This window comes from Lactobacillus sp. WILCCON 0059 (genome assembly GCF_057197985.1).
In genome coordinates this window covers 171326-228267 of sequence record NZ_JBUBHN010000001.1, presented here as the reverse complement: position 1 = coordinate 228267, position 56942 = coordinate 171326, and the positions used below count along the sequence as shown (strand labels likewise).

Below are 56942 nucleotides of genomic sequence, written 5' to 3'. Positions count from 1 at the left end.
TAATGCAGCTGCCCGATCTGACCGTTATCAGCGCTAATCTGGCTTGGATCTGCTACTATGCCCTGGCTGAATTGCTGCTCTTGCCGGAAATGAAGAGCAGCCTGCTGATACTTAATCCTTTTGTTTATGTCAGGCAGGCTGACCGACGGCGTCTTTTTCGAGCCAGTCTAATTAAAATGCTGCTGTTTACAGTTAGCTACAATATCCTGTTTTCACTAGCCCTGCTGTTCTGTTTCGGTTTTACCGCTTGGATGCTGCTTTTGCGGATTTTGGCGCCAGCTAGTTTGAGCCTTTTGGCTTTCAACCTGCTCTTAACCAGTCTATTGCTGCTTGGCAGGGACTATGCCCTGCCGGTCGTCATTGGCTGCGGACTGGCTATCCTGGATCTTGTAAGTAAGAAAAACTTAATTTTGCTCGCCAATATCGCTGCTTTTTCCTACTTCTTAGAATTAATCGTGATATTAACCTTGGCTGCTGTTCTTTATTACATTAACCTGCAAACAGAACTTCTGTAAATCAAACGAAAGGGAAAAATATGTCATACCTTACTCTCAATCATGTTTCCAAGACAATTAAGGGCCAGCCGGTCTTAAACGATATCAATTTATCTGTCGAAAAAGGCGAAGTTGTTGCTTTCACTGGCGACAACGGTTCTGGCAAAACCATGCTTTTACGCGCCATCTTAGGCTTTGTCAAAACTAGCGGTGAAATCAAGCTAGCCGGGCAATCGGTTCGTTTTAATCAACAGTTGCCAGTAAACTGCGGCACAATCATCGAAACCCCAAATTTTATTCCTTACTTGACAGCACTCGAGAACCTAAAGAACCTCGCGGCCATCAACAATACCATCAATGAAGCTGAAATTATTGAAAGCATGAAGATTTTCGCCTTGGATCAAAAAAAGGACTCTAAAGTAAAGTCCTTTTCCTTAGGCATGCGGCAAAAACTGGCCATTATTCAAGCTGTTATGGAGAAGCCTGATCTGCTGCTTCTGGACGAACCAACGAATGGTTTGGATGCTAAAGCTATCCAACTTTTTATCTCTTTGATCAAAGAAATGCAAAAGCAAGGAACGACTACCCTTTTGGTTAGTCATGATCCTCTGCTATTGCAGAATTTACCGCAAAAAATTTACCATTTGACGGATGGGCAATTAGACCAAAGTCAGAATTAAAATCCCGCATCCCACAGGGCAGAGTACAAGCCGGCAGGATCAGTCTGGGCAAAAATCCGGCTGAGGGCTTCTGGTTCAGCCTGGCTGAGGAAGGTCATGGTTCTGGCCAAAAGTTCAGCTTGGCCGTCCGCCTTTTGGTCCAGCAGCATGAAGCAAAAGCCAACTGGCAATTCACGGCTGGGATCGACCATGCTCTTGAAGCTGACCGGGTCCAGCAGCTTAATGGGAACGACCCGCTGCTGCTTGACGAAGCAGCCTTCCGTATGCGGAAAAGCCAGGTTGGGGAGACCCGGGGCCAGATTGCAGCTGGCCAGGCCAGTCGGAAAATCCTCTTCCCTGTCCACCACCTGGTCTAAAAAGCCGGCCGCTACCAGCCCCTGCTCCAGCAGCTTTTTGTAGACTTGGGCAAACATGTCGGCCCGGTCTTCGGCCCGCAAAACAAAACAGCTTTCCGCTTTTAAGAGTTCTTCAGTCACTTTTTCCACCCCTTTTTAAAAATACAACTACCCTTATTATAAGCTATATAGCGCTGGCCAACTTGACTGGCGCTTAATTTTTGACTAGTCAGCCGGGGCGGAAAATGGTAAAGTTATTCTAGAAAAAGAAACACAATATCTCGCAACAGACATGAAAGGAATACAAGATATGCCAAAAAAGACGATCTACTTCGGTGCCGGCTGGTTCACTGACCGCCAAAACAAAGCCTACAAGGAAGCCATGGAAGCCCTCAAGGAAAACCCAACGATTGACCTGGAAAACAGCTACGTTCCCCTGGACAACCAGTACAAGGGTATCCGGGTCGACGAACACCCGGAATACCTACACGACAAGGTTTGGGCTACAGCCACCTACAACAACGACTTGAACGGGATCAAGACCAACGATGTCATGCTGGGCGTCTACATCCCTGACGAAGAAGACGTCGGCCTGGGCATGGAACTGGGTTACGCCTTGAGCCAAGGCAAGTACGTCCTTTTGGTTATCCCAGATGAAGACTACGGCAAGCCGATCAACCTCATGAGTTGGGGCGTCAGCGACAACGTGATCAAGATGAGCCAGCTGAAGGACTTCAACTTCAACAAGCTGCGCTTCGACTTCTACGAAGGTGCCGTATATTAAAAAAGCTACATCTAACAAAAAGCCTGCCTTCCGCAATCTTGGAAGACAGGCTTTTTCTCTTTTCTAAAACTCCCGGGGGGCTTTTAAAGCATTTGGCACAAAGACTTCGGCTCTAAATTCTCCCCCGCCGCTGGCGAGCGCGATTTTCGGGCTAAAAGTTAACCGCAGGCGGCCGTGGTAAGGCTCCAAAAAGGATTTGACCTTGCCTAAGCCAATCCCCGTCCGTCCGTTTGCCGCAACACTATCCCCTTCTGGCCCGACCTTGACCCCCTTATCCGTTTGATTGGCTACGGTCAAAAGCATGGTTTTCCCGGAAAATTTCAGCACTGCCTTAACCTGGTGGTCTGCCGCCAGTGAGGCTGCCTGGCAGGCATTTTTCAAAAGATTGCCGGCAATAATGCACAGATCCAGCTGCCGCAAGGCTAAGTTGCCGGGAATCACCCCAGTCCAGCTGATTTCAACCTGCGGATACCGGGCGGCCAGGTCACCAATCACGGCATTGATTCCGCTGTTACCAGTATCGATCAATTGCCGGGTCATCTGGCTGCTACCAACCAAGTCGTCAATATAGGCAGTCAGTTCCTGATACTGGCCGGCATGAGCCAGGCCCTGCAGGCTGACCAAGTGCTGGCGGGCATCGTGGCGGAACTTCTTGGTTTCTTTCTCCCGGGCCAAAAGCGATTCATAATAGTTTTCCTCAGCTTGGAGCAGCTGCTCTTGTTCACTCATCTCGCCTTTTAATTTCCAAACCCTAAACTGTCCTTGTAAAAGAGCCATGTCCAGCCAGACGGCAGCTCCAGCCAAGCAGGCCTCTAGCACTGGCAGCTGCTTTTGCAGGCGAAGATAGGCTTGAAAACGACCTGCTGTCAGACTCGCCGCGCCCAAAGCCAGAATTTCCAGGAAAACAAACAGCCACTTGGCCTTGTCCGGCCAGCTGGCAAAAACATTTTTGACCTTAGGCGCCAAAAACAGGTAAACGAAAGTCAAAGCTATGGCAGCTTCAAAAATAAGATCAGCCGCGCCAACTTCTTGACGGCGGAGCAGCTGCTTTAGACTCAGATCCAGCAGGCTTAAAACCGCATAGCTGCCCAGCTGGCTGAGGTCTTTTTCCTTTAATGGCCCCAGCAAAGTCCGTCCCAAAGCAAGCAGGGCATAGATCAAAGCTTCATTCAAAAGTCCCAGCTGGGGACCGGCCAGGCAGTAGGCCACCAAACCAAAAAAGTAAATCCCCAGCAACCAGGCCGGCCTGATTTTCTCGGCAAAGAGATAGGCAAAAGCCAGATAAAGCTTGCTGAACTGCAGCAGGATAAAAGCCGTGTTCAAAAGCGTCACGGCATCGATAGACAAATTCATATTATGCTCCAAAATCACAGCGGCTGGGCATAAAAGCGCAGGTAGTCAAGCCAGGCAGCTTCAACAGCTTTGACCTGGCGGCGGGGAAGCAGGATTGGCTGCTTAAGGCCGGCAAGGTAGAGCTGATTATGCTTCAGATCACTGATATGCTGGTAAGCCACGATGTATTGCCTGCTCACCCGGCCAAACAAGGCGCTGTCCAGTTGTTTTTCCCAATACTTCAAGGGTTCTGGGCTGATTACTTTTTTGTCAGCCATATAGATGCAGCTCTGGTCTCCCAAACTTTCCAGCAGGCGGATTTCATTTAAGGGCAGAGCAGTCATTGCCTTGTCCGGCAAAGGAACTGCCAAGAGCTGCCTGGCCAGGATTTCCTGGTAAGCAGCCCGCAAAACCAAGGCAATATCCTCCTTCTTCCAGGGCTTGAGCAAGTAGCGGAAGGCCTTCACTTCGAAGGCGGAAGGCATATAGCGGTCATAAGCAGTTAAAAAGACCAGCAAATCGCCGCGCTTATCACGGCGCAGGCGGCGGGCCGTCTCCATTCCGCTTGTGCCAGGCATTTCGATGTCCAGGAAAATCAAGTTGTACTTTTTCCCTGCTTCAAGCAGGTCATCCCCGCTCGCGTAGCAGTCGACATGTGCGGCGTTTAGCTCCATGACCAGCAACTGCCGCAAACTCGCGCGTTCTTTTTCCTCATCGTCGCAAACCGCTATCCGCAGGCCCAGTTCCTCTTTCATCCTCTTCTACCCTTTCCGGCCAATCATCCGTTTAACTTCTGTTTTGCTCTTTTTGCTCAAGAGCTTTCCATATACCAAAGTATACAGCAGGATAAAGGAAAACTGGCAGATCAAAAGCCCAGCAGGACTTGCAGCGTAAAGGACAAGCAAGATAGCCGTGACCAGAAAACAAACAAGCAGCGCTAAGGCAGCCGCCACCGCGGCAGGCGGGAAGATTATTCTCCACTTGTGCCCACTGGTAAACAAGGCGAAAACCTTGGTCCGGTTGAGCTGAACCCAGGCAGCAGCTTGATAGTTCAAGATGCTGGCCAGCAAAAACAAGAGCAAGGCGCTGTTCAGCAACTCCCACAAGCAGCTCTTTAAGTAGAGCTTGGCCAACTCCAACTTGCTTTGGGCGAGCTGCTTCAAGCGGAAAGGCTCTGGCGAGTAAATTTTTGTCAAGCCGCGCCGCTTTAAGGCAGGAATAAGCTTATCTGACCGGATAAAGAAGAGATTGCCCGTCGACAAAGCTGGATATAAAAAGCCATGCATGTCATAAATCTGGCTGGGCCATTTGCTGTAGATGATCAAGGGATTGCGGCAAAGTTGAAAATCTTGCGTTTCATTTAAAGCGGCCAGCTTTTTCCGGCTGGTCAACAAGTGCATCCCTTTCGGCACGGTTTGCCGCTTTGCGGTATTAAGTGGCAAGATTCTGCGCAAGAAATTCCGGCTTTCTGCTGGCAAGTCGGCCAGGGCAACTTCCTTTAGGTCTTGGCGGCTGATACCGGCCAGCTTTAAAGCCTGGTCATTGACAAAAACGATGTGGTCATATCCCCCTAATTCAGCTTTTGACGTTTGCATTTGGTCATCCATGATTAGGGACAAAACCGCGTTGCCTTGCCGCTCTTCATCTTTGATGAGCGCGAGTTCAGCCGGGTAATGATCTCTTTGGTCCAAGCGGCCATCATCATCAAAACTGACGGCTGCTGGAACTTGCTGCCATTTTTCCTTTGACTGGTAATTTTCATAGGCACTCTTGGCCAGTAAGGCCGCTTGCGGCAGGGACCAGGCTAACAGCAGCAAGGCTGATACTTGCAGGCAACGCAGGGCGATTTTTCCTTGATTTTTTCCAGAACCGCGGCTGACGCGAAATTTGTCCGGCAGCTTCATCAGCAGCAGTGAACAGAAAATCAAGACCAGTTCAATCAACAGTAAAAGAGCAGAATTGCCTAAAAAACTTTTTTCACGAAAAATCAGACCAAACAACAAAATACCAAGCAGGCTGCCATCAAGGCTCCAAACAAAGAGACAGGTAAAATTATCCAGACAGATTTCCAACCTGCTGATTCCGGCCAGCAGGCGAATAGTATCTTTGCGATAGCCAAGCTGCAAAGGCAAAAGCAGGCTTGTGACGTATAAAAGCAGGCTGCAGATCAAAGGCAGCCGGTCTACTGCATCGCGGCCGGGTCCAAGAGAATACAGAAAGACAAGGGCGAAGAGCAAACTGGAAGCGGCAATGTTGATTCTATTACGCATGGTCATTCTCCCAGACAAATTCGCGCGTCACACTTTTGCGCCAGGTCTTCATCGTGGGTGGCGATAAAGACGAGCGCGCCTGCCTGTGCCTGTTTTAAAAGCAAATCAGTGACCAGCCGGCGGTTGGCCGCGTCCAAAGAAGCGGTCGGTTCATCCGCGTAAATCACCTGACCCTGTTTGTATAAAAGGCGGGCCAGACCCAGACGCCGCTTTTCCCCGCCAGAAAGCACGGCTGCTTTTTCATGAGCTTGCGTTAAACCAAGCATTTTCAAGCAATGCAAGGCTTGTTCCTGGCTCTTTTTCGCCTTAGTCAAAGAAACGTTGTACAGCAGGCTTTCTTCATCGATGATTCCAGCATCTTGATAGAGAAAGGCCGCCTTTTCCCGCCAAAATTTCTCCCTTTTCCCTTCCGGCCAGCTGCTGGCATTCTCGCCATTGATCAGAATTTTTCCCTTGCTTGGCAGGCTTAACAAGCCGAGCAGGTTGAGCAAAGTGGTTTTGCCAGCGCCGGACCGGCCAACCAGGGCAACTGCTTGCCCGCCATTTGCTTGAAAAGATAAATCTTGAAAAAGCAGCTTGTCTCCTGTTTGCGCCGTAATCTGATCGGCAGAAACACTTATTCCTTTCATCGCGCTACATCCTCCTTTGTTTCAACACCGTAATTCTATCCCTAAAAAAAGTTCCAAAACCGCAAATGCCGTTGAATGGTCATCTGCGCCGGTGAATGGCAGCAAAAAAGCCCGCTGACCAGCAGCGAGCTTCGCTATTATTCTTCCCAGCGAATTTCCCCATTCAAGTAGGTCTTCGCCAGGGACATGTCATCCTTCAAAATCAAAAAGTCAGCAGGCAGGCCCGGACGAATTGCCCCGCACTTGTCCAGCAGGCCTTGGCTGCGGGCCGGGTTATAGCTGGCCATCAAAACAGCCTCTTCCTTGCCGGCCAGCCCCCAGTCAACCAGGTTCTTTACCCCGTCCTTCAGCTGCAAGACGCTGCCGGCCAAGTTGTCGCCATCCTTCAAGCGCGCCATCCCGTCCTTGACGTATACCGGCAGTTCCCCCAGCATGTAGTCGCCATCCGGCATCATCCCGGCTTCCATGCAGTCAGTGATCAAAACGATATGATCCTTGCCTTTTGCCGCCAGTAGGGCCTTGATGGCGCTAGGCGTGACGTGGTGACCATCCGCAATCAGTTCGTTATCCATGTTCTCTAAGGCCATGGCCGCGTTGGCGATATTTGGCCGGTTGTGGGAAAAGTCCGGCATCCCGTTAAAGGTGTGGGTAAAAATCGTTGCCCCAGCCTGAGCAGCTGCCTTAGTCTGGTCGTAGCTGGCACTAGAGTGACCCAAGGCCACCTTGACTCCCCGGCTGACAGCATAGCTTACGAATGCTGGCGTTCCCGGACGTTCTGGCGCAAGAGAGATCTTCTTCAGCATCCCCTTTGACGCTTCCAGCCACTTGTCCAGTTCTGCCGGGCTTGGGTCCATCATGTATTTTTGATTTTCCGCCCCCGCGTGTTCTTCCGTGAAAAATGGGCCTTCAAAGTGAATCCCTTGAATCTTAGCTCCGCTTTCTTCTCCCTGGTGAGCAGCCAGCATCCGGCAGACTTCAGCCAATTGCTCACTGGACGCGGTCACTGTCGTTGGCAGCCAGCTGGTTACCCCGGCACTCAGCAAGGCTTCAGACAGACGGTTGATCCCCTCCCAGTCGCTCTTCATCACGTCTTCTTTAACAGAGCCGTGGATGTGAGTATCGACATAGCCCGGTGCCACGCTGAAGCCAGTGTAGTCCACCGCGTCCGGCACTTGGCTGCCTTCTGGCAGGTAGGCCCCGAATTTACCATCAACAATCTCTAAATAGCCACCTTTTTCCCGGCCATTTGGCAGGTAAAACTGATCAGCATGAATGTAATAGCGCATTTTTTCTCCTTAGTAAAACAATCTTTTTCTTCTATTATTCTTAACTCTGTAAGCCTTTTAGTCAATGCTTTGCTAAAAAATGAGCAAAAATAAAACTGCCTGTCTTAGGCAGTTAAAGATCAGCTATTGGATTTTTTGAAGAAAAAGCCCTGCGACCGGACCAGGTCTCCAGCAACTTTCTTCTGCTCATCCGTCAAATTGTAAAAACTTAGCCGCAAGCCGCCTTCAAAGAGCATCAATGCCAATTTGTCATGATCCTGCAAGGCAATTTTTAAACCAAGTGTTTCGTTCACGCAAAAACGCTTGATGAGCTTGCTCAAGTCCGGGTATTCTAATCGGCTTAGAAGATCTTGATGGCGCAAGGAGTTCAGCCAGTCATCACCGTAATCTACAATCATACAAATAGATTTCCGCGTCATAATAGCTGACCAGGCCCAAAATAATGAAAGAAAGCTTTTTAGAAAAAGATTTATAGTACTTTTCTTGAATAAATGACTCAAACTCATCAAATTTATCATTTCCAGCTTGAAAGGTTACAGGAAAGAAATCAAGGTAATACCATTTGCCTTCATTCTCTTCGTCATCTTTCGCCAGAATATCATCTAGTTTATTTTCCAACAATTCTACCCCTAAATCTGCCTTCATCTAACCCAAAGATAAACACAGGCAAAAGCCCAGCCGAATCAAAGTTAAAAGCAGGATGATCAGCCAGCTCTTCTGCAGCTTCATCCCTGCCCAAGCGGCTAAGCCTGTTAACACAACATACACCAGCAATCCGAGCAAAAGCTGCCAGCTGAAGGCCAAGAATAAAATAAGGAGGTTGGGCCAATAAGCTGTTGCCAAACCTGGACTGAGCAATTGCCAGATGGCGCGGTTTTCTTCTTTCGCTGACAATCGCCGCACCTTCATGAAGACCCACACTTCCTGCAAGTCTTGCTGGCAGGAAACAAAGATCCACAGCTGCATGGCCAAAAGGCCAAGGCCACACAAGATAGTGACTGGGGTGAGCAGGTAGATCCCATAGCTGATCTGCCCTGCCGCTGCTGCTTTCTGCGGCCCCTGGACTTCTAAAAGCCAGACCTCCAGCAGACTGACGACCGCGCTTAATTGCAGAAATTGTTTGTTAATTTTCATTTTGAGTCAGGGCGCCTTGCTCTAAGACATAATGCTTGTTGTAGTTGATTCCTGGCACTTGATCATGGGACGCAATCACCACGCTCCGTCCTTCTTTAGCCAGGTCATTGACCAAGTCCGCGAAAGCCAGCAAAGAATCCGCGTCCAAGCCTCTTGACGGTTCATCCAGCAGAATCACGTTCTGCTTTTCCATGATGGCCTGGATGATCCCGGCCTTCTGCCGCATCCCGATTGAATACTTGCTCATGCGCTGCTTGCTGGCTAAATCCAAGCCCAGTCTTTGACAAAAAGTCTGCGTGTAGTCATAGTCAAATTCATGCTTGAGCTTGGCCAGAAAACTCAAATTGCTCTTCAAGTCAGCAAATTCCAAGAAACCAGGGTTTTCAATCAAGGCGCCAATTTCATCTTTTTTGCCCAAAGTGCACTTCCCGCCAGTTGCCTGGTAGATGCCGGTAATTGCTTTAAATAAGGTAGATTTTCCGCAACCGTTTGGCCCAGTGATGTGGGCCAGGTCGCCTGGCTCAAGGGTAAAGGTCGCGTCCTTGATTACTTCCTGCCCTTGAAAAGACATCTGCAAGTGGTCAACTTCTAACATTTCTTTCCTCCAAAAATTATCAGCTTAATCGTCCTACAAACTGCCAATAGCTCTAAGCGCACCATAAAGAGGCCCAAGCTCAATTAAGTAGTGATATAAAAGTGGCAACAAAGTAGCTGCCGCTAAAAGCGGCCAGCCATTTGGCAACGTAAAGCTATAGGCATACAAGGACATTGTCAGCAGCAGAATCAAAAACTTAGCCAGCAGAATGATGATCGTCAGCCGAAACTCAGCTGGTCCTGCAATGCGGGCTCCAAACAAAAAACAAATCGCAAGTTGGCTTACGTAAAAGAGACTAGCAGTCAGCAGATTAAACTGAAGAATTTTTACATAAACCTTAGCAAGCGACTGACGTAATTCGACTAGCTCCCGGCTCTTTCTAAGAGCCAAGTCATAGCCCAAAATGATCAAGCAAGCCGGTAGCTGGATTAAGTAGGTGTAAAAGCCCGCCAAACCAATTCCAAACAGATTTTTTATCGGTGAGATGACAGGAGCAATAAGCGCTAAAAAGAGCATCATCCCCCAGACAGTCTTGGCTTTCGGATTCCAAAAAATCAGCTTCATTAATCCAGCAGTCCTTGCCCTGCTCTATGCATATAAAGACGCGCAAACAAAACAGAAAGGCCAGCATAAAAAATCAGGCTGACAAGCGGATATACAATTGTAACTCCCATTAGTTTTCCATTAACAGTCATGACACCTGGAGCCTGTATATTGCCAAAAAGCAGCGCGTATGCAAAATCATAGAGAACCGGAATATTCGTTTGAGCAATGACTATTGGAAGAACTGAACCAGCAAAACTGACCAGCAAGGCTACAGGAATCACCAAAATCGTCCGTTTGACAAAGAGACAAGTACTATAAGTCAATAAAGCCCAAATTCCCCAGCCCAGTGCTGAAATAACAGTATAAATCAAAAATTGTAAGCTTGCATTTTGGTTAAAAAGCGTAAAAGAAGTTTCTGATTGCTTAAAAGTAAGAGAAAAATCCAGATATCCGAACTTGACTGATACAAGCAAAAGTTCCATAGCGGTCAGCAATAAGCGGTACACGGCAGCTAGCACAAAAAGCTGCAGCCCCTGCTTGGCCCAATAGTTTCTCCTATTTACACGGGTCAAAGCGCTGCTGTCCAAGTTGCTGTTCTTTTGATAGATTAGCATCCAGCTGACGATTGCTGGGAATAAGGCCAAAAATAATACAAAGTGAATTATCGACTCATATCCACCCGCGAGCTGCGAGTTATAAAACAGTTGCCAAGCCAAATTCGAACTAGGCTTAAGCATCTTATTTGCCTCAATAGCGCCAAGCTGGTTCTGTGCATCAACCAGTGTCAATAAGGCTAATCCACCGAAAACATAGCGATTCTTTACTAAGTTCATCCCTTTCACCTACTTTTTATCCGCACTAAAGTGCAGTCTTACATTGCTGTAGTTGGGTTCGAAATTAGAAGATCTCACTGCCGCACGATAATGCTTATTTTTCACGCCAGTGTTATTGCCCCCTCTAGTTGTTTTATTTTTTTGCAAATTAGTTTCCGCTGATCGTGTTTCACCAACATTATTCACTAATTTAACTTTATAGCCAAAAGAATTTGGCATAGCATCACCATTAAATGACGCGTACTGGCTATTAGTTGTCTTCAAATTTGACTTTTGAGTTACACCCCATTGCCCCCAGCCGGGTACTCCAGTTGTTCCAGCGGTCCATGTTGCAGCACCAACTAACCCAGTTACTGATAATAGTGACATTGCAATTAACCCTGCCGTCAATAATTTTGCTTTTTTCATTACATTTTCCTCCTTGTTTTATAAAAAATAACCTATTTTTTCTTTTTGATTATATCATTATTTGTTTTTTTGCGTCAATGTGAAAAAGAGTTTTTTGTTATATATTATGCTTAACAAGCGCTAAGTATTTTCAGCTTTTTGCTAAATATTGTTAGACAGGTACTTCCTTTTTTATGAATAAAATATGTCTGCAGCTTATCCGGCAACCCATCCTGGCAACCCAAACTGGTATAGGCTATTTTTTCCAATTTATCGGCTTTTTGGCTATAATTAGATTAGATATTTCATGACATAAAGGAAAAAGATTATGACTGCAGACCTGCAAAATTCAAGACATCAATTAGGAAGACTGGTTGGCGTCAATAAGCGTGAAAATTACTATGAGCTTCATTACGCGACCGGCGAGATCGCCCGCGTCTACTTGATCGCAAGCGGCATCTTCCGCTACTGGCTGGATCCAAGTCAAGAATTTGCCGAAACAGATGACATGCTGGTCAAAGGCATCGAGCCCGACCCGCAATGTTTCGCCCGGGCCACGGCCCACGCGACCAGCGACATGTTCATCATCACCGCTGGCAGCTGCAAGTTGATTTTCCAGCAGAAAACCGGCACCTTCAGCATCTTTGACGAATCCGTCCACCGGCCACGGATGGTCCAAGCTTCTGCCCTCGAACTGAGCGGCAAGCACAGCATCGAAATTCTGAAACAAGGGCAAAACGAATACTACTACGGCGGCGGAGTTCAAAACGGCCACTTCAGCCACAAGGGCGAAAAAATCACCATCAAGACCGATGGCATCACCGGGGCTGACGGCGTTCTGGCTGCCGTGCCTTTCTTCTGGACCAACGCTGGCTTTGCCGAACTGCGCAACACGACCGCGACTGGCCACTACGACTTCGGCCGGCAAAATTCCCAGCTCACCATCCTCAGCCACCGGACCCCGGTCTTTGACAGCTACTATATAATAGGAAACTCTCCGCAAGAATTGCTGTCCAGCTTCTATTATTTGACGGGCAAACCCTTCATGCTGCCCAGCTACGCCCTCTCCTTCGGCCACCTGGGCAACTTCCTTGATGGCTCCTGGCAAGAAGCTGACGGCAAGGGCCATGAAGCAGTCCGCTTTGAAGACAACCGCTACTACTCAAGAAAGGCTGAAACCGGCGCTCGCCTGCCTAGCCTGAACGGGGAAAAGGACTACCAGTTCTCCGCCCGGGCCATGCTGGACCGCTACCAGCGCTGGGGCTTCCCATTATCCTGGATCATCCCCAACTATGAAAGCCAAACCGCGGCCAAGCCTGATGACTTTGCCGCCTTTGCCAGCTATGCCCAAAATCGCAACTGCCATCCAGGCTTCTGGAGTGAAAAAGGCCAGCCTTTAGCCCGGCACAGCGAATTTGCCGCGGTCGACGACCCAAGCAGCGACTTGACTGCCGTCAATTCCGACCTGGCTAAGGAAAATCCGAAAGCCAAGCCCCTCACCCTGGTCCGCGACAGCCTCCTTCCTTACCAAGGCCAGGCTGCCCTGGCCTTCGGCGATGTCAGCGGCGACTGGTCCAGCATCAAAACGCAAATCTCTACCTTATTAGGTGCTGGTTTGTCCGGCCTGCCCTTCATTGGGGCAGCGGCTGGTGGCAAGCACGGGCAAGAAAACGCCCAAGTCGCCGTCCGCGACCTGGAATGGAAGACCTTTACCCCGCTTTTCTTCGTCATCGACGACCAAAGTCCCCTCAGCAAGACCCCTTTCGCCTTCAACAATAAGGTCTCCCGGATCATGAAGGCCTACCTTGGCTTGCGCGAGCAGCTAAAGCCTTACCTTTATGCCCTCAGCCGCCAGGCCCAAGACGGCCTGCCCCTGGTCCGGCCGCTCTTGATGGCCTTTCCGCATGAACAGGTTGGCTACGGCCGGGACTTTGCCGATGAATTCATGCTGGGCGACCAATTGCTTGTCGCGCCAATCGTCAACGGCAAGTCTGACAATCAAGGCATGAGCGTCCGCGACCGGATCTACCTGCCCGACAAGCAGACTGTCTGGATCGACCTCTTTACCGGCGACCGTTTGATGGGCGGCCGGGTCTACAACCGGCGCAAGTACCCTCTTTGGCAATTGCCCGTCTTCGTCAGAGGCGGCAGCATCTTTGACCTGGGCAACCGGCGCTTCGTTTTCTACCCGCAAGGCGACGCCTCCATCAGCACTTACAGCGACAACGACCAAAGCGACTACAAGCACAACAGCGCTCAAACCGTCATCCGCACCCATGTGGCCGACAGCAAGCTGCGCGTGATCATCGAACCAACCACCGGCTACTACCCGAACATGGCCATTAAAGAGAAAACCTTCCTTTATATATACTGTGACCAGCACCCAGATGAAATCCAGCTCCGGGCCGGCGACAATGAAGTCATCACCTTGACCGAATACGGCACGCCGGAAACCCTGCAAAGAGCCAAGGAAGGCTTCTACTACGACAACAAGTTCTGCTGGCCGGAAGGCTTCAAGGACTTGGGTTCAACCCCTCGCCCAGCTTTGATCATCAAGTTGCAGGAGCGGGACATCAAGCAGGAAAAGCTGGAAATCCTGGTCAACAACTTCCGCTTCGCCAATGAGCAACTGGTTCACCAGATCACCGACGCCGCCCTGCCCCTGCCGGGCAAGGTCGAAGTCGACCGAGATAAAATCAGCGCTCACTCTTTGACGGTCAAGTGGGCCCAGCGGACGCCTAGTGTCCAGATCGAATTGAACGGCCTGCTCTACACCGGGATCAGCGGGAACATCTTCACCTTCACCGACCTGGCCGCCAACACTGGCTACCGGCTGCGCCTCCGCTATGAAGCTGGCTACAAGGTATCCGAATGGTCCGACCTCTTGCAGGTCAAGACCAAGCGGGACCCGCGGGACTTTATCATTTCCAATGTCAAAGTCACTTCCAGCCAAGAAAGTGAACGTGGCCACCAGCTGAAAAACCTCCTGGACCGGCGACTGGCAACCGACTGGCAAAGCGTGGGCAAGCCAAGTGAGGACCAGCCACTGACTTTGACCTTCAGCTTCCCGGACCAAACGGAATTAAACAAGCTGATCTACCTGCCAAGAGCCAGCAGCCGGGATGGCCGGCCTTTGAAGATGCGGGTTGAAATCTCCACCGACGGTGAAAACTTCACCAGCTACGGATCTGACTACCAGTTCAACAGTGACTGCAAGAACAAGGTCATCGGTCTCAGAGGGGTCAGCGCCAAGGCTGTCCGCCTCAGCATCCTGGAAACGACCGGCGATTACGCTGCCGCCAGCGGCATCGACTTCTACCGGCCCCTTAAATAAGCAGTAGTTTTTAGACAATTTTAGACAAAAAAACAGTGGAAAGCTTCGCTATGAAGCTTCCACTGTTTTTCTTTAATCGAATCCGAGATATTCTCAGATTCTTTTCGCTGAGAAGGCAAGGATTGAATGAAATGTTGTTTGGATTTGTGTGTTAACCCTTGTCAGCACCTGCAGTAATCCCACTGACGTAGAACTTCTGCATGATGATGAAGAGGATCGTGATTGGGATAGCAATGATGACACAGCCAGCCACGAATTGGGCGAAGTAGGTCGTCGCGCTCCCCTTTGAAGAAGAAAGCATGTTGTACAGACCGTACGCGATCGTGTAGGTCTTTGGGTCACCTGAAGTAGAGAGGATGATCCCGGAGAAGATGAAGTCTACCCATGGTGCCATGAAAGTCGTTAAAGCTGTGTAGACGATCATTGGCTTGGAGAGCGGCAGGCCGATCTTAGTGAAGACCTGCCATTTGGTTGCACCATCCAGTTCAGCTGCTTCATCCAGTGACCGCGGGATAGTGTCGAAGAAACCCTTGGCAACGTAGAAGCCAAGGCCGGCACCACCGACGTAAACCATGATCAAGCCGCCCAGGTTCAGCATGTTCAGCCCCTTCAAGATGTAGTAAAGGGCGATCATGGACATGAAGCCAGGGAACATGCCCAAAACCAGGGCAATCTGCAGGAATGGCTTGCGGAATTTAAAGCGTAAGCGGGACAGAACGTAAGCAACTGAGATTTGGATAAAGGTTGACAGAGTAGCGGAAATAATCGCTACGATCAAAGTGTTGATAATCCAGTGCAGGTACGGGAACTGGGAGTTGGTAAAGATCCCGATGTAGTTCTGCAAAGTCCATTTTTCAGGGAAGAAGGTTGAGATAAAGCCAGTGTCATTGTATGAGAAGCTGGCCAAAACGATCCAAAGAATGGGGATCAGCCATAAGATTGCCAAAATCGTCAGCAATAAATATCTGAAGAAAAGGGATACTTTTCTCTGGTTAGAGTAAGACTTCAATTTTATCCCTCCTTAAACGCGGTGGTGTGACGGTAAGCGATCAAGGAAATCGTCGCACTCAAGATGAAGATCAAGATGCCCAGAACGGCTGAGGCGTTGTAGCGCTGCTGCTGACCGAAGGTCAAGTTGTAGAGCCAGTTGACCAGAAGGTCGGTTGAGCCGGCACCGTTGTAGTTGTTGTTCATTGGCTTACCACCAGTCAACAGGAAGATAACGTTGAAGTTGTTGATGTTGCCGATGAACTGCTGAATCAAGGACGGACCCATGACAAAGAGGATCTGCGGGAAGGTAATGTTGTGGAAAATCTGGAAGGAGTTAGCCCCGTCGATTCTCGCTGCTTCAATCTGGTCTTGTGGCAGGTTTTGGATAATTGCCATGGAAACCAGCATTGAAACCGGAATACCAATCCACATGTTGACGATGATGACCGTCAGCCGGGCTACCCAAGGGGCAGCTTCATTGTCGATGAAGTGAATCGGTCCTGAAATCCAGCCCCAGTTCTGCAGCAGGGTGTTCAAAGGCCCCTGCGCGTCCAGGAATTGCGCGATCAACAGCAAGGAAACGAATTGCGGTACAGCGTAAGCAATGATGAAGATCGTCCGCCATACTTTCCGGTGCTTGATCCCCTTGGATTCAATCAAGAGGGCCAGGAGCACCCCACCTAAGAAAGTGGTTGCCGTGGCAGCTACGGCCCAGATCAAGGTCCAGCCCAGGACAGGGAAGAAGGTCCCGGCCAGGTCCCCGCTCAAAACATTGCCGAAGGCTTGGAAACCAGTCCAGGAGAAGCCGATCGGGTGTTGGCGGTCGTAGTTGGTAAAGGCCATGGAAATCATGAAGACAGTTGGCAAAACAGTGAAGAGGATAATCCCCAGCAAAGGTACGAACATTAAGGTCGCGTGCAGGCGGGAGTCCAGCAGGCTGGCCAGTTCTTCCTTGTTGGTGGCAATGTGCTTGCCATCACGCTTCTTGATGTAGTTGGCCCGGGTTGAGCGCAAGTTGGTAATGTAGAGGCAGATGAAACCGATGACCAAGAAGAGAGCCATAATCCCGAAGAGGAGGATCAGGACTGAATTATCTGGCTGTTTAGTCACGTAAACGCCTTGAGCTTGGTCAAAGACGACTCTCTTGGTCTTGTTTTCCCCAAGGTTGCTCAGCATGCTGAGGGCACTGGCCCCGCTAAAGATGAACCAGACCAGGAAAACAATTTCACTGATCAGCAGGCTGAGGCCCTTGGCCCACTGCTTATTCTTCAGGGCGCTGGCGCCCATGAAGAAGAAGGACAGCTTGTCAGCCGCGTCCCCCTTGGACCAGACTTCTTTGTAGCTGGCTGCCGGAGGAACATGTCCTTTTCTTTTAAACATTTTTCATTACTCTCCTTCTCAAGCTTAATTAAAGTTGTTGCTGCTTAATTAAATTACTTTTGAGAAATCTTCTTTGAGAACTTGGCAAGTTGAGCCTTGTATTGGCTGGCCTTGATCTTGCCGTCGTAAGTACCGCTGATCAGAGGAGCTGCACCGTCCCAGAAGGTTGCCATTTGTGGCAGCTTTGGCTGCAGAACTGAGTTGCCTGGTTGCGCCATTTCGATAACTGACTTGGCAACTGGGTCGTTTTGTACGGCACTTGAGTTAACAGCGCTCTTCAAAACTGGGATTTGACCAGCCTTTTCGTGGGCGATCAATTGTGACTTCTTGTTGGTGATGTAAGCAGCCAGTTGTGAAGCGGCCTTGGCATTTGAAGTGTGGGAGTTAACCGCGAACCCTTCGATACCCAAGAAGGCTTCCAATTGCTTCTTCTTGCCGCCAACAGTTACAGTTGGGTACTTGGCAACAGCAAAGTTCTTGCCCAAGATCTTCTTGATGTTGGCAGCGTTCCATGGACCGTCCATGATGGCGTCAGCATTGCCCTTCTTCAGCTGGTTCAAAGCGTTTGAAGTCTGCATTACACCCTTGTTGCTCTTTTGCTTGGCAATCCAGGTCAAAGCGTTGACACCGTTTTGGCTGTTGAAGGTTGACCCCTTCAAGCTTTCACCGTTTTCCCCGTACAGGGTAGTGCCAGCTGAGAAGAAGATTGGCCACATGGTGTAAGCGTTGGTGAAGTCAGTTGCCAGAACGCCCTTGGAAGTCAAAGTGTCCCAGTCCTTAACATCGCTGGCTGACAGCTTGGACTTGTTGTAGTAGATCGTGTCGGCTTGTTGAGCGTATGGGTAAGCGTAAACCTTGCCCTTCCAGGTAACGCCCTTGTATGCCTGGGTGACATAGTTCTTCTTGATGTTGGCAGTGTCACTTGGTGACAGCGGGTTGATGTAACCTGCGTTTGCCATTTGGCCTAATTGGTCGTTTGGAACTTCAAAGACGTCGGCTGCTTTGGAAGCGTCCTTGCCAACGTCAGTCTTGGCGTTAGCTGAACCGTTAGGACTTTGGGTAACCTTAACAGTAATGTTTGGATACTTCTTGTGGAAGTCCTTAACAATGTCCTTGTAGTATGATACTTGTTCAGTGTCTACCCACAAGGTAAGTGATGCCTTCTTGTCGGCAGTTGATGAACTGCTGTTGCTGCTCTTGGAGCATGCTGACAAACTCAAGGCAGCCAATACTGCCGCGCTGCTCAAAGCAGCCTTCTTAAAGAAACTCATTTTTTCCTCCTAAACAAACAATTGTTTATTTTTTCATCATCTTGCAGCTCGAGCTGCAAGTTGATTAGCTGAATTAATTATTCTTAAGCGTCCGATATTTGATGGAATTAATCGGTAATCGTTACTTGCGTTTCCTTGTCAAAGAAGTGGGCGTTGTTCAAGTTGAAGCCCGCCTTGACGCTGTCGCCTGGCTTATGGAAGTCACGGGCGTTGACAACGCCGACGAATTCGGTCTTGTCAACGTTCATGTACAGCTGGCTGGTTGCACCCAGCAATTCGGAAACGACAACCTTGGCGGAAACGACCGCTTCCGGCCAGGTTTCCAGGAAGGCTTCTTCCATGTGGATGTCTTCTGGCCGCAGGCCCATTACGACCGGCTTGCCGTTGTAGCCCTTGGCGTCCAGCGTCTTGGCCCGGCCTTCCGGCACCTTAAGCTTGATGCCTTGACCATCGTCAATGTAGCCGTCCTTGTAGGTCACGTTGAAGAAGTTCATCTGCGGTGACCCGATGAAGCCGGCAACGAACTGGTTGGCTGGCTTGTTGTAGACTTCCTTTGGCGTGCCGATCTGCTGGATCCGGCCGGCGTTCATGACAACGATCCGGTCAGCCAAGGTCATGGCTTCGGTCTGGTCGTGGGTAACGTAGATGGTGGTCGTCTTCAAGTTCTGGTGCAGCTTGGCGATTTCCGCCCGCATGGAGACACGGAGCTTGGCGTCAAGGTTGGACAGAGGCTCGTCCATCAGGAAGATCGGGGCGTCACGCACGATCGCTCTACCCAAGGCAACCCGCTGTCTTTGCCCACCGGACAGGTCGGCTGGGCGCCGTTCCAAAAGGTGGGCCAGGCCCAGGACTTCAGCGGCATTCTTGACCCGCTTGTCGATTTCATTCTTGTCATAGTGGCGCAGCTTCAAGCTGAAGGCCATGTTGTCGTAAACCGTCATGTGCGGATAAAGGGCGTAGTTCTGGAAAACCATGGCGATGTGGCGGTCGCGGGGAGCCACGTCGTTCATGACCTTGCCACCGATTTCCAAAGTCCCTTCAGTGATGTCTTCCAAGCCGGCAACCATCCGTAAGGTCGTTGACTTACCACAGCCAGACGGGCCGACAAAGACGATAAATTCGTGATCGCCAATGTGCAGGTCGAAGTCTGACACTGAGTAGTCGTCAGCGTTTGGATACTTCTTGTAGATGTGATTTAAGTTGATTTTTACCATTTTTCCTTACCTAATTCCCTGCTTCAAAAACTTTCTCAATCTCGGTCAAATCCAAGGCGCTGGTTGAACCAACGATGTAGTCGGCCCCTTTCAAAACGATCGGATCGCCAATCCCGACCGCGAACTGGCCGGCCGCCTTGATGGCCGCTACGCCTGCTGGCGCGTCTTCGAAAGAAATTACTTCATTCTTCTCCAAACCAAGCAGTTCCTGGGCCCGGATGTAGATTTCCGGATCCGGCTTGCCGTGCTTGAGGGTGGCCGGGTCAACCCGGGCGTCAAACATGTCTTCCAAATCCAGCTGCTTCAAAATCAAAGGAGCGTTCTTGGAAGCTGAGGCCAGGCCCATCTTTAAGCCTTGAGCCTTGGCCTGCTTGAGCAGGTCGTCCATCTTTGGCAAGATGTCGGCCCGGGTCATGTCCTTGACCGCGTTCACGTAAGCCTCGTTCTTCTTGGCCGCCAGGGCTTCTTTTTCTTCCTGGCTGTAGTCGTTTTCCTTGTGCCCGTATTCCAGGATGATTTCCAAAGAATCCATTCTGGACAAGCCGCGCAGCTTGTCGCCGAATTCTTCCGGCAGTTCAATCCCGATGCCGCGGGCCAGGTCTTGCCAAGCCTTGAGGTGGTAGACGGCCGTGTCAGTGATGACCCCGTCCAGGTCAAAAATTAATCCTTTAAGCATTGGCTTTGTCCTTCTTTCAAAGTTACTTCCTGGTCCCAAACCTTGACTGGCAAGTCTTCACCAGACAGAAGGGTCAGCTTGACTTCCTTGTCCTTTTCAACTGCCAAAGCCAAGATGCGGCCGCGGTAGTTGATCTTGAAGCTGTAGCTGGACCACTTCTTTGGCAGGAATGGGGCAAAGCTGATGCCGTCTTCGTTGTAGCGCATGCCGGCAAAGCCTTGCACGATGGCCAGCCAGCTCCCGCTCATGGAAGTGATGTGCAAGCCGTCAACCGTGTCGTTGTTGTAGTTGTCCAGGTCCAGGCGGGCAGTCCGTTCATAGAATTCAACCGCCTTGTCCTGCTTGCCCAGTTCAGCAGCCAGAATGGCGTGAATTGACGGACTCAGGGAACTTTCGTGAACCGTCATCGGTTCGTAGAAGTCGTAGTTTCTTTCCTTCTCTTCCTTGGTGTAGTGGTCATTCAAGAAGTAGATCCCTTGCAAAACGTCGGCTTGCTTGATGAATGGGGACCGCAGGATCTTGTCCCAGGACCAGTGCTGGTTCAGCGGCAGTTGGTCAGCCGGGATGGTGTCCTTGCTTCTGAGGTCCTTGTCCAGGTAAGTGTCATGTTGGACGAAGATGCCCAGTTCCTTGTCTTCTGGCAGGTACATCCGGTCGACAATGTCTTGCCACTTGGCCAGTTCCTCGTCAGTTACCTGCAGGCGCTTCTTGGCTGCTTCCGTTGCCAATGGCCAGCGCTCGATCGTGTAGCCCAGAAGCCACTTGGCCATGGTATTGGTGAACCAGTTGTTGTTGACGTTGTTTTCGTATTCGTTCGGGCCGGTTACCCCGTGGATCATGTATTGGCCCTTGCGCTTGGAGAAGTGGACCCGGTCAGCCCAGAAGCGGGCAGTTGAAACCAAGACGTCCATGCCTTCGTCCTTGACGTAGGAGTCATCACCCGTGTAACGGGTGTATTGGTAAATAGCGAATGGAATGTCCGCGTTCCGGTGGATTTCTTCAAAAGTGATTTCCCATTCGTTGTGGCATTCAATCCCGTTGAAGGTAACCATTGGGAAGAGGGCACCCTTGAGGCCTTGCTGGCGGGCGTTGTGGAAGGCACCTGGCAATTGTTCATGCCGGTATTCCAAGAGGGACTTGGTAACTTCCTTAGGCGCAACGGCCAGGTACATCGGCACGATGAAGGCTTCAGTGTCCCAGTAAGTGGCACCGCCGTACTTTTCACCGGTAAAGCCCTTCGGCCCGATGTTAAGGCGTGGGTCTTGGCCGTAGTAGGTCATGAAGAGCTGGAGGATGTTGAAGCGGATCCCCTGCTGAGCAGCCGGATCACCTTCAATCGTCACGTCGCAGCTTGCCCAGCGCTTTTCCCAGACAGCTTCATGGTCGGCCAGGTTCTGGTCAAAAGTCTTGCTGGTCAATTTGGCCATCAGTTCATCGGCCTTGGCTGCTTGTTCTTCATCAGCCACGTCCCGGCTGGTGATGACGATGACGTCCTTTTCCAGTTCCCAGCTTTGGCCGGCCGCCAAAGTCTTGGCGAAGTGCTCGCTGACTTCGCCGCTGGCGGTAGTCACGTCGCCGGAAAGGATTTGACCGTCTTCCCGGGTAACTTCCTTCAAGAGAACCGTGAATTGTGGGGTGCCGAAGTTGTTTGGCTTGGTCCGCAGCTGGATGCTGCGGCCGTCAGCATCTTCGCTTAAGGCATCCCAGAAGCCTTCTTCGTAGTTGCTGTCTTCGTTGACCACGTTCCCGTTCAAGCGGCTGGCAATTTGCAGGTCAGCTTCACCGCTGAGGACAGTGGCCTTGACCTTGATCAAAGCAGCTTCCTTGATGACGGAGCTAAGGAAGCGGGTGAAAGTAAATTGAACCCGGCAGTCCTTGCCTTCATAAATAAAACTTCTGGTAAGCAGGCCTTGGTGCATGTCCAGGCTAAGACTGAAATCACTGATTTCATCAGTTGCCAGGTCCAGCTTGTGACCGTTGATGGTCACCGGCAGGTCAATGAAGCTTGGGGCGTTCAAGGTCTTGCCGAAGTAGTCCGGGTAACCGTTCTTCCACCAGCCGACCCGGGTCTTGTCCGGGAACCAGACACCGGCGTAGTAGGTACCCTTCAAACTGTCGCCGCTGTAGCCTTCTTCAAAGTTGCCGCGCAGACCCATGTATTCGTTGCCGATTGAAGTCATGCTTTCCTGAAGGCGCTTGTCTTCTTTTGAAAAGGTATGACTGGTCAATTTCCAGGGATCAATTTCAAAAATTCTTTTCATCGCTGTTCTTCCTCGCTCAAATCATTCTGTAATCATTATCAGCTAATATGCAAACGCTAACAAGCTTTATTTTTATGTTACCGTTAACAGCTTCTATTTCACACTCAGAACATAGCCCTTGTCAGCCAGCTGGCCAGCTTCCAAGCCCCGGCTCAAAGCGGCTTTCGCGCTTAGGCTGACAGCTTGGCCGGTCGTGTTGAACCAGCCTTCGATAGTTTCCTTGCCGGTCCGCTTGACGTGAATTAAACCGTTTTCGGCAACTTCCAGCCAGGTCTGCCCCTTGCTCAGGCTTTCCCAGTGCTGGCGGCGGAAGGCGATGATCGCCTGAACTGCCTGCCAGACCGGACTGCCCTTTTGGCTCCAGTCCATTGGCTTGCGGCAGTCAGGGTCATTGTCCCCGCTCATGCCCATTTCCGTCCCGTAGTAGATGCATGGAGAACCGGTTTGAATGAAGGTGAAGGCCAAAGCCTGCAGGGCCTTGTCTTCATCTTCACCGGCCACCGTCTTGATCCGGGCAGTGTCGTGTGAGTCCAAAACGTTCAGCATGGCTGAGTTGCTCTGCTCTCTGTAGAGGAAGAGCTGGTCAGTCAAGAGTTCAGTCATGGTCTTGGCATCTTGCGTCCCCTTGAGGAAGTGGTCGGCAATCTGGCCAGTGAATGGGTAGTTCATGGTACCGGAGAATTCATCCCCATTCAGCCAGGATTGGCTGGAGTGCCAGGATTCGCCCAGGACGTAGAAGTCAGGCTTGATGGCCGTAACAGCTGCCTTGAACTTCTTCCAGAATTGGTGGTCAACTTCGTCAGCCACGTCAAGCCGCCAGGCATCGATGTCGAATTCCTTGACCCAGTAGGTCGCGATCGTCAAAAGGTAGTCCACGACTTCCGGGTCGGCGGTGTTCAATTTCGGCATATGCTTTTCAAAGGCAAAAGTCTCATAGCTTGGGTCGGCCGGGTCATATGGTTCAACCGGGAAACGGTTGATGTGGAACCAGCTGGCAAAGCGGGATTCCGGCCCATTTTTGACAACATCCTGCCACTGCATGGAGGAGTCGCCCATGTGGTTAAAGACCGCATCCAGCATGACCTTCATCCCCCGGGCGTGGGCTTCGTTGACCAAGCGGGCAAAAAGCTGCTTGTCCCCAAAGTCCGGGTCGATTTCCAGGTAGTCAATCGTGTCGTACTTGTGGTTGGAGCTGGCCTTGAAGATCGGGCAGAAGTACAGGCCGTTGATCCCCAATTCTTGCAAGTAGTCCAAGTGGTCCAGCACCCCTTGCAGGTCACCGCCGTAGTAGTCTTCCCGGCCTGGGTGGTCGCTTGGATTCCAAGCCTTGACGCCCTCTGGGTCATTGCTCTTGTCCCCGTTGGCAAAGCGTTCCGGGAAGATCTGGTACCAAACTGTCTCCTTGACCCAGTCCGGGCTCTTGGTCATGTCGACTGCATGGAAGTAAGGGAGCTTGAAGTAGTTGTTCGGGTCCTCGTAGCTTTCCTTTTCGTTCTTTCTAAAGCCACGGTCGCCGTAAACCCATTCCTCGCCATCTTCGCCGTGAATTTCAAAGACATACTGGGCCCGGTGCAAAGGCAAAGTCACTTCCGTTTCCCAGTAGTCGTTTACTTGGCCGCGTCCGGCCAGGTCCATGGCCTGCTTCTTCAAGTTGGTCAAGGGTTCGTGAACGTCACAATAGTGGACGTAGACTGCCTTGACGTCGCGGCCCGTGTGCAGGCGCAGCTTCATGGTCTCCGTCGTCACCAGGTAGCAATCTTCGCTTTCAGGTCTGTGTCTAACTGCTGCTGTTTGCATTTTTGTTTCCTCGCTAAAAAATCATCATCACGTTTATTATTTGCTTCTTGCTTTATTGCTTATTTTTTCTTTTGCAAAACTGCCCCGGCAAAAGGCATCAAGGTCAGTTCCTTGCCTTGCAGGTTGATGCTGCCAGCCGTCAAGACGGAAGTCATCTCTTCTGGCAGGGTCAAGTGCTCCTTCTTGGCGCTGAGGGAAACGACCACTAAAGCCCGGTCATCCCCTAAATCCCGCTGGTAGACCAGGAGGTCTGCTTTGGTATCCAGCAGGTAGTAGCTGCCCTTGGTAAACAAAGGCGTTTGCTTCAATTTCAGCAGCTGCCGGTAGAAGTTGAGCATGCTGGATGGGTCAGCATCTTCGCTGGCCACGCTGACCTTGTCCCGGCTTCTGCCAGTCAGCCAAGGCTTGGCAGTGCTAAAGCCGCCATACTGGCTGTCGTCCCAAGGCATTGGTCCCCGGGCCGGCAATTTATGGGTCTGGCTGGCCATTTCCAGAGCCGCTTTTTCATCGACTCCGGCTTCGCCAGCTTCCTTGACAAAGTCAGCCACCGTTTCATCAGCAAACTGCTCTACATTGTCAAATTCCAGGTTGTGCAGGCCTAATTCTTCTCCGTAGTAAATCACCGGGATCCCCCGCTCCAGGTACATGGCCATGGCCAAAGACCGCTGCTGAACCGGAGTCGTGGCGATCCGGGTCGCCAGGCGGGCCATGTCATGGTTGCTCCAGTACAAGGTTGGCGCGGCCGACAAAGTCTGCTGCCAGACGGTCTGGTTTTGCTTGAAGGCCAGCCAGTCAAACTCTTTTGGCTGGTATTGGCCGCTGAAGTCGGGGTTGACGGAATCTTCTTTTTCCGTAAAGTAGCGGAAGGTAATGACTGAGTCCATCAAATTCCGCTGAGGGTCGGTGTAGTCGGCCGCCAGGTTGATGCTGGCGCTGGCCGCTTCCCCCAAAAGCAGGAGATTAGGAAATTCTTCCCGCAGGCGAGCACAGAAAGGAGCCAGCCATTCCTGCACTTCCGGCCGGTTGGCGAAAAAGTCTTCCGCGATGACCGGCTTGTCGTCCTCACTTGGGTAGGACTGGCGCAGGTCAGCCTTGGCGATGTGGATGAAGGCATCCAGGCGCAGGCCGTCGACCCCCTTCTTGAGCCAGAACTCAGCCGCCTTGAACATTTCCTCGCGGACAGCCGGATTCTTCCAGTTAAGATCTGGCATTTCCTTGGCAAAAAGGTGGAAGTAGGACTGGCCCGTTCCGGCCGGGTCAGCTGCCCAGCAGCTGCCGCCAAAGAAGCTGCCCCAGTTGTTTGGCCGGATCCCGTCTTTACCGGCAAAAATGTAGTAGTCCCGGTAAGGGCTGGCCGGATCACTAACCGCGGCCTTAAACCATGGATGCTGATCAGAAGTGTGGTTTAAAACAAAGTCCATGATCAGCTTGATCCCGGCCTGGTGCAGGTCGGTGACCAGCGCTTCAAAGTCTGCCATGGTCCCCATGACCGGGTCGATCTTGTAGTAGTCGCTGACGTCATAGCCATTGTCGACGCCCGGTGACTGGTAGATCGGGTTGAGCCAGACAGCGGTGATGCCCAGCTGCTTTAAGTAGGGAATCCGCTGGCGGACGCCGTTTAAGTCGCCGATGCCGTCGCCGTTGCTGTCTTGAAATGATTTCGGGTAAATCTGGTAAATAATGGCATTCTTTTGCCATGCATCCTGCTTAGTCATGTTTCTTTTTCCTCCAGTAAAAATTTAACCAAATTTGTTGTAGCGCTTACAAGCATAGCCTGTCTGTTATCGGTAACAAAAGGCAATGAAAAAAGCATCCCTAAGGATGCTTCAGTCACTATTTGGTTGATTCGGCCTCGCTCAAGCTTGGTTCGATAAAGACCTCCCCTTGCGGAGCGCCATTTTGGGAAATTTTTCTTAAAATGAGTTCCGCCAGCTTCTCGCCAATCAGCCACAGGTTCTGCTTGACAGTCGTGATCGTCGGCGATGACACCCGGTCTAAAAGGACCCCGTCATAGCCGATTACGCCAAAGTCTTCCGGAATCTTTGCTTCTGCCTCTACCAGGGCCTGGATGACCCCCATGGCAATCCGGTCGCTGGCGCAGGCAAAGCAGGTGTTCTTGGGAAATTCGCCCAAGTGTTCCTGGATAAATTCGCGGGCCGCGGCTGAGCTGTTTTCCACCCGGAAGACACTGGGAATCTTCTTGTTTTGCTGCATGGTGTTGACATAGCCGGCTTCTCTGGAAAATTCAAAGGCCTCGCGGACGTCAATGCCGATAAAGACCACGTTCCGGTAGCCGGCCTTCAAGGCATACTTGGTCGCCATGGTCTCGCCGGCCAGGTTGTTGGTGTCAACGAAGTCATAGCCGCCCCGGTTCTCGCCAAACAAAACAAAGGGCTGCTTGAGCTCATTGAGCATGCTGTAGTCACTGGTTCTGGCCCCGGTGATCACGTAGCCGTCGGCTGCCCCCTGGTCCAGCTGGCTCCCCTTCAAGAGCAGCTGGAGGGAATAATTCTTCTTCTTCAATTCCGTCGCCATGCCAAACAAGACATTGGTAAAGTAGGGGTCAGTCTCATCAATGTCTTCCAAAATCACGAACTTCACCACGCTGGTCTGGTTCTTGGCCAGGGCCCGGGCAGCGTTGTTGGGGTGGTAGTTCAACTTGTGCATGGCGTCTTCAACGACCACCTGCAATTCCGGGGCGACCAGTTCGGGGTGGTTGATCACCCTTGAAACGGTCATTTTCGACACGTGGGCCTTGCGAGCCACATCTTCTAAAGTAGCGGTTCTCTTCAAGCAAATTTCCTCCCATCAAGGATTCATAGTCTAACTTTTTCCTTCTTCACTTCCTACGCTAGATTCTAACACAAAATAGTATATTTTTTGTAAGTTTAAAAATTCGCTTTCAAAAAATTAGATTATCTATTCAACTAATCAGATAAATGACTTATTTTTCCACCCGGCAAAGAAAGGCCGCGTAAGGAGGTAACAGAGACTTGGACAGGTCTTCCGGAACGGGAACGTTGGCCAGGAGGACTTCCTTGACCTTATCCGGCAAGGAGACTTCCTGCTCCTCGCCAGTCAAGTTGCAGACCAGCAGCCACTTGTCTTCGGCGTTTTCCCGGTGGTAGGCCATGACGCCATCTGCCGTGTCCAAAAGTTCAAAGGACCCATCGGTCAAGATCCGCTCCTGGTGGCGGAGGGCAATCAGCTTCTTATAGAAATAATAAATTGAATCAGGATCATTCACTGCATTTTGAACGTTTATTTTCTGGTAGTTGGGGTTGACCGCCAGCCAAGGCCGGCCACTGGTAAAGCCGGCCGAGCTTGAATCATCCCACTGCATTGGGGTCCGGGCATTGTCCCGGCCGCGAGCATTGATGGCCTTGATCAGGTCCTCCTTCTTCCAGCCCTCTGCCAGCCGCTCTTGATACATCCGCCGAGCTTCGATGTCTTCTACCTCGTCGATAGCAGAAACCGGGCAGTTGGTCATCCCGATTTCCTCGCCCTGGTAAATGTAAGGTGTCCCCCGCAAGCCGTGCAGGAGCAGTGCCAGCATCTTGGCGCTGCGCTCACGGTACTGCTGGTCATTGCCGAAGCGGGACACGATCCGCGGCAGGTCGTGGTTGTTCCAAAAGAGGCTGTTCCAGCTGTGGTTGAAGTCCAGCTTTTGCCACTTGGCCAAGACATTCTTCAAATCGCCGTAATTAAGGGGCTTGGTGTCCCACTTTTCCTTGCCGGCCTGCTTGTCCAGTTCCGTGAATTCAAACTGGAAGACCATGGACAGCTCTTTTCTGTCCGGGTCGCTGTAAAGGGGAGCGTTGGCCAAAGTTGCCCCCCAGGTTTCCCCGACCGTCAAAAAGTCCCGGTCGCCAAAAGTCTTCCGGTGCATCTCCTGCAGGTAGTCGTGCAGCTTAGGGCCGTTGGCGGTGATCTCTTCTTCTGGCACCTTGCCGATCAGTTCGATTACGTCCATCCGGAAGCCCCCGATCCCCTTGTCGATCCAGAAGTTCATCAAGTCGTAGACCTTCTGCCGCAGGGCCGGGTTCTTCCAGTTCAAATCCGGCTGCTCTTTGGCAAAAAGGTGGAGGTAGTACTGGCCGACCTGGCCGTCATATTCCCAGGCGCTGCCGGAAAAAGCCGACTTGAGCTCATTGGCCTTGTCCGCCCAGACATAGTAGTCGTGTTCCGGGGAGGATGGATTTTTCCGGGCTTCAATAAACCAAGGGTGCTGGTCAGAAGTGTGGTTGACCACCAGGTCCATCACGATCCGGATCCCCCGCTTCTTGGCCTCACTGATTAATTCCTCCATGTCCGCCATGCTTCCGTACTTAGGATCAATCGCTTCGTAGTCGGCGATGTCATAGCCATTGTCAACGCCTGGTGACTTGTAGACCGGGCAGAGCCAGATAGCATCGATGCCCAATCCTTGCAGATAGTCCAGCCGCTTGATGATCCCCTGCAAGTCGCCGACCCCGTCACCGTTAGTGTCCTGGAAGGACTTGGGATAAATCTGGTAAATCACGGCCTGCTTCCACCATGGTTCTTGCTTTTCTGTTGTCATTTTATTTCCTCAAACTCTCATCTAAATTCAGCTGAAGCGCTGTCATTTTTCTACAAGTTTAGTATAGGAAAAACAGGCGCGGATGCAAGCAGTTACCGCTAACCAAATGAAAAAGAGCTGCCAGGGCAGCTCTCATAAATACATTATCGTGCTATTGGTAAAGCTGGGTCAGCTTGTCCTTGTTTTCGTCATAGTTGATCCCGGAGAAAAGATGGTCCAGCCACTCCAGGCTCAATTTAAACCAGCGGGCCGTGTGGGGATTGCCCTGCCAAAAGATGTCTTCCGTGGACAGTTCCGGCGTGGCCAAGGAGTAGCCGTGATAGCCGATGTCAAACATGTGTGCCTCGCACTTGACCTTGTTTTTGAACAAGGCTTCCTCGTAGGCCATGGCATTGGTTGGCAGGCAGATCGGGTCATTCCAGGACTGAAAGATGAAAGTCGGCGGCGTCTTGGGAGTTACCCCCAAGGCCGTGTCGATCAACTTCGGGTCATCCGGCAAGGCCCCGTCAGCCCGGCCGCCAATTTCAAAGGCCACCTTGTGGACATCAGTCAAAGGATAACCCAGAATCGTGGCATTTGGCCGGACCTGGTCCCCCTTATAGCCATACTTTTCCTGGTATTCAGCTTCGTCAGCCAGGTAGTTGGCCGCGCTGACGATATGGCCGCCGGCAGAAAAGCCGATGGTCATGATCTTGTCTGGGTCAATCTGGTATTCAGCCGCGCGTTCGCGGTAGTAGCTGACCGTGCTGAGGACGTCCAGGCCGGCGTCAGGGTAGATCTTGCCTTCATCCTGCAAAAGATTGTAGCTGACCACGCAGGCGTTGAAGCCCCGGCTGACATAGGCCAGAGCCACCGGCTCACCTTCCTTGACTGACAGGTGGGTGAAGGAGCCGCCCGGCACCACGATAGCCAGGGGGCGGAGCTTGTTTAAGGGAGCATGGCTGCTTTTGACCGTATAGGTCTGCAGCTGGTAGGTCCGGCCGTTAAAGTTCTTGATCTCTAGTTTTTTCGTTTCCATTTTTTGCCTCACTTTGCCGGCTCATTCCCTTGGCCAGCAAAAAAGTCGCCAAAGGAACCGTCAGCAGCACACCGAGCAGAGAATACATGATAATCAGTGCTTCATTTACAAAAAGTTTATCATTAATCACCTCACTAAAGGAATAGTGCAGGCGGTAATACCATAAAAAGAGGGACAAAAAACTGCCAAACATCCCGTAGATGATGGTGTTCATGGCCGTGCCCAAAACGTCGTAGCCAATCGCTGCCCCGCTCTTCATCAGCTGTTCTTCCGTAATCTCCGGCTTGGCCTTCTTCAATTCCAAAATCCCCGAGCTCATCGATACGGCAGCTTCCGCCACCGCCCCAAGGGCTGAGAAAATGGCCACGGTAACGGCGATCTGCCCGTAGCTGATCCCCGGCATCTGGGAGTGGCCCAAGAGAATTTCCCCGGCTTCCGGCCCCAGACCGGCGGCTTGCGCCAGATATTGGATGCCTAAGATCAAAACGCTGACCAAGCCTAGGACGATCAAAGAGGCATAGAAGGAATTTTTGGCCACGGTATAGTCATGGGTGCCCAGGAAGATGATCGTGACCAGCTTGAGGGGCACGAAGATCGCGGTGATAACGGGGATGCTCAAGCCCCAGGAGATGAGCATGGCCACCAGGACCAGCAAGAGGCTGTTGATCAATACGCTGAAGAAGCTGCGGATCCCGGTCTCCCCGCCGATGACGGTCATCAAGATGGCCAAAACAATGATTAAAGCACCAAGGCTGCTCATTATTGCTTACCTCCTTTCTCCGGCTTTTTTAAAAAGAGAAGGCTGCAGAGGCTGGCAAAAACGATGGTCAAAACGATCCCGATCGCTGAAACCGCGCTCTGCGTTGCCCCCAAGGACATGGTGAAGTTAAAAGTCGTCCCGATAGTATTGTTGTCCCGGAAGTACAGGATGCTTTCAGGCAGGGCTTCAGAAATGAAGATCAAAACCAAGACGTTGATCAAGGGTCCCATGATCTCCTGCCCCATCGTCCGTCCGCTGGCCAAAAGCTCCTTGACGGTGATATCGGGCTTGTGCTGGATCAATTCATACAGGCTGGAAACAATGTCCGTTGCCTCGTCCATCACTGCCCCAAGTACCCCCAGCAGGGCCTGGGCCATGAAGATCCCCCGCGTGTCCTGGGTAGCGTAGTCGCCCATTTCATAGTTGAGGTAGGTCTCCCCGGTCAGTTTAATAACGGCGTAACAGAGAGCAAAAGAGACGAAGACCCCGAGCAAGGTCGCCAGCCAGGTGACCAACATCTTTTTATTAATCCCCTGCACGATCGCCAGGCTGAAGAAGGAGAAGACGATATCAGCCACAGAGAACATCCAGATGATCCCGGCCCCGTTGACTGCCACGTCCCAGAGAATCAAGCAGTAAAACAGGATCCAGCTGATGGCCATGGAGACGATCAAGTGCCAGCTCCGCCGGCCGACCACGGCCACCATCAAGGACAAAGTAATGGCCAAGGTCATGACCAGAATCCAGTCTCTTTTCGGCGAAACCAAGGCCAGGCTGCCGTCGGTTACAGTCACGAAGACCCGCTCGCCGGCCCGGTACTTCTGGGTGACCAGCTGGGAAGGATAGTAGGTATTGACCGTTTCAAAGGTCTGCCCCTTGTACTTGCCGGTTAAGACCTGGACATGGAGGTACTGCCGGCGTTCTTCATCCTTGTTGCCGTAAATATCAGTTTCTTTTTTCAGCAGCCGTTCCTTGATCTTCGTGTCCGTGATCACCGCCACTGGGTTCTTGTAGCCAGTCGTCTTAAAATAGGTCAGCGCGGCCAGGCCCAGACCCACGGCCAGCAGAACCAGGGCGGCCAAGAAGCGCTGCTTTTTCGTTTCCATCCTCTTCGCGTTTGCCTTTCTGTTTTTTGTTTTAGTTTTCAGCACTTTTTATTTTAGTGCAAAAAAAGGACCGCTTTCGCGGTCCCCCTTAATATTTAAGCTTAATTTAGCAATTTGCGCCATTATTTAAAAATTTTCTTCCACCAGGGAGTCTTCTTAGGCGCCAGCTGCATGTCGGCCAGGGTCCGGTAAGTTGGTGCCCCTTTGGCCGCGTTCTCCTGGGCCCGGCTGAGCAGTTCCCGGTGGACTTCCTGGTCGCTCTTGGCCATGTCAGCCACGACCTGGGCCCTTTTTTGTTCCGGGGTGACTGGCTCTTCTTCCAAAAAGCCGTCATCAAAATCGGGCAGGTCCAGGACATCGTCGGCTGCCTGCTCTTCAGCAGTTTTTTCTGCCTTATCCGCTTTCAGCTGGGCCAGCTGCTCTTTCAGCTCGGCAATTTCCTGGTCCTTAGCGGCCAGGGCGGCTTCCAGCTGGTCTTCCCTGGCGGTTTTTACCGGCTCTTCTTTCTTTTCGCTGGCAAAAAGTTCCCGGGCAGCTTGGTCGACCTTCTGGCCCTTCTTGACCAGGTCCTGCATTTGCTTCAGCTTTTCCAAGTCTGCTGGCCGGTAGCGGCGGGCATTCTTGACCCGGGGAAAGTAAGCGGGTGATGTGGCCTTTTCCACCGCCTGCGAATACTTGCGCAGGGTGTTTTCGCTGACCCCAAGGGCCTGGGCGGCTTCACTGGTCTTCATCTGCTCACTTATCTCACTCATGTTCTGACTTTCTTTCGCAAAAAACTAAATTTTCAAAGAACTTTTCCCTTAGTCGTGCTTGTGCAGGAGGGTCTTCTTGTGGGCGTAGCGCTCTTCAGCCAGCTTGATCAAGCGGGTGATCAAGTCTGGGTAAGAAATCCCAGCTTCTTCAAACAGCTTCGGGTACATGCTGATGTTGGTAAAGCCTGGCAGGGCGTTCAATTCGTTGAAGATGACTTCCCCGTCGCTTTCTCTAAGCATGGAGTCAACCCGGGCCATGCCGCTGCATTCAGTGATCTGGTAGATCTTCAAGGCGTTTTCCCGGACCTTTTCCGCGGTTTCTGCCGGGATCTGGGCTGGGATCTGCAGGGTCGTGGTTGATTCTTCGCTGTACTTGTTTTCGTAGCTGTACCAAGTGTTATCGGCGTTGATGATCCGGCCGACCCCGGAAACTACCGGGTGGTCATTGCCCAAAACGGCAGTTTCAACTTCAGTGCCGACGATCCCTTCTTCAACCAAAACCTTGTCATCGTACTTGAAGGCTTCAGCCAAAGCTTCAGCGTAATTGCTGTCGTCAACTACGTGGGTGATGCCGACGGAAGAACCCTGGTTGGACGGCTTGACGAAGAGGTTGCTGGTGCCCAGCTGGCCGCTGACCCAGTCGTAGCTGAGCTTTTGGTTCTTGGCGTCTTCGTATTCGTAGCGCTTGATGGATACCCACTTGGCTACCGGCACGCCGGCTCTTTGGGCCAGGATCTTGGTGAATTCCTTGTCCATGGTTACGGCTGCCGCCAAAACGTCGACCCCGACGAAAGGCTTGTCGATCAGGCGGAAGAGGCCTTGCAGAACCCCGTCTTCGCCCAGGTTGCCGTGGACGATTGGGAAAAGCACGTCCAGTTCCGGCCGGGAAGCCAGCTCGATCAAGTTGGAAAGGTTGGCCGTCTTATCGGTCTTTTCCACCATGTAGTCTGGCTCTTCCAGGACCTTGTATGAATCAGCTTCACTGGCCACATAGCCGGAGTTCGTGATCCAGATCGGGTGCACGTCAAACTTGTCCTTGTCGATTGCCTTGTAGATGTTGCCGGCTGAAGTGATTGAAACTTCGTATTCGGAGGAGTTCCCACCAAAAATCAAACCAACTTGTGTTTTTTTCGTCATTGTTTCGTCTCCTTTTATCAACTCTGTATTATACCGAAAACTCGGGCTTTTGGCGCACTTTCCCGGCAAATTTTAAGCTTTTTTAGCGAAAGCGCTTAATGGCGAAAAAAGAAAAAAATCAGCTATAATATAAACTAGAAAGGGGTTGATGAAGATGCGTCATAAACCAGTACTGTTTTTGCTGCCGACAATCTTTTTGGCAGTGGGGCCTACGACTGTCCAGGCAGCGGAATTCACGCCGCAGGAACAGGCAGAGGTGCTTCGTTTTCAAAGAGAATACCAGGCCTTGAGCAAGGCCGTCTACACCCAGCAGAATATCTATGCCAGCAAGCCTTCCTTGAAGAAGAAGTTCAAGGCGGGCAGCTTAAAGACCAGCTACATCAACGAGCAAGTCGCCTACATCAACTACTACCGTGACCTCTTCGGCTTAACCGCCGTCAAGACGACCAGCCAGGGCAACAAGAATGCCCAGACGACAGCCGCCGTCATGGCCGCCATCAATGCCAACCCGTTCGTCAACCAGCACGGGCTGCCAAACGAGAAGCGGCCAAGCTACATTTCAAAAAAGAACTGGCTTTTGGCCCAGGATATTTCCAACTCGGCCAACCTTAACTTCAATGCCAGCCCGCAGACAGCCGGGGATGTCGTGACCGACCTCTTGACCGACCGCTACAACCTGTCAGGTTCTGACACCGGCCACCGGGCTTGGCTTTTGTCCACCCGCCTCAGCAAGATCTCAGTTGGGGCAGCCTACGGGACCAATGGCTACCGCTACTCAGTCAATCAGGTTTTGAACGTAGGCGACAGCTCAAGAACTGCCAGCCGGGAAATGGTGGCCTATCCAAACGCCGGGGTCTTCCCCCTGGAGCTTTTAAATGGACAAAACATCGCCTGGTCTTTGTACTTCTCAAACAAGATCGTGACCTCAACGCCAAAGATCACCGTTACTGACGATGATACCGGTAAGACAGTCACGGCCAGCCAGGTAGCCAACTACAGCGAATACGGCTTCGGCAACTTCCAGACCGTGATCACCTACTACCCAAGCAAGCTGCAGCTGACAGCCGGCCACAAATATACGGTCAGAGCCGGTAACCTGGCTACTTACAGCTTCAAGCTCTTCAAGCAGAGCAGCAGCCAGACTTATTCCAGCAAGGTCTCCTCTTCCAGCACCCAAAGCAAGAACAAGGTCAGCCAGCAGGATCTGCAAAACAAGGGCCTGGCCAAGTACCTCTACAAGGTCGGCAAGAAGATCTCCACCGTCAAGAGCAAGAAGATCACCAATGCCAAGGCGGTCAAGAAGACCAGCAAGGCTAAGAAGACTACTAAGAAATCCAGCAAGAAGTCTAGTAAAAAGTCCACGAAAAAGTCTGGTAAGAAATCTAAGCCTAAGGCTAAATCTAAAAAATCTAGCAAGAAATCCAAGTCTAAAGCTAAAAAGACCAGTAAGAAATCTGCTAAAAAATCCAGTAAGAAGAAGTAAACAAGTAAGTGTATAAATTAAAGCAAAACAGACAACTATGCAGCAACACGACGAGTTAAATTGCATCAGCCACGTGCCGATTTTCAAGAACCTCCCCCTGGACCTGCGCCAGGACTTGGTTCACATTTCGACCCACCAGCAGTTTTTTAAAAAAGGGAGCTTGATCCATGCCCCGGGCGATGGCCGCTTATCGGTCATGTCCCTGGACTCAGGCCGGGCCAAGGTCTACAGCCTCAGCCCCGACGGCCATGAGCAGGTCCTCAGCCTAATGCAAAAGGGCGACATCAACGGGGAAGAAAACCTCTTTGACACGGAAAACGACGACCTCTTCATCGAAGCCCTGGAAGACAGCACGGCCTGCTCCATCAACTATTCCGACTTCCAGGACCTTCTGCTCAAGTCACCAGAGCTGTCCTTGCACCTCTTAAACGAGTTCGGCAAGCGCCTGGTCAGTGCCCAGAAGAACGCCATGCGCCGCAACAGCCTGGAAGCTGGCCCCCGCCTCTACGCCAGTCTTAAAGACTACGCTGATGAAGCCGGATCAAGCACCTTCACCCTGCCCCTAAAGAAGAAAGACCTGGCCAGCCTGCTGGGCATCACCCCCGAAACTCTCAGCCGGGAGTTCTCCAAATTAAAAAAGGATGGCTACATCGCCGCCAAAGGCAAGCAGATCACCATTCTCAAATAGAGTAAATAGCAAACTAAAAAGGCAAAGCCGCTGGCTTTGCCTTTTTGCTATGTTAATTTGAAGTTGCCTGCCATGGAATGGCGCTGACAACATATAAAATGACGCCGGCGATCACGAAGTCCAGGAAGACCCCGCTGGCGATTTCCAGCCAGTAGCCCAGGTCGGCCACGGTAATCACCGAGGTATCCATAAAGATCGGCACCATGGCCAAGATCCCGTAAACCAGGATGAACCAAAAGGCGGTCCACATCAGCCCGGCTGTCATGTCGTGAATCACTGCCCGCTTGGTGTGACTGGCGAAAGCCTCCCGCAAAATCGAGACTAATGCCACCAGGCAAAGCAGAATCACCAGCAGGTTGACGATCCGGATGATCGTGATCAAGTTGGCCTCCAGCATGACCGTGGCCAGGTCAAAGGCGTTGCTGACAATATAGACTGAAGAATTGCTCTGCTTCTTCAGCTTCTTGCGGATGGCGGTCACCTGGTCGGTGTCCGTCTGCTCCTTCTTCAAGATCACGGCCTTGATATCCTTGGCCAGATCAAGATTGCTGGTATGGATAAAGTGCCAGCCGTACTTGTAGTCAATGATCAAGTCGGCAACTTCTCTGGCCTGGTCGTCAGAGATCAGGTTCTTTTCATCGCTGGACCCGTTGACGATCGTGGCCAGGCGGTTAAAGTGGCTGTTGACCTGCTGACTGACCACAACCGTATTGCTGTCGGTCTTGATGGTTTCCTTCATGAAAGCAGGATTCAGAAAAGTTCCCGTGGCCAGCAATAAGCTGAGCAATAAGAAAGCTATAAAGGCCAAGGGACGCTTGTATTCTAACGCGTTGTCCGCGATTTCATAGTTGTTCCTTCGTCTGCGCGTTCCGGAACTTTCTGCCATGCGCTCGCTCCTAACTGTAAATTTCCTTGCCTTCGTCAAACATAGTGTCGATCTCGTTGTGGACCTCACCGATGTTGCTGTCGTCAATGATTCCGTGACCTTCTTCCAGCACGGCCGTAATTTCTTCCGGATCCGCGTGCAAAAAGCTGTACATCAGGGAACTGGTTGAGTAGTCGGCCAGCTGGGTCGCGTTAAGACCGTGCTTTTCCCGGTCCCGGTACAAACGGCCGACCCCCGTAACGATAAAGACAATCCCGGTCCGGATTTCCTGGTAGTTGCTGTATTCAGAAAAAGCATGGTGGGACTTCATCCACTCATCCAGCATCCGGCTCCAGTTGTCCAAAGAAGTCTGGTCAGTAAAGGCCTCCGTAATTACCCGGTCCAAGCCCTTGTCCGTCATCCCCAAAGTCGCGATCGTGTAGATCAAAGCATCCACCCGGGCAAAGGGGTTCTTCTTGGGCACGTGATAGTTTGCTTCTACCTGGTCCCACATGGTGTTGAACAGGTTTCTGACGATATCTGTCATCAATCTTGCCTTGTGTGGGTAGTAGGACTGCAGCAGGGACTTGGAAATACCCGAGTTCTCCGCGATCATCTGCAGGGAAACATGGTCAAAGCCATTGGCTCTGATCAAGCGGAAGGTGTTGTCCAAAATCTCCCGCCTTCTCTGCATGTTCTTTCTTCTTGCCATCGATCATCTCATCCTCTCTGTAAAGTTAATAAAATTATAGCAAGATTTCCTTGCCTAATCACAGCGATAACGCTTGATTTTACCCAAATCTGTTATTTTTCCCGCTTTCTTCAGTCACATTCCCAAAAATAATCTAAAAAACAAGAGCAAAATAAGAGAAAAATCAACATAAACAAAAAAGGAGACCGCTAGCGGTCTCCCGTTTGATCGCGCCTTAGTCTTTGGTGAAGCGGTTTTGTTCATCAAAAATGTCGTGAATTGAGCGATCGTTGTAAATATGGTCAATCCCCTTGGCCAGGAGGCGGTCAACTGAGATCCGGACCATCCGGTCAGGATACTTTTCATGCTTGATGGTATCCGTAACCACGATTTGTTCCAGCGGCAAGCCGTTCAAGATCTTGATCGCGTCTTGTGACAGCAAGGCGTGGGTGGCAGCCGCGTAGACCTTGGTCGCGCCGGCAGCGAAGACTGACCGGGTTGATGAAGCCAGGCGGGTGCCAGTGTCGATCAAGTCGTCAACGATGATGCACTTCTTGCCCTTGACGTCACCGATCATGTCGTGGACGCTGTCATCGTAGCGGGCCCCGCGCTGGTCAACGATGGCGATCGGCGCGTTGAAGTACTGGCCGAAGACCCGGGCCAACTTAGTGCCGCTGTGGTCTGGTGAAACAACGACCACGTCGTCGTCATCCTTGGCCGCGATCCCGTTGTCCAGGAAGTACTGGCCCAAAAGCGGCATCGCGTGCAGGTGGTCAACCGGCACGTTGTAGAAGCCCTGGATTTGAGAAGCGTGCAAGTCGATGGTCAATACCCGGTCGATCCCGGTCAGCTGGAGCAGGTTGGCAATCAGCTTGGCCGTGATTGGTTCCCGGGACCGGGTCTTGGTGTCAGAGCGAGAGTAGGCCAGGTACGGAATCACGCAGTTGACCGTGTGGGCTGAAGCCCGGTGGAGGGCATCCAGGACGATTTCCAGTTCCATGAAGTTTTCATTGACCGGATCTTGAATTGACTGGATGACGAAGACGTCGCAGCCCCGGACGCTTTCCGCGATGTTGACCTGGATTTCACCATCGCTGAAGTGGTGAACCGTCGTTTCGATCAAAGGAACGCCCAGCGTGCTGGCTACCTTTTCGTTCAATTGCGGATTGCCGCCGAGCCCGATCAGCTTCATCGGGTTGAGCAGCTTATGAATTTCTTCTTTTGTAATTGATGTCATCATGAGCCCCTTAGAAACACTCTCATTAATTGAATCTATTGTATCTACAGTAACATTATAGCAAAGGTTCGGCTTTGATCGGCCGTTTTCTCATTATTCCTTGCAAAAATCTTTGATCAGGTCCAAAATCTTCAAGCTGTCCACCACGTAGGAATCATGGGTCTGCCGCGGCATCAAGGCCAGGCGGCCGTTTGGAATCAAGCTGCTGTACCAGCGGACATGTTCGACTTTGACCCAGTCGTTTTCCCCGACCACGCAGAGAACGGGAATCTTGATCTGCTCCAGGCTTTCCGGCTCCATATAAGATTCAGTAAGTTCCACCCGGCTGTCGCGGTCAAAGCGGAGAAAACGCCGGACACCTTCAGTCAGATAGTGGTACTTGTGGATTCCCCGGCCATCAATGAAGACCCCGGCCACGATCGCCTTGCCCAAAATATCGGGCTGCTGGCTGGCCAGCATCAAGGTCACTAAACCGCCGGAGTCGTAGCCAAAGACGTATGGCTGCTCCAAACCAAGCTCTTTGATGAAGACGGCCAGGTCTTCAACTTCGGTCTGGTAGTGTTCAGCCCCGTCGCCGCCACTTAAGCCGTGCCCCCGCATGTCCAGGGTATAGACCGTGTAGTACAGTGACAAAGGAGCAATCACCTTGCTGTACATCCCCCCGTCCAAGTGGTGGCCGTGCAGCAGGATCAGGGGGTGGCCCTGACCGAGCTTTTGGTAGTAAAGATCGACTCCATTAACTTTGATGATCATCTTTGATCCTTTCCCTTACATAACTGCCTTGGTATTCCGAAGTCTGCGGCCGCTTGCTGAGGAGCTTCTTCCACAAGTGGGAAAAAATGCTCTTGTAGATCGAAATGTTGGCCCCCACGATGCTCCAGAAGTGATCCCAGCTGACTGTATGAACCGCGCTGTCGGCCCTTTGCCAGTAATGGTAAAGCGGCACGGAGCTGTAGTAGCAGCCTTCAGTCTGCATGAGATAGTCAATATTGAAAACCTGGTCTTCCATTAGGTCCAAGTCTTCGTTAAAGCGCAGGTGCAGGCGGCGGACCAGCTGGGTCTTGTAGCACTTGTTCCAGGTATAGCCCTTCACCGGCGAGTGGGCACTGCCCAAGACCTTTAAAACAGCCTCAAGCCGGGTCAATTCACCTTCAACTGGCTTAGTAATCGGCACGGACGGCTCCCCTGCTTGATCGACGTAGTAGCCGCAGGTCACCATGTCATCATCCGGGTGGCGGTCAAAAGCCTTGATGAAGTAGTCAGTGTAGTCCGGCTCAACCCAGTCGTCTCCATCATGAAAAATAAAGTACGGCGTGTCGACCATGTCCAGGCCCAGGTTCCGGGCGGCAGCTACCCCTTCATTAGCCTTGCTGACCAGGTCAAAATACTGGAAGCGGTCCTGGTAGCTGGCCGCGATTTCCGCCGTCGAATCAGTCGAGCCATCGTCAATGACCAGCAGCTTGAACTGCTGGTTCTTCTGCTCAAGCAAATAGTCCAAGGCCCGAGCCAGGTATTTCTCTTGGTTGTAGACAGTCATGATGACTGTCAGCTTCAAGTCGGCATTTGCTGGCAAAGCCGCATCCCCCTCTCCAAATCTATCCTTTACATTATATCATCTTCGCCGCGAATCTGCCGCTGGCCCGGGCTTGCTTAAATTTTTGCTAAGAGAGATATCCCCAAAACAAACTCTAGTATAATTATAGGCGGAGCATGAAAACAAAAAACAAGGAGACTTAGCAAAATGAACATGAAAATCAAGAAAATCATTACAGCCTGCGCCCTCTTCCTGGGCCTGGGCCTAGCGGCTGGCAGGGTCTCTGCCGCCGAAGACACCACCCCGGTCATTACCCTGGGGACGTCATTAACTGAAAGCCAAAAGCAAGGCACCCTGGACGTTTTAAAAGGCGCCCTCAGCGACTCCAGCAGCTACAACACCTTGACGGTAACGGGCAGCGACCTGGTTACCTACCTGAACCCGTCCGGCAGCTCCTTTACCTCTTCTTCAGGAGTCTGGTCCAGCGCTGCCATTGAAAAAACCAGCTCCGGCAGCGGGATCAACGTCCGCATCCTCAACTACAACGGGCAAAACAACATCACTACCATTACCGCCAACCAGTACAGAAACGCGGCAGTAACGGCCGGGATCACTGACGCCAACATCTACGTCACTTCCGCGACCCCGATCGACGGTTCCGGCGCCCTGGCTGGGATCTACAAGGCCTACGCCAAGAGCGGGGAGAAGCTGAACCAGAAGCAGATCACCGCGGCCCAGGACGAATTGAACACCTTAAGCGGCATCACCAAGGAAAACAAGGGCAAGGACGGCTACTCCGACGCCCAGCTCAACAATGCCGTGGCCGGGGCCAAGAAGGAAATGGCCCAAAAAGGCTCAAACATCACCAAAAGCCAGATCGTTACGATCGTCAACAACCAGATCAAAAACAACAATCTGACCAACGTGATCACCAACGAACAGAAGCAGCAGATCGTCAACATCCTGGTTGAAATCCGCGACTCTGGTGCCCTCAACTCCTCTTCCTTCAAGCAGCAGGCCAGCCAGGCCATGAGCGCTATCCAGAAGAGCGCCAAGGGGATCTTCGCCAAACTGAATACCAGCGAAAACCGCAACGCCCTGCAGAAGCTCTGGGACGCCATCGTCAACTTCTTTACCAGTCTCTTCTCCAGTTTTGGCAAGTAATGAAGCAATAAAAGTTGGACAATATCTAAAAATTAAAATATTCATGCAAAAAGCCCGCGCCAAGCGCGGGCTTTTTCTGTCTCTGCCTTACATCTGGTCCATGTACTTGTTGAGCAGACCGTCGACAAAGTTGTTGCCGGCACTGTTGGCGTGCCCCTTGACCCATTCAAATTCAGGCTGGGCAAACTTGGCCATTTCCCCGGCGATTTCCTGCCAGAGCTCGCGGTTGGCAACTGCCGACCCATCTGCCTTCTTCCAGCCCCGTCTCTGCCAGCTCTTGATCCAGGCCAGGCCTTGCTCTGTGTCGCTGACGGCCTTGATGACATACTGGGAGTCTAAAGAGAACAAGAGGGGCTGGTTATTTAAGCCCAGTTCTTCCAGCTTCTTCAAGCTTTCCAAAAAAGCAGTCATTTCCATTTCGTTGTTGGTGGCCCCAAAGCGACCGCCGCTGGCGGACAATTTCTGGCCGCCATATTCGATCAAATAAGCCCAGGCTGCCTTGTCGTCTGCCTGTACGTGCCCGCCCTTGTGGGTCCCGTTGTTCCGGCAGCCCCCGTCGGTAAAAATATGGGCGACGTACTTAGAAGCTGACGTAAATTCTTTTTTGCTCTTATTTTCAGCTTGTTTATTTTGCCTTCCGCCCTGTCTGACCCGGGAAATAGCGGCCTGCAGGTCGTCCTCAGCCCCCTGCAGGGCCTTGAGCGAGTCTTCCGGGTCCATCTGCAGGTAGTCCAGGGCCTCCATCATATTGCTGAAGGACTTGTATTCCGCCCCGGAAAAGCCCTTGACCTGTTCCTCTGCCTCCGGCCAACTGTGGTAGATTCCTGGCCGGTAGCCTTTTTTAACAACGTAAAATTTCATCTGCTCCCTCTCTTCTGCTAAAATGGTATGATGTTTACAAAGCAATTGTATCAGAGAAAGGCGGGACAACTGTGCTCTTTTTTAATTCCAAAAAGTATGCTGAAGAAACTGAAAAAAAGCGCGGCAAAAATCCCGACCCCCGGGACCACTCCCTGGCCATGATGTTCTTCTTGGGCATCCTGGCGACCTTTCCGCCTTGCCGGATCTTGCTGAAGCTGCGGGGCAAGCGGGTCAGCGACCTGGCTGAAAACCAGGCAAGCGGCTCTGACCAGGTTCCGATCATCTACGTCCACGGCTTCCGCGGCGGGGACTACACCACTAAGGTGATGGTTGAAGATGCCCTCAAGCAAAAGGGCGACTCCCGCTTCTTGAAAGTAGAAGCTGACTTGACTGGCCGGATCAAGCTGACTGGCTGCTACACTGGTGACAAGCAGCCAATCATCCAGCTGGCCTTCAAGGACCGGATTGCCGGCTACCAGGCCATCAACTACTACCTCAGCTTCATCCTGCCTTTTCTGAGCAAAAAATACGGCTTTACCCGCTACAGCGCCGTGGCCCATTCTTTGGGCTCGCCTTGCGTGGTCGCTACGGAAATGCGCTATGCCAAGCGGAAAAACTTCCCCCACCTGGCCAGCTGCGCTTTGATCGCCGGCCCCTTCAACGGTGTCATGTATTTAGGCGACATCCCCAATGTCAACCGCTTGACTGAAAATGGCCGGCCCAGCGTAATGACCCCGCACTATTCCTATATGCTCCGCCACCGGCGGGACTTCAGCCCCAGCATCCGGGTTTTGAACATCTACGGCAACGTCTTGGACACGACCAATTCCGACCGCTTCATCTCCGTGGTTTCCGCCAAAAGCATCCGCTATATCCTGGCCCCGGACGCGGTCTACTACCAGGAAGTCGAGGTCCGCGGCGACAATGCCGAGCACTCGCAGATGCATGACGAGCCCTTCGTCATCGGCATCCTGGACCGTTTTTTAGGCTTAGACAAAATCAAGAAAGGACTTTAAAAGTGACTGCCATCTCTTGGATCGATATTTGGCACATCATCTTCTTCGCCAACGCCATCCTGGCCCTCTGGACCGTCTTCCACAGAAAACGGTCGGTCGCCACCTCCTGGGCCTGGCTGATCGTCTTGATCATCCTGCCGGTTGTTGGCTTCATCATCTACGGCTTCGTCGGCCGGGGGATTTCCCAGGAAAACCTTTTTGCCATCAACCGGCAAAAGCACATCGGCCTCTCCAACGTGCAAAAAATGATCACCGAGGCCCCGGCTAAAATTGACCAAAATGACACCTCCCCTAGCGCCCACATCTTGATCAAGTACCTGGACAAGGACCAAGAGTCCCCCATCACCAAAAACAACAAGCTTAAGCTTTACACTGACGGGCATGCCAAGTTCCGGGACCTTTTTGCCGACATCAGACAAGCAAAATCCAGCATCAACGTTGAATACTACACCATCTATAACGACGCCATCGGCAACGAATTCCTCAAGCTTTTGATCCAGAAAGCCCAAGAGGGCGTCCAGGTCCGGGTCCTCTACGACGCCTGGGGGTCATTCGGGGCCTCCAAGAGCTGGTTCAAGCAGCTGGTTGACGCCGGCGGGGACGTTTTGCCCTTCATCACTTCAAGGAACATGATTTCCCGGAACCGGATCAACTACCACCTCCACCGGAAGATCGTGGTCATCGACGGGGTTACCTCCTGGACCGGGGGCTTCAACGTCGGCGACCAGTACTTGGGCCGGAAGAAAAAATTCGGCTACTGGCGGGACACCCACCTCCGCCTGGTCGGGTCAGCCTCCCTGCTTTTGCAGGAAAGATTCGTGATGGACTGGAACGCTTCCGCCGTCCGGGAAGAAGAACTGATCAGCTTTGACGAGAAGCTCTTCCCCGATTTGGATGAAAACGACATCTCTAAAGGCGATATGGCTGTCCAGGTTGTTTCCGACGGTCCCGACAATGACGAGCCATACATGAGAAACGGCCTGGTCCGCTTGATGATGCTGGCCAGAAAGCGGGTCTGGATCCAGACCCCTTACTTGATTCCGGACGAAGCCATGATTGCCGCCTGGCAGATCCTGGCCAGCTCAGGGGTTGATCTGAGGATCATGATCCCCTGCATGCCGGACCACCCCTTCATCTACCGGGCAACCCAATGGTACGCCAACCAACTGGTCAAGATCGGGGTCAAGGTCTACACCTACAACAACGGCTTCATGCACGCCAAGACCATCATCGTCGACGACAAGTACGCGACTGTCGGCAGCGTCAACCAGGACTACCGGTCTTATGACCTCAATTTTGAAGACAATGTCTTCGTTTACGACCGGGCCTTCAACAAGGAGATGTCCGACCAGTTTGAAAAGGACATGGAGCAGTCAACCCTTCTGACGCCGGAAATAATCAAGAAGCAGTCCCGCTGGCTGCACGCCTTGCAGAACTTCTCCCGCCTTTTATCACCAATTCTGTAAAAAATAAGAAACAAGAAAACAAGAGAAGATAAAACAAGAACAATTTAGAACAAAAAACGGGTTAGTCAGTTGACTAACCCATTTTTCTTACGTCAATATTTACCCCGCGTTCCAGGCGCTGCATCAAAAAAGAGACCACGTCGCTGGCCTGCTTGTTGAAGCGGAGGTAGTAGATCTGGTGGCGGCTGGTTTCCAGGGCCGCGATCGACAGGTCGCCCACTTCCGGCGGCGCCGCGGTCAGGATCACCTGGCTGATTTCACTGTATTTCAAGGTCCGGCGGAAGTAGCCGCTCAAAACGACCCGCTTGTCGGCCAAGCCTGACGTGGCTTCCAGAATCCCCGTCAAAATAAAGAGGGCCAGGAAGATGATAAAGCCAGGAGTGCCCATGTCCGAATAGCCCCAGCTGGTGGCCCCCAGCCAGACCAGCAGGATTGGCATGATCACCGCCGTCATCCGCCAGCGGGCCCGCATGATCACCGAAGCCTGGCAGTACCAGCTGTAGCCGGCATAGGCCGCCAGCAGGGTGTCGGCGACCAAGTAAAATAACGTGTCCATGGATTCACCTCAAATATAATATCTTCTGAAACTAGTAGCTTAATTATAGCAAATCAAGCGCTTATAATAGAATCAAAAGGCATTAAGCCGATTTTTCTTAAGAAAGAGGCAAAAAAATGGACCAAGCAAAACTTGCTGAATTTAAAGCAGACCTGAAAAAGGCCAAGCACCCCGTCTTTTTGACCGGGGCTGGCGTGTCAACCCACTCCGGCATCCCCGACTACCGGTCCAAAACTGGCATCTACAACGGGGTCAGCGAACCCCCGGAAGTCATCTTGAGCGAGGAGACCCTCTATGACCGGCCCCAGCTTTTTTACGACTTCGTCATGCAAAACATGTACTTCCCGGACGCCAAGCCGAACCTGATCCACCAAAAGATCGCGGCCATCTGCAATGAAAAAGGGGCCCTCATCACCCAAAACATCGACACCCTGGACCGGCAGGCCGGCAACCAGCACGTGACCGAATTTCATGGCAACCTCTACGACATCTACTGCTCCAAGTGCAAGCAAAAGGTCAGCTATGAGGAATACGCCAAGGGCTACAAGCACGAGTGCGGCGGCATCATCCGGCCCGGCATCGTCCTTTACGGGGAAGGCATCAACCCGGACAATGTCAACCAGTCCATCCTGGAAATGCGGCAAAGTGACCTGGTCGTGATCGTCGGCACCAGCTTCGTCGTCTACCCCTTCGCCGGCCTCTTAGGCTACGCGCCAAAAGACGCCAAAATTTGGGCGGTCAACCTGACTGAGATCCCGGCACAAGGGATCAAGCAGCTGATCGGCGACGCCTTGGAAGTTTTTAAGGAAGTTTAGCCAGAGCAGCTTCAGCTGCTTCTTTTAAGACAATGGCCTGGTTGTGCTCTTCATCTTTAGCCCCGTACAAAAAGAGGACATCTTCTTTTTGCAAGAGCTCTTGCAAATGTTCCACGAAAGCCGGCCATTCCGGATTGTCCGCTAATTCTTCCAAGTAATATTGACGGAAGTCCGGATACCGGTCCGGGTCATGCTTGAACCAGCTCCGCAATTCCCGGCTGGGAGCCAGCTCTTTCTCCCACTCGTCCAAATTGGCGGCTTCTTTTTTGACCCCCCGGGGCCAGAGCCGGTCGACTAAGATCCGGTAGCCAGCTGGCTGCTCTTTGGCATAGATACGGACAGTTTTGATCGTTGACATAGATGCACGCTTTCTCTTAAAGATGTTTTTTATTACGGCTTTTACTGTATTTCTTATTTTAGTTAGAAAGATTGATTAAGCAATGGACTACAGGAATTTTTTCACCGGCCGGCCCACCAGCGAGATCTGCCAGGACTTGATCGGCCGCCCTTTTTACTATCAAGCCGGCGGGGAAAAAATCGGCGGCTATATCGTTGAAGCCGAAGCCTACCTGGGGGTAAAGGACCGGGCCGCCCACTCCTTTGGGGGAAGAAGAAGCCAGGCCAACGAGGGCCTGTGGCGGGCAGGCGGGACAATTTACATCTATGCCCAGCGGCAGTACGTCTTTTTCGACGTGGCCTGCCAGGAGGAAGGCAACCCCCAGGGGGTCTTAATCCGGGCCATTGAGCCAGTCTGGGGCATCGACGAAATGACCAAAAACCGGGGCGGCAAAAACGGGGTCCTTTTGACCAACGGACCAGCCAAATTAATGCAGGCCATGGGTATCAAGTCAAGAAAATGGGACCTGGCCCCTTTGGCGGACAGTCCTTTCACCATTGATTTGACTGAGAAAAAAGCGGCTAAAGAGATCGCCGCTTCCCCTAGAATCGGGATCGTCCAAGCTGACCCGGAATGGGCCCAGGCGCCTCTTCGCTATTACCTGGCCGGCAACCCCTACGTTTCTGGCATGAAGAAGCGGGACTGGGCGGAAGATCATGGCTGGGCGTGAATAAGAAAAGCGCTGACAATCGCCAAAAATTCAAAAAGCTAATTTTTTCTTGACATTTTCTTAAAAGTAATTTAGCCTAAATGTAGTTAAAAAATTATCCAATACAATAGAGGTCGCGATCGTTCACAAAAGCAAGGGGAGCTCACTGACAGTGCTGAGCCTTGTCACTAAGGGATATCGCCGAAATCAGCAGGGTAGTCGTGCGCGCTGTTGGTTGGGCTGCAGGAGAAAATTCTGCAGACTGTCCTAGTTTTCTAGGGAGCGCTATAATTTTTGGTATTCATACTGAATTTTACAGAAACAAAGCAAGCCTCATTGTACACGCAATGGGGCTTTTTTGCCGCTTTTTATTGTATTTCATAACTTGCAAAAAGCATATCGGAGGTTTATTCAGATGAAAAAGCACAGCAGCTGGATCAGCGCCTTAATGGCGGCGGTCCTGACGCTTGTCTTAGCTGTCAGTTGGAGCCAGCCGGCGCAAGCCAGCGGCACCTTGAAGATTGGGATGGAAGCCAACTACGCTCCATACAACTGGACCCAGACCACGTCCGCTAACGGCGCGGTCAAGATCGACGGGACCAGCTCCTACGCCAATGGTTACGACGTCAAGATCGCCAAGATCATTGCCAAGAAGCTGGGCAAGAAGGTCATCGTGGAAAAGACCCAGTGGGACGGGCTTTTGCCAGCCCTGACCAGTGGCAAGATCGACTTGATCATTGCCGGGATGAGCCCAACGGCTGAAAGACGGAAGGCCATCAACTTTACCACTCCATACCGGACCACCAACTTCGTGGTCATCGTCAACAAGCAGAGCAAGTACGCCAAGGCCAAGTACCTGACTGACTTCAAGGGGGCCAAGCTGACCGCCCAGCAAGGGACTCTGCACTATGACCTGATCAAGCAGCTGCCAGGCGCTACGCGTGAGCCAGCCTCCAAGGACTTCGCCGCCATGCGGGAATCCCTGGAAGCAGGGACGATCGACGGTTACGTGGCTGAAGACACGGAACTGACCTCCTTCAAGATGGTCGACTCCAACATCACCGGGGTCAACCTGTCCAAGATGAAGGGCTTCAAGGTCTCCTCTTCTGACGCTGAAGTTTCCATCGGGGTCAAGAAGGGCAACGACCAGCTGCTCAGTCAGGTCAACAAGGTTTTGGCCGGCATTTCCACTTCAGAAAGAAACAAGCTGATGAAGGAAGCTGTTCAGCAGCAGCCGCAGACCAACACCAAGAAGGAAAACTGGCTGGTCTCCATGCTGAAGAACTACGGGCAGATGATCCTGGAAGGGATCGGGATGACTCTCTTGATCTCCTTGATCGGTACCATTGCCGGTTTCTTCATCGGTTTATTGGTCGGGATCGTGCGGACTATTCCAGAGCCAAAGAACAAGTTCAAGAAGGGCCTTTTAGCCTTCTGCAAGTGGCTTTTGTCAGTCTACGTTGAAATCTTCCGCGGTACGCCAATGATGGTTCAAGCCGCGGTTATCTACTACGGGATTGCCCAGTTCTGGCACATCAACTTGAACAGAACGGTTGCCGCTTTGATCATCGTCTCCATCAACACCGGGGCCTACCTGGCCGAAGTCATCCGCGGGGGGATCATCTCCACGCCGAAGGGGCAGTTTGAAGCCGCCAGTGCTTTGGGGATGACCCACAACCAGAGAATGTGGAACATCATCCTGCCACAGGCCATCCGGAACTGTCTGCCGTCAATCACCAACGAATTTATCGTCAACATCAAGGACACTTCAGTATTGAGCATCATTTCAGTATCAGAACTGTTCTTCGTTGGTTCAACGATTGCCAGCCAGAGCTTCCAGTTCTTCCAAACCTACCTGGTCATCTCGGTCATCTACCTCTTCTTGACCTTTACGATCACCCGGATCTTCAACTTGATTGAAAAGCACATCGAAGGTCCTGAAAACTACAATATGATGGCCAACCAAGTTCAAGTCGGCAAGCAGGAAGGAGACAAGTAAAAGATGGCTGATTACAAGGGCAATGAAACTATTTTAAATGTTCAGCACCTGCAAAAGGCTTACGGTGAACACCAGGTTTTGAAGGATATTTCCTTTGAAGTCCACAAGGGCGAGGTTATGACGGTCATCGGTCCTTCCGGTGGCGGTAAGTCAACCATGCTCCGCTGCATCAACTTGCTGGAAGATCCAACTGGCGGGAAAATTCTTTTCCATGACCAAAACATCCTGGATGAAAACTTCAACATCCCCCACTACCGGTCCAAGGTCGGCATGGTTTTCCAGCAGTTTGAGCTTTTTGAAAACAAGAACGTCTTGCAAAACTGCATGATCGGCCAGGAACTGGTTCTGAAGCGGTCAAAGGAAGAAGCCAAGAAGATTGCCTTGGAGAACCTGAAGACCGTTGGGATGGACCCTTACGTCGACGCTAAGCCCCGCCAATTGTCTGGTGGGCAGAAACAGAGAGTAGCGATTGCCAGAGCCATCTCCATGAACCCGGAAATCCTCCTCTTCGACGAACCGACTAGTGCCCTTGACCCGGAAATGGTCGGGGAAGTTTTGGAAACCATGAAGAAGCTGGCCAAGACTGGTTTGACCATGATTGTGGTTACCCACGAAATGGCCTTCGCCAAGGAAGTTTCCGACCAGGTCCTCTTCATGAGCGACGGTTACGTGGCTGAACAAGGCAGCCCGGATGAAATCTTCAACCATCCGCAAAGCGAAAAGACCCAGAAGTTCTTAGCCAACTTCCGTGGCCCGCAAATTTAATGAATGCATAGAAAAAGCAGCCTCACGGCTGCTTTTTTCTGTTTGCGGAAAATAACGTGATTTAAATTCTTGCGAAGTTCATCGAAACATTTCAAAAAAACTTTTTTAAACAAATAAGTAAAAATCAAAGAAAAAATAGCTAAATTTATGTTTCAATGCCAAACCAAAGTACTTTAAGAGTATAATTAACTATATGAAAGGTTTGTGAGATGATGAGCTTTTCTTGTTGTGCTAGTGTATTGCTGCGATAGTGCTGAAGAATGATAGGGATATATGTTTCTTGTACACGTTTCTTCATTACTAAAAACACTGTAGTGCTATTACACTAACGAGAAAGATGGACTTTGTGAGGTGGAAAGGATGAAAAGAAAAATTGTATTTGGTCTGCAATTAATCGTTAACGTGTATTTTGCTACTTGGCCTTTGCGGTTGATTGTAGATAATTCAGCTAAGTGGCGCTTGTCTGGACCAGCCAATGGCTTTTTTGGCTTCATGGACCGGGTCGCCAAAAGTATTTCTTGGCCGCTCTTTTTAGTCTACCTGCTTTTGCTGGTAATGATTGCAGTGGCCGCTCTTTGGACTTGGTTCTTTGAGTGCAAACAAGACACGATAAAACAAGGTTGGCAGAAGATTATCTGGTTTTTGCAGCTGATCATTAATGAACTGGGTTGTCTGGGTTTAACCTCATCATGGACTATGATGCTAGAGTACGACAGTGATCCAGGATGGGCCATTATTGTTGACCTGTTCATGCTTTTTATCATAGTTATTTTCGCTTTTGCCTTAACTGAAAAGTTTACTAATCGTGGAGGAGATAATTCTGGATCATACCCATCGTAGCACTAACAACTAAATCACAAATACAAGAAAAGGCTTCCGCTTACCGCGGAAGCCTTTTGCTTATCTTCTTTCTATCCTACTTGGCCAAGCCTTCAAAGGTGTAGACGAAGGCGTCGCGCTGACTCTTTTGGTCGTGGGCCAGGTAGCGGACCTCCAACAAGTACTGCTTGCCTCTGAAGTTGAAAATCCGGCTGACTGGGCCCGGCTTTTGGGCGCTTTCTTCCATCAATTCCAGGATAGCCTGCTTGAATGGGTATTCCTGGTTGGCCTTTGCTTCCCAGCTATCAAGCTTGTAGCCGAAGCCCCTTAGGGACTGCCGGTAGCTCTCATTCATGAAGCTGAAGCGGACAAATGCATCTGTCCCCTTCTCCAGAATGCAAATCGGCAGCTTGATGCCCACAGTCTGCTGGCTGCCCCGGTCAATCATCGGGTCAAACAGCACATTAACCTGGCTGATCTGGTCATAGTAGTGGTTGCTGCAAGGATCCTCCAGTTGGCCGGCCTCCAGCTTTGCCAAAAATTCTTCTTCCGGAATCGGCTTGGAGAATAAGTAGCCCTGCTGGCGCTCGCAGCCAATTTCCCGCAAGAAATCCGACTGCTCCTGGGTTTCCACCCCTTCACAAAGGGTGTGCATCCCCAGCTTTTTGGCCATATCAACCACAATGGCCAGCAAGGTCTTGACCTTGGACCGGCTGTTAAAGTCCCGCAAAAAGACCATATCGATCTTCAAAAGGTCAAAATCATATTCATCCAAATTATTGAAGTTGGAATAGCCGCTGCCGAAGTCGTCCATCCAGACCTCATAACCGCTCTTATGGAAATTGGCGATAGCCTGCCGCAATTCCTGCGGTTTGCTGGTCACGGTCGATTCCAGGATTTCAATCTTCAGCAGACTGGATGGCAGCTTAAATTGCTGGCGGATTTTTTCAATCTCGGCAAAAATGTCGCAGACCTGGAAGTCCACCCGGGAGAGGTTGACCGAGATCGGCACCAAAGGCTTCTTTTCCTCTCTTCTTCTGGCCAGCATAGCGCAGACTTGGCGGATGATGGATAAGTCCAGCTTGTGCACCAGGTGGGCCTCTTCCAGAACCTCAATAAAGAAATTCGGTCCCAAAACCCCGTACTTTGGGTCAACCCAGCGGGCCAGGGCTTCTGCCCCGCAGATCCGCCCGGTCAAGCTGCGGCTCTCCAGCTGGAAGTAAGGCCGGATCCAGCCCTCGTCCAAGGCTTTTTGGAAGTTCTCCAGGACATAGCCCCGTCTTTCAAATTCTTCCCGGACTTCCCTGTTGTAGACCTGGCAGACCACCGCCCGGTTGTTGTTGAGGTAGCGCAAAGCCCGCTTGGCCTTGTCGACCGCCGTCATCAAACCCTCGCTGACGTCTTTATAGTGGTAGACCCCGGCCCGGATGCTGGCGTCTGTCTCCTTGTTAACCTCATCTGCCGCCTCTTCCAGGCTCTTTACCAGGTCGGGCGCGTCCGTGGCCAAGAGGAAGTTGTCTTCCGCGAAGCGGACCAATACTCCATCCTTAAAAAACTTCTGCAGAATTTGGGCAATCTGCAAGAGAAGCTGGTCGCCCTTCTCAAAGCCATAGCGATTGTTGTAGGCCTGCATGTTACTGACATTGATCAAAACAACAGCAGGCGTATCCCCTTTTTCCAGGCAAGACTTAAGGTAGGAGCGGGCAAAACTGTGGAAGTAGTTGGTGTTGGGCAGGCCAGTCACCTTGTCGACGAAGAAGTTGTTTTCCCGGATTTCCCCATCCAGGTCCCGCTTTTGGTGGTAGACCTTTTCTTCCGCGATCCGCAATTGCGCCGCCAGATCCCCGTCAGCCATGTCCAAGCGGACAGCAGAAGTCACCAGCTGGGGCGAAACAGACAGGCCATGCACATCAGACAGATGCTTGACCTCTTCCTGCATGTCGTCAAAAAAGCTTTTGACCGCGGCGTCATCAGCCAGCTTCACCACGGCCAAAAATTCATCCCCGCCATAGTGGCAGCTGAAGCCGTGCATTTTTTCCGACAATTTCTCAACCGCCTGGCTGACCACAAACAAGACCCGGTCGCCTTCTGACCGGCCATAGATGTCATTGATCGACCTGAGGCCGTTCATATCGATTAAAAGCAGGTAGTATTCACGGCTGCTTCCCCGTCTTTGAATGCTTCTTAGGTGGGTTCTCAGCTTTTCCCGGCCCTTGATGTTGCTCAAGCTGCCCAAAGACACGGTGTCAACCAGAGTTCTAAACTGGTAAACCGCCAAGAACAAGAGGCAAGCCGTGGCCACGTAGGCGTAAAATGGAAAGGTATCAACGTAGATGTCCAGGCCACCGAAGATGACCAGGAGCATCGGCCAGCTGGCCGTGGTCAGGTAAAATTGCCGGATATTTTTGGAAGGGCTCTGCCGGATCCCATTGATGGCCAGACCAATCGCGGCCAAAGAATACAGGAGGGGAACCAGCAAAAGCAGGAGGTTGTAAAGGAGGGTTGGCTGAAGCTTGGCCGTTAAGAGCCTGCCAGGGTTGATCAAGAGAACGAACAGTTCAAAGATCCCATTAAGCAGGGCAACTGAGCAGACCAGCATCCGCTTGGACCGGCTGTCGGCCAAGCTGAATTCCCCACATTGATCGATGTAGAAAAAGACTGCCAGACTGACAAAGTCCAGCATCCACAGCTTATACGTCCCGGTAAAAAGCAGACCTGCCTGGCTGGCTGGCAGAACCCCGCCCGTTTGCAGCTTGTCCAGGGCGTCGCCTAAAAAATAAAGGGTTTCACTGACCAGCGATACCGCCAGCCACTTTTCTCTTTTGCCATAGTTCGTAATTGGCTTTAAAGCGCCGGTCAAGATCAGCATGATTGCCATGCAGAAGAATTCCCCCAGCGCGTAAAGCAGAGCCGTATTTGTCATTTTCCCGCGATCCCCTTTAATCTAAAAGTTGCCTACCTTAATTTGTCCTTTTTACCTTTAGATTATAGCCCATATTTGCTTGAAAAAAAGTTTTTTTGAGCTGATAGCTTATTAAATTATAGCTGCAACGCTATCTAGTTATAAAAGTAATTTTAACAGCGTTTTCCGAACAATTATTTTATTATCTGTCTAAATCCCGTTATAGCGGCTTTTATTCAAAAGTTTCAGTAGATATTATAATAAAAGCAAAATTAAAAAGCTGACAATTATAAACAAAATAGTACACCCTTGCTTGTGGCCCAGAAAACGAAACAACGCCAGCCGGCTGGCTGACGCTGCTTGAGAACTGTTTGCTATCAATGAGTATTTTAGCCTAAAACGCGAACGGCAAAGCTTGGCGTGTAGGAGGACACGCTGCCGACCATCACGTTTTGGCCTGGGGCTGGAGCCATGACATATTGGCCGCCGCCCAAGGCGATGGCTACGTGGTAGGCTGAACCGTATGAACCCCAGAAGTAAAGGTCACCGGCTTGGGCGCTGGCTACGCTGATCTTGGTGCCGGCGTATTGCTGGGTGTAAGTAGTCCGGCCCAGGTTGATGCCGAAGTGGCTGTAAACGTATTGTACCAAGCCAGAGCAGTCAAAGCCGCTTGGCGTGGTCCCGCCCCAAACGTAAGGCACGCCCAGGAAGGTCAAAGCGTATGAAGTAATCGCGCTGGCACTGGCTGATGCGGTTGAAGTTGAAGTTGAGCTAGAAGTTGAACCAGTTGGTGCCTGACTGACTGCTTGACTGCTGCTTGCTGCAGTATTGGTATTTGAAGCCGTCGTGTTAGTGCTTGACGCGGTGTTGGTAGTTGCTGCAGTGTTAGTACTTGAAGTAGTACTTGAAGCAGCGCTTGCTGCAGTATTAGTGTTGGTCGTGGTAGACGCACTGGTGTTAGAAGCAGTTGACTGGCTCTGAGCCTTGGCACTAGTGCTGGTGTTAGTAGTGGTACTCTTCGTCTTAGTAGTAGTCTTCTTGGCCTTTGGCGCCTGGCTGGAAGCAGTCGTGCTGGTTGATGCAGTGTTAGTGCTTGCAGCAGTTGAGCTTGAGCCAGTAGTTACGCCGCCCACCCCGTAAGTAGTCATGCCGGCCCGCAGGTTCAAGCTTTGGCCGATCAAGATGGTGCTGCTTGATAAGTTGTTGGCCTTCATCAAGGCACTCACGGAAACGCCGTACTTCTTAGCCAGGCTCCATAAAGTATCGCCCTTTACAACCGTGTGGGTCGTTGCAGTAGTGTTTACGCTAGTTGCAGCAGACGTGCTAGTCTTGGCAGCCTTGACTGCCTTAGTTGACTTGGCTGGGATCTGCAGCTTCTGGCCCACGTAGATCAAGTGGCCGGAAACGCCGTTAGCCTTCTTCAAGTCGCTTACTGAAACGCCGTACTTCTTTGACAAGCCCCACAGGGTGTCGTTCTTAACAACAGTGTAGCTGTCAGCCAAAGCGTTGGCACCCGTGGTCAAAAGGGCGCCGGAAGCACTCAGCGTTGCCAAAGCAGTCATCAACAGATTCTTTTTCTTCATGAAACTTCTTTTCTCCTTTAACATGTGGTTTGTTTGCTAACAATCTATAGTATAACTTTCAATTGTTACAAGAATGTATCGGTCTGATTACAAAACGAAAAAGCGCTGCAGGTTGTTCTGTAGCGCTTTTGTAAACTTTGTAAGCCTGTACATTCTGGAGATTTTTTCTGCAAAAAGCTTTCCGATCTAACTTTTAGTGCTCTCTTCATAAGGCTTAAGTTATCCAAACTAGATGATTTCCTTGTCCTGCTGGGCCAAATAGAGCTTCCAGCCCAACTTGAAGTGGTCCTCGCGCAAGTGGCGAGCCGCGTCATAGTCGCTCTCCAAGCTGTCGATAGCATCCCGCAGGCGCTTGTTTTGCTTGCGAATGGCGGCCAGTTCCGGGTCATTCACCACGCCCTTTAAATGCACCTTGGCCGCCAGCAGATTCCGCCGGTCCTGGAATTCTTTTTCCAAAGGGCCCAGGGCATTCTCGTACTTGACCAGCTTCTTGTTTAAAGGCTGCAATTCTTCGTTCAGCTTAACGAAAAGGTCATAGGGCATGTTGGACTTGATCCGGTTGCACTCGCTGCAAGACAGGGTCAGATTGTCCAGGCTGTTATCGTGTGAAACAGAAACAGGGTCCTTATGGTCCACGCTCCGCCCCCGCCGGCCGCAATACTGGCAGCGGTACTTATACTTGGCCCGGATCCGCTCCCGGTCGATGTAGTCAACCTCGTTTAACTGGAAGTCAACGCTGAGGCCTAAAGCTTGGAGTTTTTCCGCGAAAGGCAGTTTCCCTGGTAAAAAGAAGCTGGGATCATCCTCTGCCTTGATCACGGCCTGGTTGAAGTCTGATCTGGAGAGCTGCTGCTTGGCCAGGACATTGCCGTCATAGTCCTGCATGAGGGCCTCGTAGGACCGGCGGATTTTTAAATCCGGCAGGGTAAAGTCATCAGCAGCTTCCCCGTCCTTGCCCACAAAGGCATAGAGGAGGTTGGCCGCGAAGAGCTTGACCACGGGATTAGGGTAAGCTGCCGGATCCAGCCCCCGCTGCCGGCAGATGTCACACAGGCTGGTCAGGCGGTCGTTGACCAGGCCGGGCAGCTTGAAATGCAGGGATTCCAGTCTTAAGCCGCAGCTGCTGCACTGAAACTTCATTATTGCATCCTCTTTTCTTACTTACTTGTCTCTTAGCTTTTCCTATCATAAGGCAAAAAGCGGGCGAAAAAAAGGCCCCAGCGCTAAGCCGGGGCCTTTATTGTCTGTTCAAAAACAAATTACTTGTTTTCGTCCTTAGCAGCTTGGTTCAAGTAGTTTACAACTGCAGCTGCGTGAGCAACGCGTTCCTTAGCGTTAGAAGCGTTACGTGGACGACGGTGTGGGTTGATACCCGTGTGGATATTTCTTGACATGTCTCTTCATCCTTTCATCGATTTTCGAAAATCAGTAGTAATTATACCCCTCTTCCCCTATGTTAGGCAAGCCTTTTCGGCATTTCTTTGCCCCCAGGCCCTTTTTCGGCAAAAAACTGCGGAGCTGTCTTCAGTCAGAAATGTTAAATGGATTTAACAAAAACGTCTAAGGCGGATTTTTAGCAGCTCACTGCTTCTCTTTTTCACTTTCGACACCGCTTACATTATTTCAGAAACCAAAAGCATGCTTTTGACTTTTTTGTGGCCTTGTAAAAAGTCGACACGTTTTAATCGCTTAAAAAAGGCAGCAAAGTCCATTTTTTGCCTTCCGGCATAAATCCCGTATTACCAGTAACTAAACCGCTTTCTTGAAACTTTTCTGTTTTTTCAAGCAGCTAAAAAAGCCGGGTTTTTGGTCTAGTGCGTTTTGCCAACATCCTTTCAATAACATCTGTTCGTTAATTTTGAACTATTGAGATTTAGCGAAAAATGGTTG

General features: G+C 51.4%; 54 protein-coding genes and 1 riboswitch (1 of these 55 cut by a window edge). Of the genes, 14 read left to right on the top strand and 40 right to left on the bottom strand.

The genetic code is table 11. The features are described from left to right. Together ACYVUT_RS01120 and ACYVUT_RS01115 are read left to right on the top strand one after the other, a co-directional pair. On the top strand, positions 1-515 hold the 3' portion of the coding sequence (locus tag ACYVUT_RS01120) for a hypothetical protein (RefSeq protein ID WP_439774970.1). It extends 118 nt beyond the left edge of the window; only the last 515 of its 633 coding nucleotides appear in the window; its start codon lies beyond the left edge, outside the window; it ends in the stop codon at positions 513-515. Positions 516-535: 20 nt separating this feature from the next. After that, entirely contained in the window at positions 536-1174 is a 639-nt protein-coding gene (locus ACYVUT_RS01115; RefSeq protein WP_484499707.1) for an ABC transporter ATP-binding protein, read from the top strand. Here the strand turns inward: ACYVUT_RS01115 and ACYVUT_RS01110 are convergent. Continuing rightward, entirely contained in the window at positions 1171-1650 is a 480-nt protein-coding gene (locus ACYVUT_RS01110; RefSeq protein WP_484499705.1) for a PTS sugar transporter subunit IIA, read from the bottom strand. The genes ACYVUT_RS01115 and ACYVUT_RS01110 overlap by 4 nt on opposite strands. Before the next feature lie 169 nt (positions 1651-1819). On the opposite strand from ACYVUT_RS01110, the gene ACYVUT_RS01105 reads away from it, so the two are divergent. Continuing rightward, complete coding sequence (locus ACYVUT_RS01105) at positions 1820-2293, top strand: nucleoside 2-deoxyribosyltransferase (RefSeq protein ID WP_201330142.1); 474 nt, start codon at positions 1820-1822, stop codon at positions 2291-2293. A gap of 63 nt (positions 2294-2356) precedes the next feature. Here ACYVUT_RS01105 and ACYVUT_RS01100 read toward each other — a convergent pair whose 3' ends face one another. From ACYVUT_RS01100 to ACYVUT_RS01045, 12 genes are all read right to left on the bottom strand, one after another. Beyond that, positions 2357-3646: a GHKL domain-containing protein gene (locus tag ACYVUT_RS01100; RefSeq protein ID WP_484499704.1), complete on the bottom strand. Its 1290-nt coding sequence runs from the start codon at positions 3644-3646 to the stop codon at positions 2357-2359. 14 nt (positions 3647-3660) lie between these two features. Beyond that, a complete protein-coding gene (locus ACYVUT_RS01095; protein ID WP_484499703.1) occupies positions 3661-4380 on the bottom strand; it encodes a LytR/AlgR family response regulator transcription factor in 720 nt (239 codons plus the stop codon). Between the two features lie 6 nt (positions 4381-4386). Continuing rightward, the gene (locus ACYVUT_RS01090; RefSeq protein WP_484499702.1) at positions 4387-5895 is read right to left on the bottom strand and encodes a hypothetical protein; all 1509 of its coding nucleotides are present in this window, start codon (positions 5893-5895) and stop codon (positions 4387-4389) included. Between the two features lie 2 nt (positions 5896-5897). Next, complete coding sequence (locus ACYVUT_RS01085; protein WP_484499701.1) at positions 5898-6524, bottom strand: ATP-binding cassette domain-containing protein; 627 nt, start codon at positions 6522-6524, stop codon at positions 5898-5900. 137 nt (positions 6525-6661) lie between these two features. Next, a complete protein-coding gene (nagA, locus tag ACYVUT_RS01080) occupies positions 6662-7810 on the bottom strand; it encodes an N-acetylglucosamine-6-phosphate deacetylase (protein WP_484499699.1) in 1149 nt (382 codons plus the stop codon). 119 nt (positions 7811-7929) lie between these two features. After that, a complete protein-coding gene (locus ACYVUT_RS01075) occupies positions 7930-8208 on the bottom strand; it encodes a hypothetical protein (RefSeq protein ID WP_484501369.1) in 279 nt (92 codons plus the stop codon). After that, the gene (locus ACYVUT_RS01070) at positions 8189-8428 is read right to left on the bottom strand and encodes a hypothetical protein (RefSeq protein WP_484501368.1); all 240 of its coding nucleotides are present in this window, start codon (positions 8426-8428) and stop codon (positions 8189-8191) included. Before ACYVUT_RS01070 ends, ACYVUT_RS01075 begins: the two co-directional genes overlap by 20 nt. A gap of 27 nt (positions 8429-8455) precedes the next feature. Beyond that, positions 8456-8944 carry a hypothetical protein gene (locus ACYVUT_RS01065; protein ID WP_484499697.1) on the bottom strand — a complete coding sequence of 163 codons (489 nt, stop codon included), beginning with the start codon at positions 8942-8944 and terminating at the stop codon, positions 8456-8458. Next, a complete protein-coding gene (locus ACYVUT_RS01060) occupies positions 8934-9539 on the bottom strand; it encodes an ATP-binding cassette domain-containing protein (protein WP_484501367.1) in 606 nt (201 codons plus the stop codon). Before ACYVUT_RS01060 ends, ACYVUT_RS01065 begins: the two co-directional genes overlap by 11 nt. Positions 9540-9572: 33 nt before the next feature. After that, positions 9573-10103: a hypothetical protein gene (locus ACYVUT_RS01055; RefSeq protein ID WP_484499695.1), complete on the bottom strand. Its 531-nt coding sequence runs from the start codon at positions 10101-10103 to the stop codon at positions 9573-9575. Further along, positions 10103-10918, bottom strand: coding sequence for a hypothetical protein (locus tag ACYVUT_RS01050; protein WP_484499694.1), 816 nt, complete (start codon positions 10916-10918; stop codon positions 10103-10105). The genes ACYVUT_RS01055 and ACYVUT_RS01050 overlap by 1 nt, the downstream gene beginning before the upstream one ends. 9 nt (positions 10919-10927) lie before the next feature. Further along, entirely contained in the window at positions 10928-11326 is a 399-nt protein-coding gene (locus tag ACYVUT_RS01045; protein WP_439776097.1) for a choline-binding protein, read from the bottom strand. Positions 11327-11633: 307 nt separating this feature from the next. Between ACYVUT_RS01045 and ACYVUT_RS01040 the strand changes: the two genes are divergently transcribed. Further along, a complete protein-coding gene (locus ACYVUT_RS01040; RefSeq protein WP_484499693.1) occupies positions 11634-14639 on the top strand; it encodes a TIM-barrel domain-containing protein in 3006 nt (1001 codons plus the stop codon). A gap of 151 nt (positions 14640-14790) precedes the next feature. Here ACYVUT_RS01040 and ACYVUT_RS01035 read toward each other — a convergent pair whose 3' ends face one another. From ACYVUT_RS01035 to ACYVUT_RS00965, 15 genes are all read right to left on the bottom strand, one after another. Then, positions 14791-15648 carry a sugar ABC transporter permease gene (locus ACYVUT_RS01035; RefSeq protein ID WP_484499692.1) on the bottom strand — a complete coding sequence of 286 codons (858 nt, stop codon included), beginning with the start codon at positions 15646-15648 and terminating at the stop codon, positions 14791-14793. 2 nt (positions 15649-15650) lie between these two features. Continuing rightward, positions 15651-17009, bottom strand: a complete 1359-nt coding sequence (locus tag ACYVUT_RS01030) for a carbohydrate ABC transporter permease (RefSeq protein ID WP_439776100.1) — start codon at positions 17007-17009, stop codon at positions 15651-15653. 53 nt (positions 17010-17062) lie between these two features. After that, entirely contained in the window at positions 17063-18280 is a 1218-nt protein-coding gene (locus tag ACYVUT_RS01025; protein ID WP_439776101.1) for an extracellular solute-binding protein, read from the bottom strand. 107 nt (positions 18281-18387) lie between these two features. Further along, complete coding sequence (locus ACYVUT_RS01020; protein ID WP_439776102.1) at positions 18388-19494, bottom strand: ABC transporter ATP-binding protein; 1107 nt, start codon at positions 19492-19494, stop codon at positions 18388-18390. A 10-nt stretch (positions 19495-19504) separates the two neighbouring features. Continuing rightward, on the bottom strand, positions 19505-20170 hold the full coding sequence (gene pgmB / locus ACYVUT_RS01015; RefSeq protein WP_439776103.1) for a beta-phosphoglucomutase: 666 nt from the start codon (positions 20168-20170) through the stop codon (positions 19505-19507). After that, positions 20155-22431, bottom strand: a complete 2277-nt coding sequence (locus ACYVUT_RS01010) for a glycoside hydrolase family 65 protein (RefSeq protein ID WP_484499691.1) — start codon at positions 22429-22431, stop codon at positions 20155-20157. Before ACYVUT_RS01010 ends, pgmB begins: the two co-directional genes overlap by 16 nt. Before the next feature lie 93 nt (positions 22432-22524). After that, entirely contained in the window at positions 22525-24228 is a 1704-nt protein-coding gene (locus ACYVUT_RS01005; RefSeq protein WP_484501366.1) for a glycoside hydrolase family 13 protein, read from the bottom strand. 59 nt (positions 24229-24287) lie between these two features. Next, on the bottom strand, positions 24288-25943 hold the full coding sequence (locus ACYVUT_RS01000) for an alpha-glucosidase (protein WP_484501365.1): 1656 nt from the start codon (positions 25941-25943) through the stop codon (positions 24288-24290). 118 nt (positions 25944-26061) lie between these two features. Beyond that, complete coding sequence (locus tag ACYVUT_RS00995) at positions 26062-27021, bottom strand: LacI family DNA-binding transcriptional regulator (RefSeq protein WP_439776107.1); 960 nt, start codon at positions 27019-27021, stop codon at positions 26062-26064. Positions 27022-27172: 151 nt separating this feature from the next. After that, the gene (locus ACYVUT_RS00990) at positions 27173-28789 is read right to left on the bottom strand and encodes an alpha-glucosidase (RefSeq protein ID WP_484499687.1); all 1617 of its coding nucleotides are present in this window, start codon (positions 28787-28789) and stop codon (positions 27173-27175) included. Positions 28790-28940: 151 nt separating this feature from the next. After that, the gene (locus ACYVUT_RS00985; protein WP_484499686.1) at positions 28941-29807 is read right to left on the bottom strand and encodes an alpha/beta hydrolase; all 867 of its coding nucleotides are present in this window, start codon (positions 29805-29807) and stop codon (positions 28941-28943) included. Further along, a complete protein-coding gene (locus tag ACYVUT_RS00980) occupies positions 29773-30567 on the bottom strand; it encodes a YibE/F family protein (RefSeq protein ID WP_439776110.1) in 795 nt (264 codons plus the stop codon). Before ACYVUT_RS00980 ends, ACYVUT_RS00985 begins: the two co-directional genes overlap by 35 nt. Beyond that, the gene (locus tag ACYVUT_RS00975; protein ID WP_484499685.1) at positions 30567-31673 is read right to left on the bottom strand and encodes a YibE/F family protein; all 1107 of its coding nucleotides are present in this window, start codon (positions 31671-31673) and stop codon (positions 30567-30569) included. Before ACYVUT_RS00975 ends, ACYVUT_RS00980 begins: the two co-directional genes overlap by 1 nt. A gap of 122 nt (positions 31674-31795) precedes the next feature. Then, positions 31796-32425: a helix-turn-helix domain-containing protein gene (locus ACYVUT_RS00970; protein WP_484499684.1), complete on the bottom strand. Its 630-nt coding sequence runs from the start codon at positions 32423-32425 to the stop codon at positions 31796-31798. Between the two features lie 48 nt (positions 32426-32473). Continuing rightward, entirely contained in the window at positions 32474-33562 is a 1089-nt protein-coding gene (locus ACYVUT_RS00965; protein ID WP_484499683.1) for a D-alanine--D-alanine ligase family protein, read from the bottom strand. Between the two features lie 148 nt (positions 33563-33710). Between ACYVUT_RS00965 and ACYVUT_RS00960 the strand changes: the two genes are divergently transcribed. Continuing rightward, complete coding sequence (locus ACYVUT_RS00960) at positions 33711-35045, top strand: CAP domain-containing protein (RefSeq protein ID WP_484499682.1); 1335 nt, start codon at positions 33711-33713, stop codon at positions 35043-35045. A gap of 37 nt (positions 35046-35082) precedes the next feature. Further along, positions 35083-35733 carry a Crp/Fnr family transcriptional regulator gene (locus tag ACYVUT_RS00955; RefSeq protein ID WP_439776115.1) on the top strand — a complete coding sequence of 217 codons (651 nt, stop codon included), beginning with the start codon at positions 35083-35085 and terminating at the stop codon, positions 35731-35733. A gap of 52 nt (positions 35734-35785) precedes the next feature. Here ACYVUT_RS00955 and ACYVUT_RS00950 read toward each other — a convergent pair whose 3' ends face one another. The 5 genes from ACYVUT_RS00950 to ACYVUT_RS00930 form a co-directional block, all read right to left on the bottom strand. Then, entirely contained in the window at positions 35786-36619 is an 834-nt protein-coding gene (locus ACYVUT_RS00950; protein WP_484499681.1) for a hypothetical protein, read from the bottom strand. A gap of 10 nt (positions 36620-36629) precedes the next feature. After that, positions 36630-37310: a TetR/AcrR family transcriptional regulator gene (locus ACYVUT_RS00945; RefSeq protein WP_484501364.1), complete on the bottom strand. Its 681-nt coding sequence runs from the start codon at positions 37308-37310 to the stop codon at positions 36630-36632. A gap of 214 nt (positions 37311-37524) precedes the next feature. Further along, positions 37525-38517, bottom strand: coding sequence for a ribose-phosphate diphosphokinase (locus ACYVUT_RS00940; protein WP_484500878.1), 993 nt, complete (start codon positions 38515-38517; stop codon positions 37525-37527). A 102-nt stretch (positions 38518-38619) separates the two neighbouring features. Then, the gene (locus tag ACYVUT_RS00935; protein WP_439776119.1) at positions 38620-39279 is read right to left on the bottom strand and encodes an alpha/beta fold hydrolase; all 660 of its coding nucleotides are present in this window, start codon (positions 39277-39279) and stop codon (positions 38620-38622) included. Then, the gene (locus ACYVUT_RS00930) at positions 39263-40063 is read right to left on the bottom strand and encodes a glycosyltransferase family 2 protein (protein WP_439776162.1); all 801 of its coding nucleotides are present in this window, start codon (positions 40061-40063) and stop codon (positions 39263-39265) included. Before ACYVUT_RS00930 ends, ACYVUT_RS00935 begins: the two co-directional genes overlap by 17 nt. 204 nt (positions 40064-40267) lie before the next feature. Between ACYVUT_RS00930 and ACYVUT_RS00925 the strand changes: the two genes are divergently transcribed. Next, positions 40268-41224 (top strand): DUF1002 domain-containing protein, encoded by a 957-nt coding sequence (locus tag ACYVUT_RS00925; protein WP_484501363.1) that lies wholly within the window; start codon positions 40268-40270, stop codon positions 41222-41224. An 87-nt stretch (positions 41225-41311) separates the two neighbouring features. Here ACYVUT_RS00925 and ACYVUT_RS00920 read toward each other — a convergent pair whose 3' ends face one another. Further along, positions 41312-42085 (bottom strand): ribonuclease H family protein, encoded by a 774-nt coding sequence (locus ACYVUT_RS00920; RefSeq protein WP_484501362.1) that lies wholly within the window; start codon positions 42083-42085, stop codon positions 41312-41314. A gap of 71 nt (positions 42086-42156) precedes the next feature. On the opposite strand from ACYVUT_RS00920, the gene ACYVUT_RS00915 reads away from it, so the two are divergent. Then, on the top strand, positions 42157-43101 hold the full coding sequence (locus tag ACYVUT_RS00915) for an alpha/beta hydrolase (RefSeq protein ID WP_484499677.1): 945 nt from the start codon (positions 42157-42159) through the stop codon (positions 43099-43101). A gap of 2 nt (positions 43102-43103) precedes the next feature. Beyond that, the gene (gene cls, locus ACYVUT_RS00910) at positions 43104-44567 is read left to right on the top strand and encodes a cardiolipin synthase (RefSeq protein ID WP_484499676.1); all 1464 of its coding nucleotides are present in this window, start codon (positions 43104-43106) and stop codon (positions 44565-44567) included. A gap of 73 nt (positions 44568-44640) precedes the next feature. Here the strand turns inward: cls and ACYVUT_RS00905 are convergent, their stop codons facing one another. Beyond that, positions 44641-45123, bottom strand: coding sequence for a hypothetical protein (locus ACYVUT_RS00905; RefSeq protein WP_484499675.1), 483 nt, complete (start codon positions 45121-45123; stop codon positions 44641-44643). Between the two features lie 116 nt (positions 45124-45239). On the opposite strand from ACYVUT_RS00905, the gene ACYVUT_RS00900 reads away from it, so the two are divergent. Beyond that, positions 45240-45938, top strand: coding sequence for an NAD-dependent protein deacylase (locus tag ACYVUT_RS00900; RefSeq protein WP_439776125.1), 699 nt, complete (start codon positions 45240-45242; stop codon positions 45936-45938). Here ACYVUT_RS00900 and ACYVUT_RS00895 read toward each other — a convergent pair. Beyond that, positions 45925-46296 (bottom strand): DUF488 domain-containing protein, encoded by a 372-nt coding sequence (locus tag ACYVUT_RS00895; protein WP_484499674.1) that lies wholly within the window; start codon positions 46294-46296, stop codon positions 45925-45927. The genes ACYVUT_RS00900 and ACYVUT_RS00895 overlap by 14 nt on opposite strands. Before the next feature lie 82 nt (positions 46297-46378). On the opposite strand from ACYVUT_RS00895, the gene ACYVUT_RS00890 reads away from it, so the two are divergent. The 4 genes from ACYVUT_RS00890 to ACYVUT_RS00875 all read left to right on the top strand — a co-directional run bounded on the left by ACYVUT_RS00890 (position 46379) and on the right by ACYVUT_RS00875 (position 50588). Beyond that, entirely contained in the window at positions 46379-47005 is a 627-nt protein-coding gene (locus tag ACYVUT_RS00890) for a DNA-3-methyladenine glycosylase (RefSeq protein WP_484499673.1), read from the top strand. A gap of 99 nt (positions 47006-47104) precedes the next feature. After that, a riboswitch (Lysine riboswitch) is annotated at positions 47105-47280 on the top strand. A gap of 119 nt (positions 47281-47399) precedes the next feature. Further along, entirely contained in the window at positions 47400-48983 is a 1584-nt protein-coding gene (locus ACYVUT_RS00885; RefSeq protein WP_439776128.1) for an ABC transporter substrate-binding protein/permease, read from the top strand. 3 nt (positions 48984-48986) lie between these two features. Continuing rightward, entirely contained in the window at positions 48987-49748 is a 762-nt protein-coding gene (locus ACYVUT_RS00880; protein ID WP_484501361.1) for an amino acid ABC transporter ATP-binding protein, read from the top strand. 360 nt (positions 49749-50108) lie between these two features. Next, positions 50109-50588, top strand: coding sequence for a hypothetical protein (locus tag ACYVUT_RS00875; RefSeq protein WP_484501360.1), 480 nt, complete (start codon positions 50109-50111; stop codon positions 50586-50588). 76 nt (positions 50589-50664) lie between these two features. Here the strand turns inward: ACYVUT_RS00875 and ACYVUT_RS00870 are convergent, their stop codons facing one another. The 4 genes from ACYVUT_RS00870 to ACYVUT_RS00855 form a co-directional block, all read right to left on the bottom strand. Further along, positions 50665-53490 carry an EAL domain-containing protein gene (locus tag ACYVUT_RS00870; RefSeq protein WP_484501359.1) on the bottom strand — a complete coding sequence of 942 codons (2826 nt, stop codon included), beginning with the start codon at positions 53488-53490 and terminating at the stop codon, positions 50665-50667. A gap of 368 nt (positions 53491-53858) precedes the next feature. Beyond that, positions 53859-55052, bottom strand: a complete 1194-nt coding sequence (locus tag ACYVUT_RS00865; RefSeq protein ID WP_484501358.1) for a C40 family peptidase — start codon at positions 55050-55052, stop codon at positions 53859-53861. Positions 55053-55280: 228 nt separating this feature from the next. Continuing rightward, a complete protein-coding gene (locus ACYVUT_RS00860) occupies positions 55281-56192 on the bottom strand; it encodes an HNH endonuclease (protein ID WP_484499669.1) in 912 nt (303 codons plus the stop codon). A 119-nt stretch (positions 56193-56311) separates the two neighbouring features. After that, positions 56312-56446 (bottom strand): hypothetical protein, encoded by a 135-nt coding sequence (locus ACYVUT_RS00855; protein ID WP_270448365.1) that lies wholly within the window; start codon positions 56444-56446, stop codon positions 56312-56314. Positions 56447-56942: the final 496 nt, after the last annotated feature.

Bases quoted from the DNA above. Each gene is read 5' to 3' on its own strand.
- ACYVUT_RS01115 (WP_484499707.1), top strand. From the start codon at position 536: ATGTCATACCTTACTCTCAATCATGTTTCCAAGACAATTAAGGGCCAG.
- ACYVUT_RS01105 (WP_201330142.1), top strand. From the start codon at position 1,820: ATGCCAAAAAAGACGATCTACTTCGGTGCCGGCTGGTTCACTGACCGC.
- ACYVUT_RS01100 (WP_484499704.1), bottom strand. From the start codon at position 3,646: ATGAATTTGTCTATCGATGCCGTGACGCTTTTGAACACGGCTTTTATC.
- ACYVUT_RS01095 (WP_484499703.1), bottom strand. From the start codon at position 4,380: ATGAAAGAGGAACTGGGCCTGCGGATAGCGGTTTGCGACGATGAGGAA.
- ACYVUT_RS01090 (WP_484499702.1), bottom strand. From the start codon at position 5,895: ATGCGTAATAGAATCAACATTGCCGCTTCCAGTTTGCTCTTCGCCCTT.
- ACYVUT_RS01085 (WP_484499701.1), bottom strand. From the start codon at position 6,524: ATGAAAGGAATAAGTGTTTCTGCCGATCAGATTACGGCGCAAACAGGA.
- nagA (WP_484499699.1), bottom strand. From the start codon at position 7,810: ATGCGCTATTACATTCATGCTGATCAGTTTTACCTGCCAAATGGCCGG.
- ACYVUT_RS01075 (WP_484501369.1), bottom strand. From the start codon at position 8,208: ATGATTGTAGATTACGGTGATGACTGGCTGAACTCCTTGCGCCATCAA.
- ACYVUT_RS01065 (WP_484499697.1), bottom strand. From the start codon at position 8,944: ATGAAAATTAACAAACAATTTCTGCAATTAAGCGCGGTCGTCAGTCTG.
- ACYVUT_RS01060 (WP_484501367.1), bottom strand. From the start codon at position 9,539: ATGTTAGAAGTTGACCACTTGCAGATGTCTTTTCAAGGGCAGGAAGTA.
- ACYVUT_RS01055 (WP_484499695.1), bottom strand. From the start codon at position 10,103: ATGAAGCTGATTTTTTGGAATCCGAAAGCCAAGACTGTCTGGGGGATG.
- ACYVUT_RS01050 (WP_484499694.1), bottom strand. From the start codon at position 10,918: ATGAACTTAGTAAAGAATCGCTATGTTTTCGGTGGATTAGCCTTATTG.
- ACYVUT_RS01045 (WP_439776097.1), bottom strand. From the start codon at position 11,326: ATGAAAAAAGCAAAATTATTGACGGCAGGGTTAATTGCAATGTCACTA.
- ACYVUT_RS01040 (WP_484499693.1), top strand. From the start codon at position 11,634: ATGACTGCAGACCTGCAAAATTCAAGACATCAATTAGGAAGACTGGTT.
- ACYVUT_RS01030 (WP_439776100.1), bottom strand. From the start codon at position 17,009: ATGTTTAAAAGAAAAGGACATGTTCCTCCGGCAGCCAGCTACAAAGAA.
- ACYVUT_RS01025 (WP_439776101.1), bottom strand. From the start codon at position 18,280: ATGAGTTTCTTTAAGAAGGCTGCTTTGAGCAGCGCGGCAGTATTGGCT.
- ACYVUT_RS01020 (WP_439776102.1), bottom strand. From the start codon at position 19,494: ATGGTAAAAATCAACTTAAATCACATCTACAAGAAGTATCCAAACGCT.
- pgmB (WP_439776103.1), bottom strand. From the start codon at position 20,170: ATGCTTAAAGGATTAATTTTTGACCTGGACGGGGTCATCACTGACACG.
- ACYVUT_RS01010 (WP_484499691.1), bottom strand. From the start codon at position 22,431: ATGAAAAGAATTTTTGAAATTGATCCCTGGAAATTGACCAGTCATACC.
- ACYVUT_RS01005 (WP_484501366.1), bottom strand. From the start codon at position 24,228: ATGCAAACAGCAGCAGTTAGACACAGACCTGAAAGCGAAGATTGCTAC.
- ACYVUT_RS01000 (WP_484501365.1), bottom strand. From the start codon at position 25,943: ATGACTAAGCAGGATGCATGGCAAAAGAATGCCATTATTTACCAGATT.
- ACYVUT_RS00990 (WP_484499687.1), bottom strand. From the start codon at position 28,789: ATGACAACAGAAAAGCAAGAACCATGGTGGAAGCAGGCCGTGATTTAC.
- ACYVUT_RS00985 (WP_484499686.1), bottom strand. From the start codon at position 29,807: ATGGAAACGAAAAAACTAGAGATCAAGAACTTTAACGGCCGGACCTAC.
- ACYVUT_RS00980 (WP_439776110.1), bottom strand. From the start codon at position 30,567: ATGAGCAGCCTTGGTGCTTTAATCATTGTTTTGGCCATCTTGATGACC.
- ACYVUT_RS00975 (WP_484499685.1), bottom strand. From the start codon at position 31,673: ATGGAAACGAAAAAGCAGCGCTTCTTGGCCGCCCTGGTTCTGCTGGCC.
- ACYVUT_RS00970 (WP_484499684.1), bottom strand. From the start codon at position 32,425: ATGAGTGAGATAAGTGAGCAGATGAAGACCAGTGAAGCCGCCCAGGCC.
- ACYVUT_RS00965 (WP_484499683.1), bottom strand. From the start codon at position 33,562: ATGACGAAAAAAACACAAGTTGGTTTGATTTTTGGTGGGAACTCCTCC.
- ACYVUT_RS00960 (WP_484499682.1), top strand. From the start codon at position 33,711: ATGAAGATGCGTCATAAACCAGTACTGTTTTTGCTGCCGACAATCTTT.
- ACYVUT_RS00955 (WP_439776115.1), top strand. From the start codon at position 35,083: ATGCAGCAACACGACGAGTTAAATTGCATCAGCCACGTGCCGATTTTC.
- ACYVUT_RS00950 (WP_484499681.1), bottom strand. From the start codon at position 36,619: ATGGCAGAAAGTTCCGGAACGCGCAGACGAAGGAACAACTATGAAATC.
- ACYVUT_RS00945 (WP_484501364.1), bottom strand. From the start codon at position 37,310: ATGGCAAGAAGAAAGAACATGCAGAGAAGGCGGGAGATTTTGGACAAC.
- ACYVUT_RS00935 (WP_439776119.1), bottom strand. From the start codon at position 39,279: ATGATCATCAAAGTTAATGGAGTCGATCTTTACTACCAAAAGCTCGGT.
- ACYVUT_RS00930 (WP_439776162.1), bottom strand. From the start codon at position 40,063: ATGACTGTCTACAACCAAGAGAAATACCTGGCTCGGGCCTTGGACTAT.
- ACYVUT_RS00925 (WP_484501363.1), top strand. From the start codon at position 40,268: ATGAACATGAAAATCAAGAAAATCATTACAGCCTGCGCCCTCTTCCTG.
- ACYVUT_RS00920 (WP_484501362.1), bottom strand. From the start codon at position 42,085: ATGAAATTTTACGTTGTTAAAAAAGGCTACCGGCCAGGAATCTACCAC.
- ACYVUT_RS00905 (WP_484499675.1), bottom strand. From the start codon at position 45,123: ATGGACACGTTATTTTACTTGGTCGCCGACACCCTGCTGGCGGCCTAT.
- ACYVUT_RS00900 (WP_439776125.1), top strand. From the start codon at position 45,240: ATGGACCAAGCAAAACTTGCTGAATTTAAAGCAGACCTGAAAAAGGCC.
- ACYVUT_RS00895 (WP_484499674.1), bottom strand. From the start codon at position 46,296: ATGTCAACGATCAAAACTGTCCGTATCTATGCCAAAGAGCAGCCAGCT.
- ACYVUT_RS00890 (WP_484499673.1), top strand. From the start codon at position 46,379: ATGGACTACAGGAATTTTTTCACCGGCCGGCCCACCAGCGAGATCTGC.
- ACYVUT_RS00885 (WP_439776128.1), top strand. From the start codon at position 47,400: ATGAAAAAGCACAGCAGCTGGATCAGCGCCTTAATGGCGGCGGTCCTG.
- ACYVUT_RS00880 (WP_484501361.1), top strand. From the start codon at position 48,987: ATGGCTGATTACAAGGGCAATGAAACTATTTTAAATGTTCAGCACCTG.
- ACYVUT_RS00875 (WP_484501360.1), top strand. From the start codon at position 50,109: ATGAAAAGAAAAATTGTATTTGGTCTGCAATTAATCGTTAACGTGTAT.
- ACYVUT_RS00870 (WP_484501359.1), bottom strand. From the start codon at position 53,490: ATGACAAATACGGCTCTGCTTTACGCGCTGGGGGAATTCTTCTGCATG.
- ACYVUT_RS00865 (WP_484501358.1), bottom strand. From the start codon at position 55,052: ATGAAGAAAAAGAATCTGTTGATGACTGCTTTGGCAACGCTGAGTGCT.
- ACYVUT_RS00860 (WP_484499669.1), bottom strand. From the start codon at position 56,192: ATGAAGTTTCAGTGCAGCAGCTGCGGCTTAAGACTGGAATCCCTGCAT.
- ACYVUT_RS00855 (WP_270448365.1), bottom strand. From the start codon at position 56,446: ATGTCAAGAAATATCCACACGGGTATCAACCCACACCGTCGTCCACGT.